This window comes from Xenorhabdus sp. SGI 60 (genome assembly GCF_056632175.1).
On record NZ_CP196860.1, the window covers coordinates 2,411,530 to 2,469,200 of the forward strand.

Genomic DNA, 57,671 nt, shown 5'->3' on the forward strand with positions numbered 1-57,671 from the left:
GTTTCGCTTTCCCAATCTGAGATTGATGCTATCGTTGAGCAGATCCCCGGCGGGACAAATAATGTACAGGATATTTATCCACTGGCCCCCTTACAGGAAGGCATATTGTTCCATCATCTGTTACAGACCCAAGGGGATAATTATCTGCTGCAAAGCTTGCTCGCTTTCGATAGCCGTGATCGTCTCGATAACTTTCTGAATGCTTTGCAACAGGTTATCAACCGCCACGATATCCTGCGCACAGCCGCTTACTGGCAAGGACTGGCACAGCCGGTACAGGTGGTCTGGCGTCAGGCAACGCTGACTGTCCGTGAATTCACTCCTGCCATGACAGACGATATTCCGGCGCAATTGCTGGCTCACACCGATCCACGCCAGCACCGTATCAATCTGAATATCGCCCCACTGTTTACTGCCGATATCGCCCCAAATCCGGCACAAGATGAATGGTTGCTGGCGCTGCGCTTCCATCATCTGGTCAGTGACCATATGACACTGGAGCTGATTTTTACAGAAATTGCGCTCATCTTGCAGGCAAAGACGGAAAAGCTGCCAGCGGTATTGCCCTATCGCAACTTTATCGCTCAAACCTTACATACATCAACCGCCGAGCATGAAGCTTATTTCCGCGCCCAATTAGCGGACATTGACGAACCCACCGCGCCATTTGGGGTAGTTAACGTAAAAATTGGTAACGACCTTGTTACTGAAGCCCATCTCTCTATCGCGCCTGATCGGGTCAAAGCCATCCGCACTCAAGCGCGTCGTTTCGGTGTCAGCCCAAGTGTGTTGTTCCATGTCGCATGGGCACAGGTGCTGGCCCACACCAGCGGCCGCAATGATGTGGTGTTTGGCTCCGTGCTACTGGGCCGTTTGCAAGGCGGCGCGGGGGCTGATCAAATGCTGGGCATGTTTATTAACACGCTGCCCCTGCGCATCTCTCTGAACGGACGCTCGGTACAAGACATCGTGCAGGAGACCTATCACAACCTGACCGCTTTGCTGGAACATGAGCAGGCTCCATTAGTGCTGGCACAACGGTGCAGTGGTGTGGAGCAACCCATGCCGCTGTTCAGCACCTTGTTCAATTATCGTCACAGCGCTTCGAATGAAACGGAAATGGGTGAAACTGAGACCGTTGACACCACCTGGGCGGGCATACGTATTTTGACCGCAGAGACGAAACTACACCCCAGTGGAGATAGGGAAACGGCCGCAGGCCAAGTCAATATCGGCAAGAAAAAAAAAAGATTCCCGCAAGAGGCATGATCCACCAATGTCGGAGAAGCAAAACGCACAATGCAAGAGCGTCATTGTGGAGACAAACACTGAGCTATGAGAATTAAACACCACGCTAACCAGTTGGCTCATCATCTGATTGCGCAGGGAGTGCATCCGGATGATCGGATGCTATTTGTGTCGAACGCAGTCTGGAGATGGTGGTGGGCTTACTGGCTATCCTCAAAGCAGGCGGGGCTTATGTGCCACTCAATGCCGCCTACCCGGCCGAACGGCTGGCCTATATGCTGGAAGATGCGGCACCGGTGGCTTTACTGACCCAAACAGCGTGGCGGGACAGAGGGCTCGACAGAACGCCTTGCCAACGGTCTTGCTGGATAACCAAGACCGTATCTGGCAACACAACCGACACAATCCAGCGCCAAGCGTGGGGTGACGCGCGCCATCTGGCTTATGTCATTTATACTTCTGGTTCGACCGGTCAACCCAAAGGGGTAATGAATCAACATCATAGCCTGTGCAATTTAGTAACCGCCCAGCAACATGCGTTGACACTCACTGCCGACAGTCGCGTCTTACAATTCGCCTCCAATAGCTTTGATGCCAGTATTTGGGAATATTTCATGGCTTTAATGACGGGTGGGCGTCTGTATCTCGCCCAGCGGGCCAGCCTGTTGCCCGGCAACATACTGTCTGGCTACTTAGCTGACCATGCCATCAGCCATGTTACCTTGTCACCGACCACGTTAGCCGTAATGGATTCCCTGCCCGATACCGTGCAAACCTTGCTGGTGGGGGAGAGGCCTGTCCATCAACCTTAGTCAAACGCTGGTCACCAGGCCGGCAAATGATTAATGCGTATGGGCCGACAGAGATCACGGTCTGTGCCACACTCTATGCCTGTACTTCCTTCGCAGAGGATAATCCGCCGCCGATTGGCCGCCCTATAGCCAATATCCAGATTTATATTCTGGATGCACACGGGGAACTCGTTCCTCGTGGTGTGGCGGGAGAAATTTATATCGGAGGAGTAGGTGTCGCCCGTGGTTATCTGAATCGCCCTGAACTCACCGCTGAACGCTTCCTGAATGATCCATTCTCTTCACATCCCGATGCTCGCCTGTATAAAACCGGTGACCTCGGTCGTTGGCTGCCCGATGGTAATATCGAATACCTTGGCCGTAATGACTTTCAGGTCAAGTTGCGGGGCTTCCGTATCGAGTTGGGGGAAATCGAAGCCAAACTCAACCAATGTGACGGCGTGCGCGAAGCCGTGGTACTGGCCCGCGAAGATGAGCCGGGACAGAAACGACTGGTTGCCTATTTGCGTCCGTTAGAGGGCGCTGAATTGGTGCTGGCTGAATTGCGTCAGCAACTGACTCAGCATCTTGCCGACTATATGCTGCCCAGCGCCTTTGTCATCTTAGACACTTTCCCGCTCACCCCTAATGGTAAACTCGACCGTCAGGCCCTGCCAGCCCCCGATTTATCGGCGGTTGTCGCTCGCGGTTATGAAGCCCCCGTCGGTGAGACAGAAATCGCTCTGGCGCAGATTTGGCAAAAACTCCTGAGACTCAAACAGGTCAGTCGCCATGACCATTTCTTTGAGCTTGGCGGTCATTCGCTGATGATTGTCAGTCTGGTCGAAGAGCTACGTAATCTGGGCCGTCAGCTAGAGGTTCGCAGTGTATTCGCCTCACCGGTCCTCACCGATATGGCCCAGGCTATCCAGCATGGGGTCAGCACCTTTGTTGTGCCCCCCAACCGTATCCCCGAAGATTGTGCGGTCATTACGCCCGATATGTTGCCACTGGTTTCGCTTTCCCAATCTGAGATTGATGCTATCGTTGAGCAGATCCCCGGCGGGACAAATAATGTACAGGATATTTATCCACTGGCCCCCTTACAGGAAGGCATATTGTTCCATCATCTGTTACAGACCCAAGGGGATAATTATCTGCTGCAAAGCTTGCTCGCTTTCGATAGCCGTGATCGTCTCGATAACTTTCTGAATGCTTTGCAACAGGTTATCAACCGCCACGATATCCTGCGCACAGCCGCTTACTGGCAAGGACTGGCACAGCCGGTACAGGTGGTCTGGCGTCAGGCAACGCTGACTGTCCGTGAATTCACTCCTGCCATGACAGACAGACGATATTCCGGCGCAATTGCTGGCTCACACCGATCCACGCCAGCACCGTATCAATCTGAATATCGCCCCACTGTTTACTGCCGATATCGCCCAAAATCCGGCACAAGATGAATGGTTGCTGGCGCTGCGCTTCCATCATCTGGTCAGTGACCATATGACACTGGAGCTGATTTTTACAGAAATTGCGCTCATCTTGCAGGCAAAGACGGAAAAGCTGCCAGCGGTATTGCCCTATCGCAACTTTATCGCTCAAACCTTACATACATCAACCGCCGAGCATGAAGCTTATTTCCGCGCCCAATTAGCGGACATTGACGAACCCACCGCGCCATTTGGGGTAGTTAACGTAAAAATTGGTAACGACCTTGTTATTAAAGCCCATCTGTCTATCCGCCTGATCCGGGTCAAAGCCATCCGCACTCAAGCGCGTCGTTTCGGTGTCAGCCCAAGTGTGTTGTTCCATGTCGCATGGGCACAGGTGCTGGCCCACACCAGCGGCCGCAATGATGTGGTGTTTGGCTCCGTGCTACTGGGCCGTTTGCAAGGCGGCGCGGGGGCTGATCAAATGCTGGGCATGTTTATTAACACGCTGCCCCTGCGCATCTCTCTGAACGGACGCTCGGTACAAGACATCGTGCAGGAGACCTATCACAACCTGACCGCTTTGCTGGAACATGAGCAGGCTCCATTAGTGCTGGCACAACGGTGCAGTGGTGTGGAGCAACCCATGCCGCTGTTCAGCACCTTGTTCAATTATCGTCACAGCGCTATGAAAAACGAAACGTGAGACTGTTACCACTGGGCGGGCATACGTATTTTGACCGCAGGGGAGCGAACTAACTACCCGTTGACCCTCTCAGTGGATGACCTTGGGGAAGCGTTCAGCATATCAGTCAAGGCCGTCGCCACAATTGATCCTGCCCGGGTAGCTGATTATTTGGTCACTGCCATTAGCAACCTGACCGAAGCCCTAATGAACGAACCTCGGCGGCCGGTTTTGGATCTGTCAATCCTGCCTGCCACGGAACGCCAACAGTTACTGACCGAGTTCAACACCACAGGGATTGACTTCCCGCAAAACATCCTGATCCATGAATTGTTTGAGCAACAAGCCGCCCGCACACCTGACGCCACCGCCGTCGTCTTCGGAGATCGGTCTTTCAGTTACAGAGAACTGAACCGGCGTGCCAATTGCCTGGCGCATCATCTGATTGCCATGGGGGTACGTCCTGATGATCGTGTGGCTATCTGTGTTGAACGTAGTCTGGAGATGATGGTGGGACTGCTGGCTATCCTCAAAGCCGGTGGGGCCTATGTACCACTGGACCCGACCTATCCGGCCGAGCGACTGACTTACATGATAGATGATGCTGCCCCGGTAGCCCTGCTTACCCAATCTGCGTTCATCGACATGCTGAACTGCACCCTGCCCAGCATTTTACTCGATACTCAGTCACACTCTCTCTTTACAAAGGATCTGAAAACAATCCCGATGCTCAAACGCTGGGACTCACACCACACCATCTGGCCTACGTGATTTACACCTCCGGTTCTACGGGACAGCCCAAAGGAGTGATGGTGACACACAGAAATGTCATCAATCTTCATACCGGTTTGAATGCAGCGCTCGACCTCAGCCCGCCGTGCCGCGTAGCTATGAATGCCAGTATTGTGTTCGATGCCTCAGTGAAAATCTGGCTTCAGTTACTTTCCGGTCATACATTGATCATCGTGCCTGAAGAGATCCGTGCCGACAGCCAGCAACTCTGGCGCTATTTTGCACACCACCTTGTGGACATGTTCGACTGTACGCCAGTGCAATTACAATGGCTGTTAGAGGCCGGACTGGGAACCCGTGTCGGTTATCAACCCAAGTTGGCGCTGGTTGGTGGTGACAGTATTCCTCCTTCAATGTGGTCCAGACTGCAAGCAATAGAAACGACCCGCTTTATCAATGTTTACGGACCAACAGAATGTACGGTAGACGCCACCCTCTGTCCGGTTGATTTAACATTGTCACAGCCCAGCATCGGTCGACCAATTGCTAACACCCAGATCTATATTCTGGATACCCAAGGCCAGTTGCTGCCTCTTGGTGTTACTGGTGAGATTTATATTGGTGGCACCAATGTGGCCCGAGGCTATCTCAACCGCCCTGAGTTGACAGCGGAACGTTTTGTTCCCGATCCCTTCTCAGCCACACCTGATACCCGCATGTACAAAACCGGTGACCTCGGCCGCTGGCTGCCCGATGGCAATATCGATTACCTTGGTCGCAATGATTTTCAGGTCAAGCTGCGTGGTTTCCGCATTGAATTGGGGGAAATCGAAGCCAGGCTCATCCAATGTGACGGCGTACGTGAAGCGGCAGTGATTGCTCGCGAAGATGAGCCAGGCCAGAAACGGCTGGTCGCCTACCTGTTACCGCAGGAAGGGGTTGAATTGGTGCCCCGGAACTGCGCCAGCAACTGTTCAACACCTTGCCGACTATATGCTGCCCAGTGCCTTTGTCACGTTAGCGACTTTCCCGTTAACCCCTAACGGCAAACTCGACCGACAGGCGTTACCTGCCCCCGAACTGTCCGCTTTCGTGGTGGGCTATGAATTCCCATCGATAAAACAGAAACCACTTTGGCCCAGATTGGCAAGATTTACTGGGACTGGAAAGATTAGCCGCCATGACCATTTCTTTGAGCTTGGCGGACACTCGCTGGGGGGGGGGTGAGCGGGGGGGCTATATCCGCTCGATCCGAATACCCTGCTGAACGTGGCCTACCAGTATCGGACAGCCAGCCGGTGTTATTGCTGACCCAGCAACATTTGCAGGAACTGTTGCCAATATAGACATCCCCGTCTGGTGCGGATAATGAAGCCACCGAAATAACGTGGCAAAACAGCCAGCCCATAATCCTGCTGTGCAACTTCAACCCCATCATCTGGCCTATATCATCTATACTTCCGGCTCCACCGGACAGCCCAAAGGCGTGATGCTGGAGCACCGCAATGTGGTGAACTTTATCCATGCCCAGCACCAGACCAGCGACAATTTGGGGATCGATCTGCAATTTGCGACCATCGCCTTTGATACCTCGGTATCCGATATTTCCTACCGATGTGGTGGTGATTGTGTAGGTGGAGGATTATATTCTGGATACCCAAGGCCAGTTGCTGCCTCTTGGTGTTACTGGTGAGATTTATATTGGTGGCACCAATGTGGCCCGAGGCTATCTCAACCGCCCTGAGTTGACAGCGGAACGTTTTGTTCCCGATCCCTTTCAGCCACACCTGATACCCGCATGTACAAAACCGGTGACCTCGGCCGCTGGCTGCCCGATGGCAATATCGATTACCTTGGTCGCAATGATTTTCAGGTCAAGCTGCGTGGTTTCCGCATTGAATTGGGGGAAATCGAAGCCAGGCTCATCCAATGTGACGGCGTACGTGAAGCGGCAGTGATTGCTCGCGAAGATGAGCCAGGCCAGAAACGGCTGGTCGCCTACCTGTTACCGCAGGAAGGGGTTGAATTGGTGCCCGCTGAACTGCGCCAGCAACTTGTTCAACACCTTGCCGACTATATGCTGCCCAGTGCCTTTGTCACGTTAGCGACTTTCCCGTTAACCCCTAACGGCAAACTCGACCGACAGGCGTTACCTGCCCCCGAACTGTCCGCTTTCGTGGTGCGGGGCTATGAATCTCCCATCGATAAAACAGAAACCACTTTGGCCCAGATCTGGCAAGATTTACTGGGACTGGAAAGGATTAGCCGCCATGACCATTTCTTTGAGCTTGGCGGACACTCGCTGCTTGCGGTACAGTTGTTGAATCACATGCGCGAACAAAATATGCAGGTTTCACTGGCCACTCTGTTCACCCATCCAACCTTATGTGATCTGGCCCTGGCTGTTAAGGAACAGTTCGTCATGCCCGTATCCCCATTTGACGAAAATCCTGTACCGCTCAGTCCGGCAGGCACTTTGCTACCTTTATTCTTGGTCCACGAAACATTCGGTGATCCCCTGGTGTATTCTTCCTTGGCTACCCGGTTGCCCCCTGAACTTCCGGTCTATGCCTTGCAGGCGCTTGGTATCCATACACTGACGCATCCTCCGGTGTCAATTGAAGCACTTGCCGCCTGCCATATTCAGGCCATTCGCCGTATCCAACCACAAGGGCCTTATCGTCTGATGGGCTGGTCGATTGGGGGTTTAATTGCCTACGAGATAGCCCAACAATTAACTAGTGACGGTGAGACAGTCGAGTTTCTCGGTATGATCGATTCCTATTATCATGCCCATAAAGATAATAGTGACGCCTTAACAACTATCGCCCCCTCTGTAAGCGAAGAAGCAAAACGAATTGGATTCGTCATTAACGCACTGCGTGCCCAAAAGATTATTGATGATAAAAAGGATTTGGCAGAACTGTACAACCTCAGTAACGTGGAACAGGTGCTTGATCACTTTACTGAACACCAGTGGTTGCCGGCGGGGATCACACGCGAAGATATTCTCCTGCGTGTCTATACCGCCGAGATGATTTCACAGCTTGGTCAAGGGTACATCGCGCAAAAATCCGCCTTACCGGTCTACCTCTATACTGCGGAGGAGTTAGTCAACGGCGACAGTTGGCACGGCTGGCATGACATTGTCGGTCACGATTCGGTGCTCCATCCTATCGGCGGGACACATTTCTCCATTATGCAGCCTCCTTTGCTAAACCAAATCGTGGATTCAATCACTGAAAACTTACGGGATGTGCCTTCCTTCGACCCACTGGTTATTATTCAGCAAGGCTCTCCAGCCGTATCGCCGCTATTTTGCCTGCCAGGTGCCGGTGCCAGCCCGTCCAGTCTGCTCGAACTGGCACTATCATTCCCACAGCAACTTCCGGTATACGCTTTACAGGCACGTGGGTTCACGATTGAGCATCATTTCCCTTACAGCAGTGTTGAAGGAGCAGCTCGTGCCTATATCCAGAATATCCGCCAGATCCAACCGCATGGCCCTTATCACCTGCTCGGTCACTCTTTTGGAGGCTGGATTGCCTTTGAAATAGCCTTGCAATTGCAGGCCGATGGAGAACAGGTCTCCGATCTTATTCTGATTGATACCGATGAACCTGATCAGCCAGGGAGTGCCCTCAAGTCAGTCAACCGTATTGAAACAATCATGGAGTTGATCGATATCTATAATATGATATTAAACCAGCCTCTTCCGCTCGCCAGACAAGATTTTGCTGGCCTGGCCGCAGATGAACAAATCCAGCATCTGCACAGTGTTCTGGTTAAGGTTGGGCTTTTCCCGGCAAAAACACCTATATCACTGTTGCAAGGGATTGTTCGCGTCATGCAGGCTAATCTGAACACCAGTTATAGACCTCGTACCCGTTATGAGGGGCTTGTCCATTTGGTTAACGCGGAAGGCGATAAAAAAGATGAAAGGAGAACTCGCGAAACCCAATGGCGTCTTCACGCGGCTGAACTCAATACCAGAGTTGTGCCCGGCAATCACATGACTATGCTGTCCGCCCCCCATGTCGGACAATGGGTAACCAGCCTATGGCAGGATATCGAGAAATTTAGTTCATTGGGTGGATGATCTGATATCAATTTTTGATATACCCAATAATTTCAAGCATCATGAAATCTATTGTTTCTTTACGAATACGCGGATAACACGTCGTTTAAAATCAATAAATGGTTATTCAATCGGCTTGTTGTTCCAATTCTCTGACAAGTGGGATCACGTTTCTACCAAAATACTCTAACTCTTCCTGCATATGCAAAAATCCAAGCAATATCAGGTTCACACCAACCTTTTTATATTCAATAATTCGTTGGGCTATTTGTAATGGTGTGCCAATAAGGTTGGTTTTAAAGCCGTCATTATACTGTACAAGATCTTCGAAAGTTGATTTTGCCCAGTTTCCTTCTTTTTCCGGTGATGCATTTCCCGCATTTTGCACTTCATGATGGAAACTTTTCACCGCTTCAAAATCACTATTATCTAAAATATCCTGTAATACTGCGCGAGCCTCTTTCTCATCATCACGGGCGATAGCAAAACCATTAACGCCGATTTTTACCTGATGATGATTTAATAACGCTTTAGCTTTAATATCTTCAATTTGTTTGTGAATATATTCCACACTGCCGCCATTAGTAAAATACCAATCAGAAACGCGTGCAGCCATGTCTCTGGCGGCTCTGGAACTGCCTCCTTGAAAAATTTCCGGTAATGGTGACTGTGGCTTGGGGTTTAAAACATAATCATGAAAACGATAAAAATCACCAGAAAAACTGAAAGCGGGTTGCGACCAGATCCCTTGCAAGCAACGGATAAATTCTTCAGAACGTAAATAGCGTTCTTCATGATCCAACCACGGTTCACCAATCGCTTTAAACTCACCGCGAAACCAACCACTAACAATATTAACCGCAATACGGGCACCATAAAGCTGACTGATTGTTGCTATCTGTTTAGCGGCCAACACGGGTTTCCAAGGCCCGGGTAAAAGGGCGGCAATGATTTTCAATTTATTGGTCACTGAAAGCAGATCTTGCGAAAAAGTCATCGATTCATGCTGGTTTTCAGCACCATATCCAGCAGTAAATCTAATTTGAGTCAATGCATAGTCAAAACCTACACTTTCGGCGATTTGGGCCAGACTACGATTATAAGTATGATCCCAGTTGGTACGTTGCTGGATTTTACTTATCACCAATCCACCTGAAACATTAGGCACCCAATAAGCAAATTTAATGGGTTGAGAATTGAAGTCAGCCATTAAACCTCCATGATTTGAAATCAGAATATATAACTACTCGGTAAGGGCGTTTATTATCTTCAATGATTTTTATAGAACGATATAAAATTAGTTAATCGATGAGACATATTATTGACAAGCCTCAATAAAATCCATCATTTATTATTTTATTTTAAATAATTTACAAAAGACACTATTTATCAGTTTAAAGTCAATTGACAATGCTATGGTTATGGGGTCTTTTATAAAAATCTCTATAGATATAAGAAATAAGATTAGAAAAATATTCTTATACACAGACTATCTAATCTTATTAAGATTGAATTAATTCTGGTATCCGGCGATATTGCATAATGATGGTGATATTGATGAGTATAAATATTTTTTATTGATTGATTGGCCATAGCTCAAAAATAAAAGCAAACTATACGGATAATATCCAGACAAATAGAAGTATTAAAATATTCTGTGCAAAAATCAAAGAGGGATTATATGAAATCACGTGCTGCCGTTGCCTTTGGGCCAAATAAACCACTCGAAATTATCGAAATTGACGTTGCTCCACCAAAAGCAGGTGAAGTCATGATAAAAATCAGCCATACAGGTGTCTGCCATACAGATGCCTTTACCCTTTCAGGGAACGATCCCGAAGGAATATTCCCTGTTATTCTGGGGCATGAAGGAGCCGGTATCGTGGTCGAAGTAGGTGACGGTGTCACAAGTGTAAAACCAGGTGACCATGTCATTCCATTATATGCGGCGGAATGTGGCAAATGTGAGTTCTGTCAGTCTGGGAAAACTAACCTTTGCATCGCAGTCCGTGAAACGCAAGGTAAGGGCCTCATGCCAGATGGCACAACTCGCTTTTCTTACAATGGACAACCTATCTATCATTACATGGGGTGTTCCACATTCAGTGAATACACGGTCGTTGCTGAAGTATCCGTGGCAAAAATAAATCCAACGGCAAACCATGAACAAGTTTGCCTATTGGGCTGTGGTGTCACTACTGGTCTTGGTGCCGTACATAATACAGCCAAAGTACAGCCGGGAGATTCTGTTGCCGTTTTCGGACTGGGTGGGATTGGTCTGGCCGTTGTTCAGGGCGCTCGCCAGGCAAAGGCGGGACGCATTATTGCCATTGATACCAATCCAACTAAATTTGAACTTGCCAGACAATTTGGCGCCACTGATTGCCTCAATCCCAATGACTACGATAAACCTATCCAACAGGTCATTCTGGAAATGACTAAATGGGGTGTTGATCATACTTTCGAATGTATCGGTAATGTCAATGTCATGCGTGCCGCCCTGGAAAGCGCGCACCGGGGATGGGGACAATCAGTCATCATTGGTGTAGCCGGCGCTGGACAAGAGATTTCCACCCGGCCATTCCAACTTATTACCGGGCGTACATGGAAAGGCACAGCTTTCGGCGGCGTAAAAGGACGCAGCCAGTTGCCGGGAATGGTGGAAAAGGCGATGAAAGGTGAAATAGAACTTGCACCTTTCGTTAGCCATACGATGCCTCTGGAATCCATTAATGAGGCTTTCGACCTGATGCATGGAGGTAAATCGATCCGAACAGTTATTTACTACTGACTAACTCTGGATCGTTGACAGAAAACCGTGTTGCAAGCCAACACGGTATCTGACAAATCATAAAATATCACTGCAACAAATGACGTTAGAGAGGAAGTAATGGAAAGAATCGAACATCACGCTTGTTTTGGTGGATGGCAGGATGTCTATCAACATGAATCAAAAGTTTTGGGTTGCCAGATGCGTTTTGCAATTTTCTTGCCTCCTCAGATTAAAGAAAGAAGATTACCCGTCCTTTACTGGCTTTCTGGTCTGACCTGCACCGAGCAAAATTTCATCACAAAATCAGGTGCTCAACGTTATGCTGCTGAACAGGGTATCGTTATTGTGGCTCCAGATACCAGCCCACGAGGCGATGATGTCGCTGACGATCCCGCCTATGATCTTGGAAAAGGTGCTGGCTTTTATCTCAATGCATCAAGACAACCTTGGGCTTTACACTATCGTATGTATGATTATGTTGTTTCAGAACTCCCCAATTTGATTGAAACACACTTTGCAGTCACGAATATACGAGCAATCAGTGGACATTCAATGGGAGGTCATGGTGCAATGACTATTGCATTGAAAAATCCAGGACGTTATCACAGTGTTTCGGCATTCTCACCTATTGTAGCCCCTGGTCAGGTTTCATGGGGAATAAAAGCATTTTCAGCCTATCTTGGTGAAGATATATCGGATTGGAAACAATATGACACTGTAGAACTGATCAAGAATGCGAAAGAACAGCTTCCTATTTTGATTGATCAAGGTCTCAATGACGACTTTTTGGATGAACAGTTACGCCCTGATTTATTGCAAGATATTTGCGATGAAACCGGTTATCCCGTGACTATAAATTTCCGACCAGAGTATGATCATAGCTACTACTTTATCGCCAGCTTTATTGAAGATCATATTGCTCATCATGCTAACGCCATGCAATATTACATTGTCTCAGTGTACCAACATAACAACTCGATTAGCTTCAATTTCCGTAGGCACTGTTTAACATATTCAGCACGATACGTCGAAATAAAGCCAGACTCAACGGCTCAATCCAGAGAACAATAATCATCTTCTTTAAAAACAACATCAAGGATATAGTGCTGACTATTTTCAATCCGCCAGTGTTGGCGAATGTATACCCCAATAATTTATGCTTGGCGAGAAAACCACAAAAGGAGGTCTCCACCCTTCCTCCCCCTTTTTTCTTCCGGGGTCCTCCACCGGCAAAAATCCGGCTGTTGGCCGCCCAATTACCAGCTACTTTTGGGGGTTTTCCTTTTAAAAGAAAGACACCCCGCCCCCCCCGCCAACCAGCCCCTTCTTTATTTCTTCCTAAATATATCTTACCCCCCCCCAACAAACCCGACAGAAAAACGCCGAACGGCCTCCCTCAAAAGACGCTGCTTAATCTACCCACACGAAAACACACACGCGCTTTCTTTTCTCGGCGTTCCCACCGCTTGGGCCTCGCAAACAAAGAACGCCACGCACCATAAGAACCTTCAAAATAAAAGGGGTCTAACCAACTTGACCAAAACTCGCTTTCCCCACTTTCTGGGCCTTCCTTTCTCGCCACACCACCACCACCCCCAAACAAAAGCGGCCGCCACCAACAAACCTACTTCTTTTCTTATTGCCGGGCGGTAGCCACAACACAACACCAAAAAGACAAGGCCCTTTTCGTCCTCCCCTACACGCTTCTCAACACACTAAAAAAAAAAAGTCAGCTGCGAATAACGAACTAACTCGCGAGAACCTTCCAACCCGGTTTTCAACCGCGGCCCACAAAACAAAAGAAAGAATAATCTCGCCACCTAACTATGCACGGCCCAAAGCCACAAAATCTACCAGCCCTCAGCCCCCAGCCCAAATCAAAAAGAACACAAAAAAAAAAAAAACAAACAAACCTATTCGGGATTGATATCGAGTTGGTTTCTTACTATTGATAAGGATTAATTGTTTTATTCGTTATTATTCTGTGCAATAAAAAAGAAATTAATCATGTCATTACTTATTATCAATAGGTATTTGAAAAGTATTAAGTGCATTAACCCCAAACTCTACGAGAGGACAACAAATCGCATATATTCAGAAAAAAAAATGGTAGCATATTAGTGTTATTTTTCCACAGAATAATTATTCTTAGTTATTATTAAGATAATTTAGTAAAAATAAAATATGGGTTATTATTAGTTTTAAAAAATGTGATGGTTCCCCCCCCAAACAAACTGAGAAAAACACTAAAAATTGAGGATATTTGTTAAAATTGTGGGGAAAAACACAACCCCCAGGATGAAAAAAAGAAAAAAAAAAAAAACAACCCCCCTCCTCTTTTTTTTTAAAATTAATAAATCACGTAAAAAGAGATAGCCATGAACACGCTGAATGTTATAAAAAATAATATGGAATTGTCACACCCAGTTGAAGTGCTAGAGACATTATTAATACGCTTGTATTTATGTGACAGCACATCAAATAAAGACATTTCATTAAAAAGCGGTTTACCTATCCCTATCATTTCCGCATTTAAAAAAGAATTAATAAAATATGATTACGCTGAAAACAAAGGTGTTTTTAAATTAAATTCCATGGGCATAAAATATGTAAAAAATGAACTGGGATACCGATCAGTTGATATAAATAAATATAACTTGCTGTCATCAGAAGAAAAACGAGAAGAGTTTGAGAAAGCGCTTTCCGTGTTATTGGAGCCTATATATAACAGCAGACCTCAAGTCAATGTTTTGTTAGATCAAGCACATGCGACATTAGAGACATCAATACGCCGGGTAATGTTATTACTTAATAATCCAAGAGTATTTAAACAAAATATTTTATTTTTAGGTGATGATGATTTGACTTCCTTAGCCCTGATGATGGCATTTAAACAACTCGGCTACGATTGCTCAACAAATATTTTTGTCAAGGATATCGATCAAGATCTACTAACCTTTATTCGAGATGTCGCAAAGAAAAATGATTTTGTCATTAATACTGAATATTTAGACCTAAAACTCGCTAATGTATACACTAAAAATTTTGACATCGTTTTGACAGATCCACCTTATACATTAAGCGGATTAAAACTATTTTTATCACGCGCTATTAGTTTCACTAAAAATGATAATAGTGAGATTTTACTCTCCTTTGGTCAAAAAAAACCAATGGAAAACCAAGAAGTTCAAAGGTTATTCAACAATCAGAATCTTCTTATAAAAAACATTTATCTACAATTCAATAAATATCATGGCGGAAGTATTATCAGTAATGTCAGCGATCTCTATGTTCTTTCTGTTACACCTCAAACATACCCGACAATCTCAGGGGGAAATAATTATTCAGATAAAATCTATACTGGAGAAATTAACCCTCGTATAAAATTTTACCAATGTAAATCATGTCATAACATGATAACCATTGGACACGGAAAAAATATATTAACGATAGAACAACTCATAGAGGCAACTTGTAATAAGTGTCATGGCACTAAATTTCAATATCGAGGTCAGGAAAAAGTCAGTTCATCGGATAATACACGACAACTAGGTACTCACATTATCATAGAGATGAAAGATTGTGATGCAGAGGTACTGAAATCTGTATCAGCCATTGAAAAAATCATGCTTGATATTACCCAGCAATGTGAGCTGAATGTTGTTACTTATAATTTCCATCAATTTCAATCATGGGGTGTCAGTGGTGCACTAATATTAGCAGAGTCACATTTTACTATTCACACATGGCCTGAATATCAGTATGCTGCTCTTGATTTATTCGTTTGCAATGAATTTAAACATCAAGATACATTTATGATGCAGCTACAAACGCAGCTTAATGCTCAAGAATATGAATATAAGATATTACAGCGGGGTTTTTAATTTTAAAAATAAATAGAATATTTTCTTATCACCTTACTCAATGTTGAAGCATTAAGTTTATTCACTCAACGAATAGAAAGAGCCAATCTGACTCACTGTATACGAGTCAACAGGTTGAATAGAAAAACAATAAGTTATTCCAAATCAGAAGAGATGCATGATCAATGCATTGAAGATTAAGTTTATTCACTGAACGAGAGAAGCCAATCTGACTCACTGATACCGGGAAAAAGAGGGGCGCAAGGAGAGGAGGGGGAAGGGGGGGGGGGGGAAGAAAGCGGAGCGAGGGAGCTGCGAGCAGATGGGATGGAGACTCGAAAGAGGAAAAAAAAAGGAGGAGCATGACCAGGCCCAGGGAAAATGAGGGAAGCCAGGGAAGAAAGAAGAAGGCGGGAGAAAAGAGGGGAGGGAGAGAGAAGAGGCGAGGGGAATGAAGGAAGAAGGAGAGGCCACTGGAAGCGACCTTTTTCCAGCCGGCGATAGTAAAGCCAGAAGCCATTGGTGTCCAGAACAGAATATGAGTTTATCGCGCTGGCGATTACAGAAAATAAATCCGGCTTCACTGAGCAATAACCCCAGCGCATCAACCACACTGGCCAGCCCGTGGATGGTTTTGGCATGTCAGTCTGGCCAGACACCAGATAGATGTTGCCAACCGGTATCATTGCAGCGCCTCAACCCAGTGGCGTATCTGTGGAGTAGAGACGCAGGGGAACTCAAACCGATCGAGGGCAGGCAGAGTATGACGGGATGTCCGGTATCGGGAACTCATCAAGCACAACGGGATGCAGGCGCTGCGGTTCAGACTGTTGCCGAAGTTTTTTGGACCAATAGTAAAAGGTGGCGAGATTAATCTCATGGTGCTGGCAAAACGCGGTCACCGTCAGTCCGCTCTGCTTCTGGGAATCAATCACCGCTGCCCAATGTTGCTGTTTTTCAGTCAGTGTCATGGTGGTTTTCCTTTAATAAGAGAAAACACACTATGACAAAAGATTAATGCGCTGGGTATGTGGGGTTAATTGCGCGGTTACGGTGGAACAGAGCAACAGGTTGAATAGAAAAACAATAAGTTATTCCAAATCAGAAGAGATGCATGACAGCGACAAAGTCATAGGGACTTTCATTGAACGTGAAGGAAGGAAACCCGAATTCTGGATAAGAAATTGACGTGAAGCCTGTTCCAGGAGCATTGTTTTGGTGCACGTCGAAACAGCTCCGGGGAGGAACAAGCTATGAACAAGTTAGTTGCAATTTTCTGCGATGTCGATGATTTTTGCCGCCTTTTCATTCCTCAATGTATCATGTTTTACAGAGATTTATTACCACTGGAAACATAACTTAAAGAAGCCCTTATTTTTCCTAATTTAATGAAAAAGCAAGGGCTGTATAACTGGGATAAGAAAATAAAATTGCAACCTGAAAATTTGGAAGTATACCAATCTTAATTAGCGATACACCTCAAACAACGACATGCCTTTTAAATCAGCAAAAGCCTTATAAGAAGCCTGTAGTGATGCCTGTTCCTGGTAATAATTGGAAATGGTGGAGAGCCAATCTACATCAACCAATTCCCCCATGCGAACTTTATTGGCCATACTGCGTTCACGAGATAAGTCATCTAATTTGTCCATTTCCTGAAGTTGCAGCCCTAGCACAGCCTCTGCCGAAGACAAGTTGTTCAGGCTATTACGCACACCTCGGTTAGCCTTGTTAATCTGCTCCAGTGCTGCATCTTTTTCTGCTTGGCTGGCATCCGTGAATGGCTTTCTAAGCGCTTCGATCGCGTAATCAATGGAAGAAAAAATATTTGATTCACTTGCTTTACCATCAGGTTCTTTAATCGGGTTGGAGGTTGCCGATAAAAAGACGTCTTTTCCTGTATGGGCGATAATCATGGAACGGTTGTCATCTACCCTTTGGCTTATAGCCTGATCTCCGCCTTCATAGGTAACTTTCCCGTTACTATCAGCTTTGAAAGGGGGTTTATCCGTTTTATAACCAGCAAAAATATAACGGCCATCGCCATCGGTTTTATTGCTGAGATTCAGCAATTGCTGTTTAAGCCCATCTAACTGCTGAGCATAAGATGCACGATCGTGGTCGCTCTGTTCATCAGCCGCCGCGACTAATGTTTCCAGAACACTATGTGTCGCCGATACAACACTGGAGATAGTGCTCAATTGGGTCGACATTGTGTTTTTGGCAAAGATTCGCGCCATCGCAAATTGCTGGTTCTGCGATTCAGATTGGGAAGTCACAATATTCTGGGAAGCCGCCAATGGATCATCAGATGGGTTGATAACACGTTTCCCACTGGATAACTGTTCACCATACCGCATCCATTTAGACTGGGCGCCAAAAACCCCATTCATTTTTTGGCTGTATAAAAGATTCGTACTTACACGCACAATATCAGTTCCTTTTTCTCTTTCGCCACGAGTGATTAACGAATATCTAAAATGGCATTAAACAGTGTTGATGCTGTCTGGATAACACGAGCATTTGCCAAGTAGTATTGCTGCAAACGTTGCAGGTCGCCGTATTCTTCGTCCATATTGACGCCAGATAGCCGCTCACGGGCTGTAAAACACGCCTCTAAGCTAATCTCTTGAGCTTCCAGACTGCGCTTAGCACTATTGGTTTTGCTACCCACCGTACTGACCAATGAAGCATAAGCATCAGTCAAGGTATTTTTACCATTAATTAGCTTTTCTTTTTGCAGGAGAGTGAATTTCTTCGCATTGTCGTTATCACTTGGACCATTGTTTCCTTTGCCAGCAGTTGCTAATCGAGCAGAATCCTGAATATTGACTTCAAGTGTCGTTATTACACCACTGACCGTTTTCAGTGTGTACCGATCATTATCCTGTGGATGAGTCGCATCAATCCCGACTTTCAGACCGTCAAATTCCAGCGTATTACCATTTTTAGTTACAGAGATCATTTCCCTGTCAGCAACACGCTGTACTTTCCAATCCCCGTCTTCGTACTTGATGGTGTAGTCACTGTCTTTTACTTTCGTGGTATCTGCATATTCCACTTTAATTTCAGCCGTACCTTTGTTATTGCTGTTAGCAATAGTTGCTGGCTGCGCAAAATTGAAGAAATTAATACCTGGTTTACCTTCCAGATCGTAGCCACCGCGCTGAACCTGATTGAATCGATCCGTCATCACTAATCCCAACTGGTTTAATTGATTGCGGGTTGGATCGATCACTTCACTACGTACACGTAATGCACCACCCAACTTTCCTTGCGAGATAAAGCGTTCATCAATCTCTCTGGTCCCTGTACCATTATCATAGCCCAGCGTAATACGGCTGCTATCTGCACTGGATGGGAGCGCTTCTAACCGATAGGATTTGCTACCCGATACCAACGACATGCCACCGCTAAATGAGACGTTGTAAACGCCACCGTCTTGCTGAGTCATTTCTACGTCAACAAGCTGATTTAACTCATACAGCGCACGATCACGTTTATCCAGTAAAGCCAGCGGCTCACCGTGCCCTGCGCCACGCATGCGAGAAACTTCATCGTTCAGAAAGGCAATTTCTTCCGCGTGTTTATTGATTTCTTTAACATTCTGTTCAATTTGGTTATTGATACCACTGCCCAACTTACGGAGAGTTTGATCAGCTTCTTTAAATCGGTTAACTAAACCTTCAGCTTTACCTCGCACTGTCGTTCTTGCCGCACTATTATCTGCGTTATTTTCAAGCGTGCTCAGGCTGTTAAAAAAGTCTTCCATCGAGCTGGAAAGGCTGGTTGCCTTATCCGCCAGTAGATTGTCAATTTGGGTGACCTGCTCCTTGTATATCTTTAATGCGTCATGTTTGGTTTGTGCAGCGTTATATCGCTGATTAATAAACGCATCGTATTGGCGGTTAATAGAATTAACATTCACACCATTGCCAATAAAACCAACCGGTGACATGCTGCCACTATCCGGCAACATTACCGTTGTCTGTCGGTGATATCCTTCGACCTTAGAGTTGGTAATGTTATTACCCACTACACCCATTGCCACCTGCGCAGCATTAATACCACTCATGGCAGTATTGATAAGACTATTGGACATGTGTAGATCCTTTTACGTTTTCGTTATGCCTCCATCGTGGGAGGTAATGCACTGCTACAGTTATCGGCAAAATACCCTGATTCTTGAGTGACATTCATCCCGTTAAAACAGGTTATCGAAATCATCGGTATAGGCTTTTGCCATTTGATTGCCGGTACTTTTTAACTGCTGGATCAATGACACTAATTTTTGGGCGTAGCTGGGATCGGTGGCATATCCCGCCTCTTGTAAGGAATGCGCCCCCTGCTCCGCCGTTGTTGATTGTGCGACCTTGGCGTAACGGGGATTTTCCGTCAGCAATTTAACGTAATCGGTTATCGCTTCCCTATAAGAGCCATAGACGCGGAAACTGTCCTGCATTTTCTTCGGCTCACCATCAACGTATTCCGTCGTCATGATATTGGTGACGGGTCCTTCCCAGTGTTTCCCTGCCTTGATGCCAAACAAGTTATAACTCGGCTTGCCTTCTGCGGTCAGAATTTCTCGCTGTCCCCAACCGGATTCCAGCGCTGCCTGGGCAATAATCAATAAATGAGGAATACCGCTTTGCTGGCTTGCCAACTTTGCTGGCAAGGAAAGCATGGAAACAAAACTGGCGCTGTGCATTGGCAATGATTTTGGCTTAGCCGAACCATTGGCGAAAGCCGAAGAGGAATTGTTAGACGTGTAGTCAGGTATACCACCAGAAGCCGGCATAGCCCGACGCATAAATTGTTCCAATGCTTGCTTCGGTAATGTTTGCAGGATTTCATTATCCAGCGGCAGCGGCACGTTGTCAGCTAACCCATCGGGCACATTATTTGCGTTAGAGAATTGCTTCACGATCATGTCAGCAAATCCCAATCCCTTTTGGGAAAGATCTTGGGCAATTTGCTGATCGTACATCGAAGTATAAAAACGAGTCTGCTCACTGCTTAAAATACCATCCTGCGGCAACGAAGAACGCATACTTTTCAGCATCATCTGGACGAAGACGCCTTCCAGTTGTTGGGCTACTTGCCGTAGCCCTTGTTGTGGTTCCTGTGACAGTTTAGCTTTCAATGAATGCAAGGAGTTAACATCGTAAGCGGCAGTGGGCATCGTCAGAAAGTCATTCATCAAATAATCTCCAATTTCGCGCGCAGACAGCCTGCACTCTCCATTGCCTGCAAGATCGACATTAAATCGGTTGGCGTTGCCCCCAATGCATTCAATGCTCGCACAACTTGGGTCAGATTCGCACTGGCACTGAGTTGCTGCAATGCCCCACCCTGCTCCTGAATACCAACGCCCGTGTTGCGGGTCACGACGGTACTGCCTCCCGCCAATGGCGTATTGGGTTGACTGACCACGATCTGACGTTCAACGGTCACAGACAAACTACCATGAGCAATCGCACAACTGTCCAAGGTTACATTGCGGTTCATCACCACGGAGCCTGTTCGGGAGTTGAAAATCACTTTGGCATCACCGGCATCTACACGAATAGACAAGTTCTGTACTTGCGCCAGAAACTTCACCTGTTCGCTGTTCTCAATCGGCAAACGCAACTGGACAGTGCGGGAATCCAACGGTGTCGCCGTCCCCGTTCCTTTCAATCGGTTGATCACCTCACTGATTTTCTGGGCCAGCCCGAAATCATCATCATTCAGTTGCAGATTCAGCGTGCCTTTCTGACCAAACTGGGTTGGTAATTCACGCTCAATCACGGCACCATTGGAGATCCGGCCGCCGGCAAGCTGGTTGACTTTGATACTGCTACCACCGGCACTCGCACCTGCACCGCCCACCAGAATATTGCCCTGAGCCAAAGCATAGACCTGGTTATCTACCCCTTTTAACGGCGTCATCAGCAATGTACCGCCACGCAAACTCTTGGCATTACCCAGTGAGGAAACGACAATATCAATGTTCTGCCCTACACGCGCAAAAGGTGGCAGTTTTGCTGTCACCATCACGGCCGCGACGTTTTTAAGCTGCATATTCGTACCGGCAGGTACGGTGATGCCTAACTGCGACAACATATTGCTCAGGCTTTGGGTGGTAAAAGGCGTCTGCATGGTCTGGTCACCTGTTCCATCCAATCCGACTACCAGACCATAACCAATCAGCGCGTTATCCCTGACTCCCTCAATCGTCGTCAAATCACGAATACGTTCCGCAAAAACACTGGCAGAGGTGAACGTACCGAACAGCACCAACAATAGCGTAAAAAGGCTGGTGACTAATTTTCTCATCCTGACCATCCTGTTTTAAAACGGTGAGATATTCATAAAGAAACGTTGCAACCATCCCATGTGCTGCGCTTCGTTGATATAGCCATCACCAACATATTCAATACGGGCATCAGCAACCTGGTTGGAACTCACCGTATTGTTGCCCGTAATGGTGCGCGGGTTAACAACGCCAGAGAAACGGATGAACTCCGTGCCCTGATTAATGGCGATCTGTTTTTCCCCCACGACATGCAGGTTGCCATTGGCCAGCAGCCTGTCTACGGTCACCGTAATGGTGCCCCTGAAGGTATTGTTGGCATTCGCACCGCCCTTGCCGCCAAATTCGTTATTTCCTTCCATGCCTAAATCGGTTTTTCCTCCTCCCATCAATCCCTGTAGAAAGCGAGGGGTCAAGGCCGCAGCGAAACTGGTTTTTCCATTGCGGCTGGCATTGGCAGAAGAGTTTTTGCTCGCACTGACGTTCTCTTGCAAGATAATCATCAGCGTATCACCGATATTGCGTGGACGGCGGTCTTCAAACAGCGGTTGATAGCCGTAATAAACCGGTTGGACCGTTTGGAAAATAGAACCATTTGGCGTTGGAGCAGGTGCTTCGGTGGGGTTTGCGGTTGTTTGTCCTTTCACCAGTGGCTTGTGCGGCATATAAGCACAACCCCCCAATGTCAGTGCCGACAATGCGAGTGCCGCCACAGATATGCTGATACGCCACTTATTTCTCTGGTTCTTCCGTAAACCAGTGGAGCCATAAGCTACATGGTTTTTAGCATGGCTTTCGGCAACAGGCATTGTATCCATCTTCTATGCTCTTAAATTTATCGTAGAAATAGTGGAGGAACGTGTTCCCCCACCATTAATGGTTAGGTTATAGCTGGGACAGTTTTTGCAGCATTTGATCAGATGTTGATACTGCCTTGCTGTTGATTTCATAGGCTCGCTGCACCTGAATCATATTGACCAACTCTTCTGCCACATTAACGTTAGACGTTTCGACAAAGCCTTGACGAAGCGTTCCAGCTCCATTGAGACCTGGCGTGTTTTCCACCGGTACACCGGAACTATTGGTTTCCAGATACAGGTTCTCACCAATGCTTTCTAAACCACTCTCGTTGATGAACGTAGTCAGAGTGAGTTGCCCGACTTGTTGAAAAGCGGCTTGTCCCTGCACTTTTATGCTGACAATCCCATCACCGGCAATACTGAGATTGGTGGTGTTGTCTGGAATGATGATGGCTGGCACGACCTGAAAACCCCCGGCAGTGACCAACTGGCCGTTCTGGTCTTTCTGAAATGAACCATCACGGGTATAAGCCGTAGTTCCATCAGGCATCTGGATCTGGAAAAAGCCGCGCCCTGAAATTGCCACATCATTAGTACTGGCTTTGACTATATTACCCTGACTGTGCAGCCGTTCCGTCGCGACTGGACGTACCCCCGTACCAATCTGCAAGCCTGATGGCAGATTAGTCTGCTCAGATGACATTGCCCCCGGCTGACGCTCGGTTTGGTAGAGCAAATCTTCAAATACTGCCCGCTGGCGTTTAAAGCCATTGGTGTTGACGTTTGCCAGGTTGTTAGCAATAACATCCATATTGGTTTGCTGGGCATCCAAACCCGTCTTGGCAATCCATAAAGATCGGATCATGAATTTATCTCCCCCGATTAGCTCATAGCGAGAATTTGATTAGCCCGCTGTGCATTTTCATCGGAACTGTGTATGACTTTCATCTGCATCTCAAAGCGACGCGCGTTGGCGATCATGTTGACCATGCTTTCCACCGGGTTAACATTGCTGCCTTCCAGAACACCCGGCATCACTTTCACTTCGGTACTGACCGCCAATTCATTGCCCTGCTGTTCCCGCGTCTGTGGCGTTAAATGGAACAGGCCATCGTCGCCACGCACCACCTGGTTGGCTTCCGGCTTGACGATTTTCAGCTTGCCAATCTGCCCCAATAACGTGGGCGGATCGCTGGCAATTAAGGCAGAAATGGCGCCGTCTGTCGCAATAGTCAATTCGGCCTGCGGCGGAACATCAATCGGCCCGTTTTCGCCCATCAACATGCGCCCCTGCACCATCAGTTGCCCTTCGGGAGAAATTTGGATGCTGCCGTTACGGGTATAGGCTTCTGTCCCATCTTCAAGCTGGACAGCCAAATAGCCACCTTGTCCAACAGCCACATCTAACGGACGGGAAGTGTAATTCATGGGACCCTGACGGCTATCCATGCCAGGGGTAGAGGCAACAACCAGCGAGCGGGTCGGTAAAGTTTCGCCTTCAATGGGGACGGCACGCAGTGCAGCAAGCTGGGCCTTAAAGCCCGGCGTTGACGCATTAGCCAGATTGTTGGTGGTGACAGCCTGATGCTCCAGCGTTTGGCGCGCAGCTCCCATTGCGGTATAAATGACGTGATCCATAAAGCTATCCGCCTGAGACTATTAACGCATGCTGACCAGCGTTTGCAGAATTTGATCCTGCGTTTTGATGGTCTGGGCGTTGGATTGGTAATTACGCTGGGCGACGATCATGCTGACCAGCTCCTGGCTCATATCAACGTTTGATGATTCCAATGAGCTACTGATAAGCTTACCGAAGTTACCGGAACCCGCAGTGCCCACAACCGGACTACCCGATGCACCGGTTTCTATCCAAACGTTATCACCCTGTGAAGCCAAACCGGCCGGATTGGAGAAGTTTGCCAAGACGACTTGTCCTAACACCTGTTTCTGTTCGTTAGAATAAAGGCCGTAAATTTTGCCATCACCGTCAACTTGGTAGTTGGTGAAGTGGCCTGCCGCATAACCGTCTTGCTTCTGGTTAGAAACGGAGGATTCTTTGACTCTCTGCTGTTGGCTACCGTTAAAATCGAATTTGACTTCTGCCGGATTAGAACCATTCAAGGCTGGCATATTGAAAGCAAATACGTTGTCAGCCGTCGTTGCTGCCGCAAGCTGACCAGTGCCATTAAATTGAACGCTGTTTGTGTTCAATTTTTGAGCTACTGAATTCTTAACAGAAGTATCCAGAGCATAAATATCCCACTGATTATCATTTGTTTTGATGAAGAACACATTGATGTTATGTTCATTGCCGAGGCTATCGTATACCGAAATACCAGAGCTGTAGCTAAAAGTATCTTTATCGCCTGGTTTAAATGGCTTATTTCCTGTATCGATCTTGTCATGCATCGAATTCAGGTTAGTCTTCATCTTGACTTCTGTCGTCGCCTTGGCAGCCAGCATATCGGTTGGAATCGAAATTGGCCCTGGTGCGGCACCCTGTTGAATTTCAGGACCATCTTTGCCCTGAATGGCTGGATAACCGGTCAATTTCATGCCCTGCATATCGATCACATTACGATCGGCATCCATTTTAAACTGACCATTACGGGAATAAAAAATATTGCCGTTGGTATCCTGCATACGGAAAAAACCGCCCTGCGTGATCGCCATATTTAATTGATCGTTGGTTTTGGTGATTGAACCATCCTTAAAGTTCTGCACCATGCCAGAAACCTTGACGCCCAACCCGACATCCGAGCCACTAAACACATCCGAAAAAGCCGCAGAGCTGGACTTAAATCCGTATGTTGCCGAGTTTGCGATATTATTACCAATAACGTCTAAGTTGCTCGCTGCGGCATTCAAGCCACTGACCGCTTGTGAAAAAGCCATATGTCCTCCGTTTAATTAAAGAATCTGACGAACTTCGTCCATGTTTACCGTACCCACCAGCCCTAAATCCAATTTCGTGCTATTCTCCTGCCGCACAACGCCTTGAACCTCGGCATGTCTCAGGGAGGTTACCCCCAACCCTTGATCTTGTTGGCTTGCGTAAACGGTGAAGTTGTAAGCGCCTTGTTCCACTACATTGCCGTCTGTGTTTTTACCATCCCATATGAAGCTGTGTACGCCCGCCTTCAAATATTCGGATGTGTTGGGATCTAATTTATTGAATTCCATCTCCCGAACAACTACGCCACTTTTATCTCTGATGGTCACTTTGACAATGTCGGCAGGTCGGCCTAGTTCAAAACCGATTGGGGTTGTGCTGATGCCCTCTTCTGCGCTGGAACCCAGCAAAATCTCATTGCCGGGCACCATGACACCTCGGCCAATCAGTGCCACCGTTTGCATCGTGTGGTTACTGTCCATTTGTCCGACAATGGAACCCAACGTCTTATTGAGTTTTTCAATCCCCTCTACAGTGCTGATCTGCGCAATCTGTGAAGTCAATTCACTGTTTTCCATCGGGTTGGTTGGGTCTTGGTTCTTAAGCTGAGCAACCAAGATATTCAAGAAATTATCTTTGATATCACCACTATTTTGCGTTTTTTGGTTGGTCAACTTAGACAGTTCACTGACTGCTGAATTATCCAATGATTCATTAATTGGAGCGGTAATTCCCATAACGATATTCCTGTTACTGGCCCAGTGTCAGCGTTTTCAACATGATGGATTTGGTGGTATTAAGTACTTCAACGTTCGCCTGATAGCTGCGGGAAGCCGAGATGGTATTGACCATTTCCCCGACCACATCCACATTCGGCATACGTATATAACCTTTTTCATCGGCCAGCGGATGGCCCGGCTGATATTCAAGACGGAAAGGTGAAGGATCATCCACCACTTCACTAACACGAACACCGCCAACCTCTTGGCCTGCTGGTGCAGCAACGCGGAATACAACTTGCTTGGCCCGATATGGCTCGCCATCCGGCCCCGCAACACTGTCGGCATTCGCCATATTACTGGCGCTGACATTCAGTCGCTGAGACTGGGCAGAAAGCGCGGAGCTGGCAATATCAAAAATACTGAGTAGAGACATTCCCATTATCCTTGTGACTGTAGAACTGACATCATGCTTTTGATTTGTGCATTCGTCATCGTAAGTTCAGCCTGATATTTCAAACTGTTATCGGCGAAATTGCTGCGTTCCATATCCATGTCAACGGTATTTCCATCCATAGCTGTCTGGTATGGCACCCGATACAGCAGATCCATCTCCAGACGTTTTTGAGGCTGAACGGGAATATGTCGATCGGAAGTCAGAGTTAGCCCAACGCCATTTCCGGTTACACGACCATGTGCCATGACTTTTTTTAGTTGAGCAGCAAAATCGATATCACGCGCCTGATAGCCAGGGGTATCCGCATTGGCAATGTTGGCAGACAAAATTTCCTGCCGCTGGTTGCGGAGTGCCAGCGCTTCTTGTCGAAATTGAAAGGCGGCATCTAATTTATCGAGCATATTCCTCCCTCGGCGTTCGTGTCTGCTGGGTATAAGCTCCAAGCAGCTAACAGAATAAACGGAGAAGAAAAAGGTAATTCGAAGAATAGAAACAAATTGAATTGCTATTTATCCCATTAACGAATAATCAATCGGGTTACACTACTAACATCCAACAGGTGCTGAATATTTTTTGAAATCATGGCTCGCTAACAAGATTCAAGGTGGTGAAATGCCTGCATTAAAGTTTATCGGGTTGCATGCCTTTTTCCTTAATCTATTTTTTGTTTTCGGCAGCTCTTTAGCTTGGGGAAACCATTTACCGCAGGAAAACCAGTTACCGCAATTAATAGAAGACTATTTCAGGCAGATTCATCGCCCATTGAATCATAAGGTCTTAGTAGAGATCAAAACACCTGAACAACAATGGCCAGCTTGTGAACACCCTGAAATACAACCGCTACTTAGCAACAAAAATTGGGGTAACCTTTCCGTTCCTGTGACTTGTGGTCAGCAACGCCGTTTTATTCAGGTTTATGTCAATGTCATCGGCCCTTATTTGGTCTCTAAGCGGGGCATTAACCGCAATGCGGTCCTGACAGAAAAAGATTTTCAAGTAAAAACGGGTTCCTTAGATAAGCTGCCAAACGACATAATCCGTAACAGCAAGGCCATACAAAATGGTATTGCACTGCGCAACGTACCAGCCGGACAATTCATCACACGTAATATGATCCGGCGTCCCTGGGCAATTCAAGCCGGGCAAAATGTAGTTGTCACCGTAGATGGACACCATTTTCAGGTGCGTTACGAAGGAAAAGCGATTAACAACGCTGCGAGTTTTGATAATATCCGTGTCCGCCTGAACTCTGGACAGGTTATTACTGGTGAAGCTCAAGAAAATGGCAGTGTAAAAATGATGTTATAAATGGCTAAAGTTTTATTTTTTCACGCCGATATAACCAACAGACCATGATTTACAGGCATGCCAGCGGTATATCGCCTGCTACCTAAGACAAATAAATAATGCCTGATTAAAGGATTACGATTATGAGTATTGAACGCACTCAACCTCTACTGGCTATAGCTGCTTTACAGCAACGCAATGCCAATGAAGGTGCTCAGAGCACTCGCAGAATTGTGGCTGTTGCAGAAAAAAGCGCAGATACACAAGTTAAGTTGAGCGAAGCGCAGAAAAAGCTCGTCCAGCCAAGCAGTCAGGATATTAATATCCAAAAAGTACAACAATTGAAAGAAGCCATTGCAAAGGGAACCCTAACGATGGACAGCGGTAAAATTGCTGATGCTCTATTTAGGGAGGCCCTTGAAGACATGGAATATGATAAATAAACACTAAAATCTAAAGGGCCATAAATGGAAGAACTTCAACTCTTGCTTGAACAGCAAAGCGCGTACTTAAATTCGCTTTCGCAAACTATGGCAGAAGAACAGCACATATTGGGCGAAGGCTTTATTGAAGTAAATCATTTACATCGCGTGACGGAACAAAAGACATTTTTGCTTTCAGCACTCGATCATGCTGAACAAAAACGCCAGCAGTTAAATGACACGCTCAAAATAAATGCTCCTTATGCTAACCATAAAGGGCTAGCCATATTATGGAGTCAAATTAGTCAATCTGTTGAACGTATCTGTGATTTAAATTCACATAACGGATTTTTACTGGAACAACATATTGAGTTGAACAGTCAAGCAATCGCTTTTCTGAAAACTCACCACAGCCCTTCTCTTTATGGTGCAGACGGCCAGGCCCGTCATCATTCAGCGCTATCAGGCCACAAGATCAGCGTTTGATCATTCGGTTACTGCCTAAGCAGTAAGCTCTACAGACCTCTTGGTTTATTGGCAATGATAAGGGGTCTGTTTCTGTGTATCTGTATTTCTCCCACTCCTGATAAAAAAAGAAAATAATTCTCATTATATTATTGAAAACTATTATTACTTCACTCCCAAGAGGTGGTTTTAGCATCATAAATGAGTATCAAATAATTTAAAAAGATTATAAATCACGCTCATCTGAGAGTTGAACGAACAATGGTCTTCTCAAATTCTTTACCTTTCCTTGATTGATAAATTCTATCAATAGATTGTTAATTGATCGCGAACACCGATAGTTTTGTTGATCTTTTTTGATTCATAAGGTAAATTTTTCTTCTGCGCACAGAAAACTGTGCCCGAAATCTTTTTGTTATAACGCCTTATTATTTTGCGTTATACATAATAAGTAGTTTTATATTATGATTGTTATGGATATGTAAATGAAAAATGTTTTAGTTTCATCTTTTATTGTTGCAATATTGGTTTCAGTAAGTAATATTTCTTATGCTGCAGATCCGGTAACAAAGGGGAAGTAAAATTCACGGGGAGAATTATAGAAACCACTTGCGCTGTTAGTGGTGACACTGACAAGATTGTGAACATGGGGACATATTTCAAAAGCGATATAAAAACAGGATTAGAATTACAGGAAGCGAAAAGAATTTTAGATCAAATTAACGGGGTGCCCTGTTGATAATTCTGTACCTATTATGATGGACGTTACATTTTCGGGGAATAATAAGGATGTCAAAGATTCAAAATTATTGGCATTAGACAGCTCTTCAAGTTCAAAAGGGATTGGCATTGGTATTTATAACGAAAGTGATGTACAGATAAATTTATCTTCCACTTACTCATTTCCTGATAAAATCAATACACCTGATATGGTAATACCTTTAAAAGCAGCTTATGTATCTAATGGAGATACCCCTACAGCCGGAAATGCCGAGGCCACACTTAATTTTAATATAAATTACAGATAAAAATTAATTATTTATTTATAAATATTTATTCCCTGGCCGCAGCGGTATTTTTATGGCTGCGGTCAGAAGCCATTAATATCATAAGTAGTCATGTAATAATGAAAGATAGAATAAAAAAAATATTTACGTCGTATATGTTAACGAAAAAAATAACGCTTATATTATTATTGTTTTTTATATCTCCGTCTTGGGCAGGTGTAACTATTGGTGGAACCCGTGTTATTTATAAAGGAAATAAAAAAGAAACTTCAATTTCAGTGAAAAACGCTGACGAAAGCCGCCCTTATTTAATTCAGTCTTTTATCACCACTGATTCAAAAGGAGAAAAAGCCCCTTTCATTGTGACCCCCCCGCTGTTTCGTTTGGATGCTGGCAAAGAAAGTATTCTTCGTATTGTCCGTATCGGCGGTAATTTACCTGATGATAGGGAATCGGTTTTTTACCTTAATGTGAAGTCTATCCCTTCCGTACAAGAAAACGAACAGAATACTTTATTGATTGCGGTGAAAACCCGAATCAAATTGTTTTATCGGCCTGAAGGCATTGAAGGTGATTCTGAAGAAGCTTATAAGACGCTGACATTTTGTCGCATTGGTCACCAACTTGAGGTCAGAAACCCCAGTAATTATTATGTCACCATCGGGCAGCTCAAAGTAGCCGGGAAAACCCTGACGGGTACTGACATGATCGCTCCACAAGGTGTAGCGCATTTCGTCCTGCCATCTGAATCATCAGGCTTAGTCAGCTGGAATAGCATTAACAGTCATGGTGGCATAAGCAAAGAGGTAAGTAAAAATCTGCCTCAAAAAGATGATAAAAGATAAATATAGGGGACGAAAAATCATATTTGTTAAATATAAAACGAGTGGCGGCACAATTATGCCAACAGGTTTACTTTCAGTCTTTATTTTATGTTTTTCCGTATTGTTATCATTACCTGTCACGGCACAGGATTATTTTCGATTATCAGCATTGGAATTAGATGATACTCAATCGGTGATTGATTTAAGCGTATTTTCATCCCCCGGTGGTCAATTACCAGGTCAGTATCAGGTGAACATATTTCTTAACGGGAAAGAGAAAGAAACAAAACAGGTTAATTTTATTAAACTAAAAAACGGGAAACTGTCTCCACAACTAACGGTCGATGACTTAAAACAGTTTGGCGTGAAAATGTCAGCTTTTCCTGCGCTGATGAAACTCTCTCCTGAGCAAGTTATTGATGATATTAGCGAATATATTCTACAGGCATCAACTTCATTTGATTTCTATGAGCAACGTCTGGATATCAGTATTCCACAAGCAGTATTGGATAATCAAGCCAGAGATACTGTGGCATCACATTTATGGCAACATGGAGAGACAGCATTTTTAATGAGCTATAATTTTAGTGGATCGGAAAATTATAATAAAAACATAAAAAAACAAAACTATTTTTTAAATTTACAAAGCGGAATAAATATTGGAGCCTGGCGTATAAGGAATCAATCAGTTTATAACTATAATTCTGGAAAAAATAAAGATGAGAGTCGTTTTTCATCCATTAACAGCTACATCCAACGGGACATTCCAGAGCTAAAAAGCCAAATAATTCTTGGTGAAACCGTTACTGATGGAGATATATTTGAAAGCGTGCCGTTTATCGGTGCTTCTATGGCATCCGATAGTTTAATGTTGCCCAGCAGCCAGCGTGGATTTGCGCCAATTATCCGTGGTATTGCTCAAACCAATGCGCGCGTAACGATTCGCCAAAATAATTACGTCATCTACGAAAGCTATGTTCCGCCAGGGCCTTTTGTTATTACTGATCTTTATTCAACCTCTGGCTCCGGTGATTTGGATATCACGATCACCGAAAAGGACGGGCGGCAGCGTAAATTTGTGCAACCATTTTCATCAGTGCCCATGATGCAGCGAGAAGGACAATTAAAATATCAGGTTACCCTGGGACGTTACCGTTATTCCAATGCCAACGCTGATAAACCTTATTTTAGCGAAGCGACATTTATCTATGGACTCTCCAATCGGTTAAGTTTGCTATCTGGTATTCAGGTAGCAGAAAACTACCTGGCGTTTAACGCCGGCCTGGGGGTGGGTTTAGGTAATTTTGGGGCGATTTCTCTGGATATGACACAAGCAGATGCCTGGTTGCAGGAAAATGAACATAAACAAGGGCAATCATATCGCATCCAATATATGAAAAGTATCGAGACAACGGGGACATCCCTGACATTGGCTGGGTATCGCTATTCCACACCAGAATATTATTCATTTGCAGAGACGAATGAATATTCAGTAAGAAAAGAAGCCAGCCGCGCACAAAATAAGCGTAGCCAATTGCAGCTAACCCTAAACCAAGGGATGGGGAATTTTGGCAATATTTATGTGTCTGCCTATCAGCAAGATTACTGGGGAAAACAAGGCACCAACCAATCATTATCTGCCGGTTATAACATTAACCTTGCCGGGATCAGTTATGGGTTGAATCTTTCCTATGATGCCAATCATAACTCCATGAAGAGTAAGGATATACAGGCATCGTTTAACGTTTCTATTCCACTGGGTCAGTGGCTGTCTAATGGATGGGTAACTTACAGCATGAATAGAAATGGCCACAGTCGAGGAGGCCAACAACTGATGATTAATGGCAGCGCATTGGACGATCATGCTTTGTCATACAGTATCCACGGAGAGCACAGCAATAATATGGAAGCAGCGAGCGGTGGTGTTTCGCTGGAATACAGCCATTCTTCTGGCCGTGTGAATCTGGGCTACAGCTACAGTGATAATAGCCAATCGCTTAACTACGGGCTGTCTGGCGGTATTGTCGCCCATCAAGACGGCATTACGTTTTCCCAGGCATTGGGTGAAACCGTAGCACTGGTCAAAGCGGCTGGTGCAGCAGAAACAAAAATTTTAAATCACAGCGAAATTAAAACGGATTCACGTGGCTATGCCGTAATCCCGTCGATCGAACCTTATACCTACAACCGGATTGCCCTGGATACTGAAATGCTGGCAGATGGCGTTGACCTTGACAATTCAGTGCAACACATTGTACCGACTCGCGGTGCCGTGGTTGCTGCCGATTTTCACGTCCGTCGAGGGCACCGTATATTGGTGACATTACGTTACAACGGTAAACCTGTGTCTTTCGGTGCCAGTGCAGCGTTAACAAACAGTGACAGTAGCGGGATTGTTGGTGATGACGGTGAGTTGTATTTGAATGCTGTCCCCGAGCAGGCAGAAATAAAAGTACAATGGGGAAAAAATAAGGATCAACAATGTCGTGCAAAAACAGATTTATCAATGCTGCCCGAAAAGTCAGGCGTATTACGTCTGATTGCTGATTGCCGCAACTAAAAGGAATTTATCATGTTTAATTTTGAACGTAATAATCACTTTCAAATTAAAGCTAATAACTTTTTATTGGGATTATTAATTGTTATTGTCGCGGGAAGTTATTCAACACGGGTTATAGCAGCCGCAGTATGTGAGGCTAATAGTATACAAAAAATAGTCAAATTTGATGATATTTCTGTTGACTATAAAAATTTGCCATACATAAAACACGCCTCCAATAACGAAATGGCGGTAACATGCAGTATATCCGGTCAGAAAATACACGTAAAATCCATTGCTGGAGTCATTGTAGGTTCCCTCAAAAATAACTCTTATGAAACCAGTCTTCCTGGTGTCAGATTTAAATGGGAACTCCAACCTAATAAGGTAGTGAGTCAGGTTATGGTCGTGGGCAGTTCAAGAGGGATCGGCAAAGCACGCAGAACATTGAACGGTAAATTTTATATAGAGATCAATAATGATGTTCAATCAGGAACAGTCAATGAAATAATAATAACGATGGCTGATACTACAAATCATGATACGATTTTCACTTATAAAATCCCTTCTTTTAACGTCACGGCAAGATCTTGTGCAATAACCACGCCGATTATTAATGTTCCGATGGGAGCCGTATCAAAAAATCACTTTAAAAACATAGGCGATACCGCCGGTGGACGTTCTTTCGAGATTAATGTGCAGTGCAAAGGATCCCCGAACGCGAATATTACCTGGGAGCCGGGAAAGACTAATACAAATGGCGTGATAAATGCTGATTCAACCTCATCAGCAACAGGGATCGGCATTCAGATATTAGATGACAGGGACAATCCTGTGAGGTTTGGTGAACAGCAAGCTCTTGGCACGATAAATTCTTTGAAGACATTGTCATATAAGGCAAAGTATTATCAAACCAGTGATATCGTCATTGCCGGTAGCGTTAATGCCACAGCCACCTTCACTGTCGATTATAAGTAATGAGCTTGTATTAGTGCAGATTACTCCATAATAAGGTGATCATTTAAACGATCACCTTATCTTCATTATTTTCTTATCAAAAAATAACGTTAGCTTGTTGAAGCCAGTCGCGTTGACTTTTACCTTGTTTAAAATTAGCAAAAATGCCCAACGTATGAGAAAGCAGTTTTCTGGCTAATCCGATTACTCAAGTGCCACAGATTCCCGCGCCCAGCACTTCTCATAGCAAATTGTCCGGCAAGTTGGCCAATCACGGTTTCAATTAGACGGCGTTTGGCATTAATACACTTTCTCGTCGCTTTGGGACGGGATTAGCCATATTGGCACGCATGGCGTAATCATTTCAATACCCGATTTCTTCATTTCCCTTTTTAAATTCGAACGCCTAAATATCCTTTCCGTCACCGAGCAAATAGCCTTTGATCGGACCGACCACATCCCAGGTCGCTTTTTCACGCTCACTGACATTAGCAGGTGTCAACGTGAATCCCGTTACCACGCCGATTTCATCTATCATGAGATGTCCTTTAAAGCCGTAGTAAGTTTTGTTCTTGGCGGCACAATATCGATAATCGGCTTGTCCTTTAAAATTGGCACTGCCTTTCGCTCTTTTGAATCTACGAGACGGGCAGCGGAAATCCGTCGATGATATGTACTGGCTGTCTAATCCACCTAATAATCTCGCCAGCTTTCTTGCAATTTTGTTTAACAACCCGAAAGAGTTGAAGCCTGTTTAGCAAAATCTGCATGTGGTACCGAGTCCTGGAAACCACTCACGCCAGTGGTCACAAAAATACGTCCAAATTCCTTTATCTGTTGAAAACTCTAAGAATTCACCAATCACTTCCATCGTGATAACTTCCGCATCACTCAGCTTAGGTGGGATCCCCCGGCTCCTCAATCGTGTGTCTTTGTAACGCTGTTAAATTATCAAGGACCCAACAAAACACCCAAATGATAAAAATCTCGCCTGTGACATAGCCTTTGTTCCTTTATTTTCTCCAGTTTGGCGACTTAAAGTTATAAACGAGCGGCTATGTCATTTCAACTCACCACGAAAGTCGAGCATCGCGTTATACTACCTCGCCCCCCCAATCGTTGCCGTCATTCTGATTTGACGATTGTCGGTGATTTCAAGGTTAGACAGTACAACCAATCTAGGCAGTACACGACGCAAGAAGCGAGACAGCAGCGGACGAAGCGCATGGTTGACCAATAATACAGATGGCGCTCCCAACATTTCCTGGCGCTCCAATGCCTCTGCCGCCTGACGTTCCAAACTCTCAGCCAGACCAGGCTCCAATCCACCACCATTTTGCAGTGCCTGCAGCAGCAATCTTTCCAATCCGGTATCCAAACCAATGACTTTGATTTCATCCGCACCTGGGAACCATTTCTGGGCAATCGCCCTGCCAAGTGCGATTCGAATCATGGCAGTCAATTCATAAGGATCTTTCTGTACCGGAGCATGTTCTGCCAGTGTTTCAACAATAGTACGCATATCGCGGATCGGCACTTGTTCCGCCAACAAGTTTTGCAAAACTTTATGCAAAGTTGTCAGGCTTACTACATCAGGAATGAAATCCTCTGTCAGTTTTGGCATTTCCTGACTGACACGCTCAAACAATTGCTGCGCTTCCTGCCTTCCAAATAGCTCACTGGAATGCTGGGATAGTAAATGGTTTAGGTGAGTTGCAACAACCGTGCTGGCCGCCACAACAGTATAGCCCTGCACTTGCGCCTGTTCCCTTAGACTGTCATCAATCCAGACAGCAGCCAGGCCAAAGGCTGGATCTGTCGTCAAGTCACCTTGCAATTCGCCCACAGCACCGCCCGGATTAATCGCCAACCATCGTCCCGGATGGGCTTCGCCACGCCCAATTTCTACGCCTTTCATCATGATACGGTAGCTGGCTGGCGCCAATTCAAGGTTGTCACGAATATGCACAACGGGTGGCAGATATCCCACTTCTTGCGCGAATTTTTTGCGAATACTGCTAATACGACCCAGCAATTCGCCGTTTTGGCGAAAGTCCACCATTGGGATCAAACGATAACCCACTTCCATACCCAGTGGATCTTCCAGTTGCACATCCGACCATGAGGCTTCTGCGGTTTGTTGCTGCTCTTCCACCGCTTTCATCTCTTCATGTTGTGCCACAAGCGGATTTTTGTCCTTACGCAAGAGGAAATAACCCACGCCTGCCAAAGCTGCCGTAAATAACAAAAAAACGAAATTAGGCATTCCCGGCACCAACCCAAGCAGACCGAGTACACCCGCACTCAACATCAAGACTTTGGGATTGTTGAAAAGCTGGGTCACCATTTGCTGACCAACATCTTCATCCGTCGCTACGCGCGTTACGATAACACCTGCCGCTGTGGAGATAATTAATGCAGGCAACTGGGCAACCAATCCATCACCAATGGTCAGCAAGGTATAGGCTTCTGCGGCATCCCCCAAAGACAAACCGTGTTGAGCAACACCAACGATCAAGCCACCAATGATGTTAATCACCAATATCATCAATCCGGCAATCGCATCGCCACGTACGAATTTGCTCGCACCGTCCATTGAACCGTAAAAATCCGCTTCCTGCGTAACGTCGGCCCGACGTTTTTTGGCTTCATCTTCGCCGATCAATCCAGCGTTCAAATCAGCATCTATCGCCATCTGTTTACCCGGCATTCCATCCAATACAAAACGCGCACCAACTTCTGCAATACGCCCTGCACCTTTGGTAATAACCATAAAGTTAATCAGGATCAAGATAACGAAAACGACGATACCAATGGCAAAGTTACCACCGACCAGAAAGTGACCAAAGGCTTCTACGACTTGCCCTGCTGCGGCAGATCCCGTGTGTCCTTCCAGCAGGATAATTCGCGTAGAAGCGACGTTAAGTGATAGACGCAGTAAGGTTGAGAACAACAAAATGGTCGGAAATGCGGCAAAATCCAGCGTCCGACGGGTAAACATTGCCACCAGCAGGACCATAATGGAAAGCGCGATGTTGAAAGTGAATAGCAGATCAAGAAGGAATGGTGGTAACGGCAGTACCATCATCGACAAGATCATGAGGATCAGAACAGGCCCCGCAAGCATTTGCCACTGGGAGCCTTTTATATTCCCCGGTTCCTGATAAACGTAGTAATGAGGCCAGATTAGCCATGACGATTATTTTCTCCAGCAAAATCCAGTGCTGGCGGCACTGGCAGATTTTCAGGTTTTTTCGGTTTCAGGCCACCTTCCTGTTTCCAACGTTTCAATTGGTAAACCCAGGCAAGCACTTCTGCGACAGCAGCATATAACGCCGCAGGAATAAAGCCTCCAACCTCAGCATGGCGAAACAACGCCCGTGCCAAGGGGGGAGCTTCCAGTAATGGGATGCGATTTTCCGCACCAATTTCTTTAATACGCAAGGCAATGAGTCCTGCTCCTTTTGCCAATACTTTGGGGGCGCTCATTTTTTTGCTGTCATACTGCAAGGCAACGGCGTAATGAGTCGGGTTGGTGACAATGACATCCGCCTTCGGCACATCCGCCATCATGCGCTTACGTGCAGCCGCTCGCTGTTGTTGACGAATTCTTGCCTTTACATGTGGATCCCCTTCTTGCTCCTTAAATTCATCCTTGATCTCCTGACGGGTCATTCTCAATTTTTTCAGGTGACTACGGATCTGATAAAGCACATCAAACGCCACCATAGGGATCAACATAAATAAGACAATATAACTGGCAAAAATCAGCATCATCATGGCATCGCTCAAGGCTATCAGCGGATGCTGGGCAGCCAAATTGAGCATAGTAGGCCAGTTAAGCCAGATAAACAGAGCTGCACCACCTCCCACCAGCGATGCCTTCAAAATGGCTTTGAATAATTCAGCCAGTGCATTCATGGAAAAGATTTTCTTCAAACCAGAGATAGGATTCAGTTTAGCCAAGTCAAATTTGATGGATTTTGAGCTGAATAGCAGCCCTCCCATCAATGCTGGTGCACTGAGAGCAACCAATACCAATCCGATAAAAACCGGCAGCAGCGCCCAGACCGCTTGTTTCAGTAATCGGCCGACTTGTTGCACCATCTGTTTGTCGTTACTGACCATGTTATGGTCGAAATTGAATCCTTCAAACACCATCAGGGAAAGTTCATGGGTAATCGATAGTCCACTCATCCAGAGCAGGCTTACCCCTCCCGCTAACATCAGGATTGAAGTGAGTTCCTTAGAACGCGCAATTTGCCCCTCTTTGCGAGCTTTTTCCCGTTTATGGGGCGTGGGTTCTTCGGTTTTTTCGAGATCGCTATCTTCAGCCACAGCTTTCCTTGGTGAGCATTCATGATTACATGCAGAAAATTTGCCTTTAGGCGAGGGCAAATAAAATTGTGTTAAGCATGACAAAAGCCCAGAAATTCAATGGCGGGAACACTGCAAAATTTGCGGGGGTATTTGGGGCATTATGATAATGGTCTTGAATTGAGATGGCTGTTATCCGCCATCTCAAAGCGTTTTTCAATCCGTTTTAACTGGTGCCTTGATATCAATACTATCGGCATTAACATCACGAATATGATCTTTCGTCAGACGATAAACAACCGGACTGAGAAAGGCAATTGCTATCAGGTTGGGGATCGCCATCATGGCATTAAGGGTATCCGCCAGCAACCAGACAAAGGTTAACGACTGAGTAGCACCAATCGGCAACGCGATAATCCAGGCGATACGAAAAGGCACTATCGCTTTTGGACCCAATAAATATTGGATACATTTCTCACCGTAAAAACTCCACCCCAAGATGGTTGTAAAGGCGAAAACAGCCAAGGCAACAGCAACGATATAGTTGCCTCCCGGGAGCACGGCTGAGAAGGAAGCGGCGGTCAGTGTTGCGCCTGTTTGACCTGTCAGCCAGCCACCGGTAATAATAATGGTCAAGCCCGTCACGGAGCAGACGATGATCGTATCAATAAAGGTTCCCAGCATGGCAATCAAACCCTGACGAATGGGGTTTTGGGTTTTTGCCGCTGCGTGGGCGATAGGGGCACTTCCCATGCCCGCTTCGTTAGAGAATACACCACGGGCAATACCAAAACGGATCGCCGCCCAAACTACTGCACCAGCAAATCCCCCCTGCGCCGCAACGGGCGTAAAAGCGGATTTAATGATTAAAGCAAATGCATCGGGAATAGCGGTAAAATTGAGTGCCAAAACAATAACCCCAGCCCCAAAATAACCAACCGTCATAACAGGCACTAATTTACCTGCCACATCAGAAATGCGTTTGATACCGCCGATTAACACGGCACCAACCAAAACGACCAAAATACCGGCCGTTATGGTTTTTTCAATCCCAAAGTTACTTTGTAATACGTCAGCGACAGAGTTGGCTTGTACCGTATTGCCGATACCAAAACCCGCAATACTGCCAAAGAAGGCAAAGAGAGTTCCCAGCCAAATCCATTTTTTCCCCAAGCCATTTTTGATGTAATACATCGGGCCGCCAACGTAATTACCGTTTTTATCGGTTTCACGGAAACGTACCGCCAATACCGCTTCTGAATATTTCGTTGCCATGCCCACCAATGCGGTCATCCACATCCAGAACATAGCTCCCGGTCCGCCCATCACAATGGCTGTCGCCACACCTGCGATATTTCCGGTTCCGATTGTCGCTGACAATGCTGTCATGAGTGCGTTAAAAGGTGAGATTTGACCTTCACCCCGTTGTTCATTTTTTTGAAAGAGTAATTTGAATCCCGTGCCTAGCTTACGGATCGGCAGGAAGGACAAGCGGATTTGCATGAAGATACCAATCCCCAAAAGCCCTATTAGCATGGGAACGCCCCATACTACCCCGTTTAGCGCACTTAACCATTGTGTAATCAATTCCATATACACCCTCGGCATTTAACTTAACAAGTTAGCAACAAAATAATTTCAATTAAATAAAGAACATTTTGGGAAAATAAGCGAGGATTAATTGAGTCTCTTTGGCAAGAAAAAATTGATACTGTGAGTTGAGTCACTCGTTATGGTTATTCTTTATCAATCTTATTGATAATAATTCTTCTTACATCATTGATTCTGATATCTCCCCATCATAATTAAATTTTTATCTCGACATTAAATAAATTAAAGGTTTTTTATAGTAAATAAATGGGTATTATTTTCTTCAAAATAGTTTTCAGGATAACTAAAGGACTATCTGTGGCAAGAGTGGGTTACATCAGAGTGTCAACAAATGACCAAAATAGCGATTTGCAAAGAAATGCGTTAGTCAGTATTCACTGTGAGCTGATTTTTGAAGACAAGATCAGCGGGAAGACGGCTAATCGTCCGGGGCTAAAACGCGCCTTAAAGCATCTCAAGTCTGGCGATACGCTGGTGGTTTGGAAGTTGGATCGGTTAGGGCGTAGTGTGAAGAATCTGGTCACATTGATTTCAGAATTGCATGAACGTGGCATTCATTTTCAAAGCCTGACCGACAGTATTGATACCAGTACAGCAATGGGACGGTTTTTCTTCCATGTGATGAGTGCACTGGCAGAAATGGAACGTGAACTGATAGTGGAAAGAACCAATGCAGGTCTAGCCGCAGCACGGGAACAGGGGCGAATTGGTGGACGACCGGTGGTATTTACCGAGGAGAATCGACAACAAGCCGCCAGATTACTCAATAAAGGGCACAGTCGAAAGCAGTTGTCGATTATTTACAATGTCTCGTTGTCAACAATTTATAAGTATTTACCTGTAGGTAACGTGGTGAATTAGTTTATAAAATCTTTTATCAAACCCACCCACTCTGTTTACTTCTCAATGTGTACTGCGTGACCACTGTTAATCTCTTTTTATGTACTGTTATCAATATTTTTATTAACTTCACGTACCAGATAAGGCGGGATCAATGTATCACTGTTTAATCCAAAAACCAGTGTGTCTTTAATTTATTTAGAAAAAATACCTTTTTATATATGTTTTTAATCCCAAAGCAATAAGTTTTTATATCTTTTTCTGTTTGCGTTGAGAGGGAATACACTCTATAGTTAAATGTCCAAGAAATAAGATAAATAAGAAATTTAAAGTGTTGTTAAAGGGAAAGGCATTCCTATGAGATAAAAAATAAATTAAAAAGTAAAAAAGGGTTAAAATAAAAGTTGTTTGTGGGGGTATAGCTTTCGTGGCCAAGTTAAAAAAAAGAAATATGTAATTTTGGTCTTTTGCTTCTTCTGCTGCTACAACGGCACCAACAACGCACACAGAAAAACACACAAAAAAACAAAAAGATAAATAACTACATTATATCAAAATAGAAGAGGTTCTAGATAAAAATTAACGAAAATTTCTATATCTAGATTTAAAATTAACATATCACCTCATACAAAATTATATAACATTTCGGTACGCTCTTAAAAAATATTATTATTTCTCTCTAGAAATATAATCTTCGCTATTTTATGTATGGCATAGAGAAATTTTTTTTTTTGTTTTTTTTGGTATTTATTTTCTGTCTTTAACAGATGAAAAATTAAATCTATTTACTTTATGAATCTATCTATCAAGCCATTTCCTCTGCATAACCTGAATTAATGCCGTCGGAGCAGGCGTTTGGGCCAGCCATCCGGCTCACCCAAGCGCACCAAAATATAAAGTTCTGTTCGTTGTTAAAACAATGACACTCGTTATCAAAAACCTAAACTATCTAACAAATCATCAACCTGTTCCTGATTGGTAATAACGCCAGCACCATTCTGGTTAACTTGAGGACCGTTAAGAAGACTATCGTTCTCTTTTTTCGCTTTAGCCATCTGGTCAGAAGGCATATTTTCCATTAATACCATGACCAACTGTTTTTCCAGCTCCTGAATGACTTCCATCATCCGTTTAATTACCTGCCCGGTAAGATCCTGAAAGTCTTGCGCCATCATAATCTCAAGCAATTGGGTGTTGGTAAATGAAGTATGATCAGGGACGAGATTCAGATAGTTTCTCGTGTCCGTTACCAGTGAGCGGGCATCGGGCAGCGCTAAATTTTTCGGATTTGCAAACCATTCATCCCAACGTTGGCTCAAGGCTTTTGCAGACGATTCCAATTCGTTCTGACGAGGCTGTGCGACTTCAACACAGTTCAACACCCTTTCAGCCGCTTGTGCTGTCATTTGGACAACGTAATTTAATCGCTCTCTCGCATCTGGGATCGCCTCAGCCGCCTGAGCGATAGTTTGATCCAATCCCAGCTCACGTAAACTATCGCGCAGCATTCTGGTTAACTGCCCAATCCGGCTGATTATCTCACTGGTTGAAATCGCCTCACTTCTCGGCATGACTGGATTTTCACTCATTTTGTCTCCTTAGAGTCCCAATTTTTCAAATATTTTATTGAGTTTCTCTTCCAAGATTGCCGCAGTAAACGGTTTCACAACATAACCGCTAGCGCCGGCTTGTGCTGCTGCAATAATGTTCTCTTTTTTTGCCTCCGCCGTTACCATCAGGACAGGTAAAGCTGCCAGTTTTTCTTCACTGCGAATCGTTTTCAACAACTCAAGGCCATCAATATTTGGCATGTTCCAGTCAGAAATCACAAAATCAAATTCGGCAGTGCGGAGTTTAGTCAACGCTTCTGCCCCATCCTGTGCTTCATCTACATTGTTGAACCCCAACTCTTTCAGTAGATTACGCACAATTCGACGCATAGTTGAAAAGTCATCGACGACCAAAAATCTCAGATCCTTACTTGCCATAAAAACTCCTTGGAATTTCACTTATCCAGCAGCACAGCGCTGCAAAAATTAACATCAAATACAACTACCAAATACAACGACTAAATACGAACTGATTGCCCCGCACTGATTTTGGCCAGCATCGTTTTACTGATTTTTTGCAAATCCATGACTTCATCCACCGCCCCTAACTGGATCGCGGCACGTGGCATGCCAAATACGACACAACTTTTTTCGCTTTGTGCCAATGTGTAAGCCCCTGCCTGCTTCATTTCCAGCAGGCCCGCAGCACCATCATTACCCATGCCAGTTAAAATAACGCCTACCGCATTGCGCCCGGCATACTTAGCAACGGAACGAAAGAGAACATCAACAGAAGGACGATGGCGATTAACTGGCTGGGCATGAGTTATCATGATTTGATAATTGGCACCACTACGGCAAAGTTCCATATGACGATCGCCAGGCGCAATGTAGGCATGTCCTGGCAAGACACGTTCTCCATCCTCAGCTTCTTTTACTGTGATCTGACTCAGTTTATTCAGTCTTTGTGCAAAAGAACGGGTAAAGCCCGGGGGCATATGTTGAGTAATTAATAAAGCCGGACTGGTGATCGGCAGGGGTTGCAGCAGGTTTTTGATTGCTTCTGTTCCTCCTGTCGATGCCCCTACTGCAATGAGTTTTTCACTGGATAATAGTGGTTTGAAATTCAGTGGTACGGTACTTACAGATATCGGTTCTACAGGACTGATTTTAGCCTGGGCTGCGGCACGGATTTTTTCGGCAATCAGTTCGCTATAAGCTAACATACCGTCACGGATACCCAACCGTGGCTTAGTCACAAAGTCCACAGCCCCCAGTTCCAGTGCCTTTAATGTAATTTCCGAACCTTTTGCAGTCAGAGAAGAAACCATCACAACAGGCATAGGACGTAACCGCATTAATTTTTCCAAAAAATCAATGCCATCCATACGTGGCATTTCAACATCCAGTGTTAATACCTGCGGATTGTGCTTTTTGATTAAATCGCGGGCAACGAATGGATCCGGTGCACAATCCACAACTTCCATATCAGGGTGACTATTGATAATTTCCCGCATGATTTGACGCATTAACGCCGAATCATCCACACAAAGAACAGTTATTTTATTCATGACCCCTCCTTGCCCGATTGACACCATAAACGGTATGTCCTTGCAAGTAGAACTCTCGGCTGATTTGAGTGACGTTTTCGGAATGCCCTGCAAAGAGCAAACCATCCGGTTTTAAGAAAGTGACAAAACGGCGCAAGATCCTTTCCTGTGTCTTTTTGTCAAAATAAATCATGACATTACGGCAGAATATCGCATCAAACTTACCTTCGAGTGCCCAATCAGAATCGAGCAGGTTCAAATGCTGAAAGCTCACCATTTCAGCCAATAAAGGACGAACCCGTGCATATCCTTCAAAGCGTCCAACCCCTTTGAAAAAATATTTTTTCTTTTGGCTTTCACTCAAATACTGTAATTCTTCCAGTCGATAAATACCCTGCCTGGCTTTTTCCAGCACACTGGTATCAATATCGCTGCCAATAATTTTTATCCGATTTGACCGATGCCCCAGCGCATCACACAAGGTCATTGCAATAGAATATGGCTCCTCCCCCGTTGAAGCGGCAGCACTCCAAACACGGTATGTTCCGCCATTTTTCCCGCTGGCATGAGCTGCCAGAATAGGAAAATGATGAACTTCCCTGAAAAATGCAGTGAGATTGGTGGTCAATGCATTAATAAAAGATTCCCATTCTTTACTGTGACTATCTTGTTCCAGAATTGACAGATATTGACCAAAATCATTAAGTCCTAATAGACGAAGCCGCCTGACTAAACGGTTGTATACCATCTCACGTTTACTTTTTGCCAGTACTATGCCAGCCCTTTGATAGATAAACTGGCAGATGCGCTCAAATTGCGCATCCGACAAAGCATGTCGCTGAAGCATAAAGTTCAGCGGGGCAGTAGCTTCAATATCTGAAGCTATTGAATTGGCTTTCATCTGACCTCAGCGTAGTTGATTTACAACATGCTCATCAGTCATGTTTGATGTAGCGGTCGCTTGATGATCGTACTCATCTTCCAAATTGTCGGGCAGTTCAAATTGCGCAACAGTTTTTACCAACATGTCCGCCTTGTCTTCCAGGGCAGCAGCGGCAGCGGCAGACTGTTCCACCAATGCAGCATTTTGCTGTGTGACTTGATCCATCTGACTAACGGCTTGAGCAACTTGATGAATGCCACGGCTCTGTTCATCAGAGGCAGCAGCAATTTCAGCCATTAAATCAGTCACCTGGTTCACCGACCTAACCAGTTCATCCATCGTTTCTCCCGCATTATTCACCAATTCTGAACCCTGGTTAACACGATGGACAGATTCATCAATTAACGTTTTGATTTCTTTCGCAGCTTCGGCACTACGTTGTGCCAAGTCACGTACTTCACCGGCAACGACAGAGAATCCGCGTCCCTGTTCGCCGGCACGTGCCGCTTCAACGGCAGCATTCAGAGCCAAGATATTGGTCTGGAAAGCAATGCCATCAATAACACTGATAATGGCGCTGATTTTCTTCGAACTTTTGGCAATTTCATCCATAGTTGCCACGACACTTGTGGTCAACTCACCACCTTTTGAAGCAGTCTGAGAAGCAGATATTGCCAGTTCGCTGGCTTGACGCGCATTTTCTGCGTTCTGTTTCACGGTAACAGTCAACTCTTCCATACTGGCAGCCGTTTCTTCTAGTGATGCGGCCTGTTGCTCTGTACGTGAAGATAAGTCCGTATTACCCTGAGTGATCTCTTGAATACCAGAATACATCTGGTTGGTATTCTCACGCACGGCAGCAATGGATTTGACTAATGATGCCTGCATGTCACGCAGCTTGCGGAAAATATCACCAATTTCATCATCGGTGAACACGGAAATTTCCTTATCCAAACGCCCTTCCGCTACATCCTGGAAGCAAGTTCTCATATTCGAAAACGGTCTGAGCAGGTTACGTTTCATCCACCAATTAGCGGCGATTGAAACAACAAATACCATCAAGATGGCGCCAAAAAACATGGCAATGGATACTTTGTAGTAAAATTTTCCCTCAGAAACTGCTGAGTTAATGTTAGCGCCGAGAAACTGCATATAGTTGTTAAATGCAATTTCCATCTTACGCTGGTAATCTTCTGTAGGTTGATCAAGGAAGGCCTGAAAATTACCTTCATACAGATAAGTTTTTAGCTCTTTTAATGCGTTGATATATTCTTGATAAGAATGTTCAACCGCAGTTAATAAAGCGGCACCATGATCAGTTTGTTCCATCCGAGGTAGTGAACTGAATTTGGCAAAATTCCGGTCTGCGTCATTCATTGAACCTTTGAGTAACGCCTCCATTGTCTCTATTTGCGTTTGTGGCTGCCCCACTCTCTGGGCTATTGCGATTTTGTTCAAAGTATTACGCGTTTGCAACAATGCCGACCAACTCAATCCAAGGGTATCTCTCCGTTGAGTGCCCAGATCAATTCTTTCGATATATGTCTGGTCTGTATAAATTATTCCCAGAGACAAACCACTCGAAATAATTTGCATAACACAAAACATCATCAGTAACAGATATAAACTGGTTGATATGCGAAGCTTGCCTAACATGTAATCACCTCGTTTAACGGCTGCATAATGCAGCCGTGGTTATCGCTATTATTTTTTTAGAATGTTTCCCAATTAGATGGGTCTTCCACATTGCTGTCTTTCTTCAGCATGGGAAGATTTGTCTTATTAGCTGGAGGAGTCGACGATTTTGGCGCCGATAAAACTTCATGTTTTCTTTTCTCAGGCTGCTTCCTTTCTGCCTGCTCCGGTAACTGGAACATCGCAACTGCTCTGGTCAATATCCTGGCTTGCTCTTCCAATGCTGCGGCAGCAGCAGCGGATTGCTCAACCAATGACGCATTTTGCTGTGTAACTCTGTCCATTTCGGAAATAGCGACACCGACTTGTGTGATCCCCCTACTTTGTTCATCAGAAGCCGATGCAATTTCTCCCATAATGTCAGTCACACGGGTAACAGAATCGACAATTTTGTTCATGGTTTCGCCCGCACTTTCTACCTGTATAGAACCGGTATCTGTGCGATTTACCGAGTCTTCGATTAACGCTTTGATCTCTTTAGCCGCTTCTGCACTGCGCTGTGCCAGATTGCGCACTTCACCAGCAACCACGGCAAAACCACGGCCATGTTCACCGGCACGGGCAGCTTCCACGGCAGCGTTAAGGGCGAGAATATTGGTTTGGAAAGCAATGGCATCAATGACGCCAGTGATATCAGAGATCTTGCGAGAACTGTCCGCAATTTCATGCATGGTCTGAACGACATTGGCCACCACTTTACCGCCCTGACGGGCGATTTCAGAGGCGTTGTCAGCCAAGTTACTGGCTTGACGGGCATTATCAGCATTCTGTTTTACTGTCGCAGTCAACTGTTCCATACTGGCAGCCGTTTCTTCTAACGAAGCCACTTGCTGTTCAGTACGGGAAGAAAGATCGTTGTTGCCCGCGGCAATTTCGCTGGTGCCGGTATAAATGGTTTCGGTACTTTGATGAACACTTCTGACCGTATTGATCAGTTCTTCCTGCATGTGTCTCAAGCCAACGGCTAACATGCCCATTTCATTATTGCCAGTTACCGTGATCGCCTGAGTCAAGTCCCCTCTTGAGAAGGCCTTGATATTATCCAGCAGCTTGTGTAGCGGATCGATCAATGCCTTACGTAAGCCAATCCAGCTTATTCCCATGACTACAACCAGCAGCGCCATCACAAAGATCAACGAAGCAACAACATTGCTGTAAGTTTGGTCAGCTTCTTCTGCCACCTGGTCATAAAATATTGTGCTTTGGGAAAGATAAAAGTTAAATTCCACATTAAACGCGTTCTGATAATCTGTCGTTTTATGGAGAAAAAACGCTTCAAACTTGTCATGCGCTAGCATGTTGTCTAACTCTTTCAGCGCATTAAGATAGTCATTGTGAGTCTGTTTTAGACGTTGAAGATGTTCTGGATCATAAAAAGACAATTTTTCAGTCTGTTCATATTTTTCGAAGAGCCGTTCAGCACGGGCAATATTAGCCTTGGCTTCTGCCAAAGCGTCATCCATTTTATAACTACCTTCAACACCGCGATTTTTCATCATGTACATGATGCCAACACGGTTAAGGTTATTGCGGGCTTGCAGCAGGTTAACCCAGCTCTCATCTAAATAGATTTGCTGCTCTCGCATTTTATCTATTAAATCAAAGGCTTTTATATCATTCTTCAACCCTTTGAAGAACAGTCCCCCGGAGATAAGTTGCAAAGCACCAAACAATATGATGACTGAGATTAATCCCGTCACTATTTTCATTCGGTTAAACATAACTTCCCTTTTTTACTAAATTTCTATGCCGATTTTTAGAATTACAGATAGTTATCGGCACACTTAAAGGGAACTTTACGTATAATTCTAAAAATTGATTTTTTACGGTATTTTTTTGATCTAAAACAAAGGGGCTGCTGTTTTTTATTGCAGTAGCCCCAAAACATCAATCTTTACATCAACTTTTGGCGACTGAATCAACCAATGCCATTTCTTCACTATTGAGAAGCTTTTCGATATCAACCAGAATCAGCATCCGTTCATCAATAGAACCCAGCCCCGTCAGATACTCTGTTGATAAAGTGACCGCAAATTCTGGCGCAGGACAAATTTGATCTTCTTTCAGGGACAGCACGTCAGACACACCATCAACCACAATCCCAACAACACGGTTAAGCAAATTCAGGACAATCACAACAGTGTTGTCGTTATAGGTGACATCTTCCTGTGAGAATTTGATCCTCAAATCGAGGATAGGAACGATCACCCCACGCAGGTTAGTGATCCCCTTTATAAAAGCAGGTGTATTTGCAATGCGGGTAACCTGGTCATAGCCGCGAATTTCCTGCACCTTTAATATCTCAATTCCATACTCTTCATCACCCAAGGTGAAAACCAGATATTCCTTTCCGGTCGTTTCCCCCGATAATTTATTAAATTCTTCTATGGCCGACATGATGTTACCTTTTAGTGTGAAACGTTTTGCGCTGTGCCAATTGTTCGTGATTAAGTTTTTGCAAAGCAGGAATATCGATGATAAGCGCAACGCTACCATCCCCCATAATGGTGGCCGCCGAAATACCCGGTACTTTGCGGTAATTGCTCTCAATATTTTTAACAACAACTTGATGTTGCCCCACCAGTTTATCCACCAGCAAGGCATAACGACGTCCGGCACTCTGCACAATAACAGCAATGCCTTTCGTTGGATCAGAAATTCCATTAGGGATATCGAATATCCGATACAGTTCAAGCAGAGGTAAATATTCCCCACGTACCAGCAATAGTTTTTCATCACCCGCCAATGGATAAATATCTTCCTCTTGTGGTTGCAATGAACTCACTACAGCACTCAGTGGCAGGATGAAAACTTCCTCATTGACTCTGACCGACATGCCATCCAGTATCGCTAATGTCAGTGGTAGCAAAATGCGAATGACAGTTCCCTTTCCTGACTGGAAGTTAATCTGAATTTGCCCGCCCATATCCTGAATATTGCGTTTGACCACATCCATGCCAACACCACGACCAGAAACATCAGTGACTACTTCTGCGGTAGAGAAGCCGGGAGCAAAAATCAGCATAGCCACTTCTTCGTTGCTCATATTTTCACTGACGCTTAAGCCCTGAGATTGTGCTTTTGCTAAGATCTTTTCACGGTTCAGACCCGCACCATCATCAATAACTTCAATACAGATATTTCCACCTTGATGTTCAGCCGCCAGAGTCAAATTACCCGTTTCAGGTTTACCCGCTGCAAGACGTTTTTCCGGGCTTTCAATGCCATGATCAAGACTGTTTCGTACCAGGTGGGTGAGAGGATCGATAATCCGTTCAATTAAACTCTTATCCAGTTCTGTCGAACTGCCAATGAGTGTCAATTCCACTTTTTTATTGAGTTTTCCAGCCAAATCCCGCACCAAACGCGGATAACGGCTAAAAACGTATTCCATCGGCATCATGCGAATTGACATGACAGATTCTTGCAAGTCACGGGAATTTCGCTGTAATTGGGCCATACAACTCAACAATTCACTGTGTTTGGTCGGTTCCAGACCGTTACAATGTTGGGCAAGCATAGATTGGGTAATAACCAATTCACCCACTAAATTGATAAGCTGATCAACTTTTTCTACGGCAACACGAATACTGGATGATTCGGCACGTTGGCGTGGCGATCCCGCTGCCGGGCGTGGCGCCGGACGCCCAACTTCACGTACATCTGTTTTTTTCGGAGCATCAGCCGGCTGTGGATTATTTGTAATTGTCGTATTTGTTGTTGTGGGAGTCTCTTTTACTGTATTGCTGTCTGTTGTACTATTTTCTGCCGCAGTTTTTACCGTATCCGTTTTTACTATGGCATCTACAGCATCACCTTTTACGACTGCTGCATCTTGTTTTGTTTCAATGTCCGCGCCTTCAGACTGAAACTCATTTGTTGGTAAAAAAGTGATTTGCTCAGGCTCAATCACAAAACACAATACAGCCGTAATATCATCTTCTGTCGCAGATGTGATCAATGAGGCTTCAAGGCTATTGGTAGTCTGTTCTATATCATAAATCTCACCAAGATGCCTCAATTCATCCTTCATTAAACTGACTTCGCGTTCTTTCAATCCAGATAAATGAACACGGATCTGTCCATGATTGGGTTTGTCTGCTGAAGTATGCCTCTCTTCTGGCTGATTTTCTTCGGACTGAACCGATGCTACTGCCTGTTTTTCCTCAATTTCATTTACAACGTTTTCCGTGACAAGTTCAGACTGAATCTCAGGTGTTGCTGCAAAAAATTCTTTTTCCTGCTGCCCTTGCTGTAGTTCTAATGCAAGCTGACGCAGTGTCTCGCAGATATAATTGAATGTGTCTTCATCCGGCTCCTGAGAACTTTTATAGGCATCCAATTGTTGCTGCATAATATCTTTCGCTTCTAAAAACAGGTTGATAATGTCAGTGGTCAAACGTATTTCATCACGTCTGGCGCTATCGAGCAGATTTTCCAAAACATGCGTGGTCTGTTGCAGCTTGGTAAAACCAAAAGTCGCAGCGCCCCCCTTAATGGAGTGGGCGCTGCGAAATATTGCATTTAACTGCTCATGATCAGGCTCATCGGCATCGAGTAGCAATAAGTGCTGCTCCATATCAGCCAATAGTTCATCTGCTTCATCAAAGAAAGTTTGATAAAACGCGGTAATATCCATCGTTACTTACTCTGTCATCTTATTATCATTCAGCGGTTCAGCCGATGGCTGTTCCGATTTTGTGATTTCATGTTTTATGATCACATGGGATTGTTCGGTGGGTTGCTGAGCAGCCGCTCCCTCATTTGAATCCATTCTGATGACTTCTTGCATATCCATACTATTGTTAGCGGTCATGGCGTTACCGCCACTGTTTTCCTGCTCAATCCTTTTTTCTGCATCTTTATTGAGTACAATAATGCTGATACGACGGTTAACTGGCGCATTAGGATCGATATCTTTCTGCATACTAACAGTCGATGCCATACCCACAACTCGCAGAACTTTGGCTCCATCCAGACCACCTATCAGCAATTCACGCCTTGATGCATTGGCGCGATCGGAAGAAAGCTCCCAGTTACTGTAACCCCGCAAACCGTTAGCATACTGTAAATTATCGGTATGACCAGAAAGACTGATTTTGTTTGGAATATCGTTCAAGATCGGCGCAATTGCCCGTAAGATATCACTCATGTAACTTTCGACTTTCGAACTGCCAATCATGAACATCGGGCGATTTTCTCGATCGATAATCTGAATACGTAAACCTTCATCCATCATGTCAATCAATAGATGAGGACGCAGCTCTTTAAGGCGAGGATCGGTAATAATCAATTGATCAAGTTGCTGGCGTAATCGATTTAAGCGACGAGTTTCTTCTTTAGCTTCAACTATATTAGATTGACGGAAAACGTCCCCATCTTGTTGGAAGATATCATCCCCTCCCCCGGGGATCGGGTTGGTGCTATCGCTGCTTTTCTGTCCCTGATTAATCGCTACCTTTAAAGGAGTACGGAAATACTCAGCAATGCTGGTTAATTCCTGCGGACTGGCTATCGATATCAACCACATAACCAGAAAGAATGCCATCATTGCCGTCATAAAATCAGCATAAGCAATCTTCCATGATCCACCGACATGGTTCGCATCATGTTTTTTACGCTGCTTTATTCTGATGACGGAAACATTATTCGCTCTCATAATTATTCTTCAACTTCTTGTTGTACAGGGGATTTAACCCGACGAACATGTTCTTCCAGTTCTGTGAATGAAGGACGATCTGTGAGGAATAACGTTTTACGACCGAATTCAACTGCAATTTGTGGTGCATAACCATGCAAACTGGAAAGCAGTGTCACCTTGATGCATTGCATCATTTTGACCTGCTCACTGCTGCGTTGACGAAGGAGTGTTGCCAGAGGAGAAACGAAACCATAAGACAATAAAATCCCAAGGAATGTTCCCACCATCGCATGTGCGATCAACGCGCCCAATTCTCCTGCCGGACGATCCGCTGCTCCCAGTGCGTGAACAACACCCATGACGGCCGCGACAATTCCGAATGCAGGCAGCGAATCTCCGACTAATGCCAAACTGGTCGCAGGTACTTCACTTTCTTGTTCATAAGTCTCAATTTCTTCATCCATCAAGGCTTCAATTTCATGAGGATTCATGTTACCGCTGATAATCAGGCGCATATAATCAGTAATAAAATCCATCAAATACTGATCTTTTAACAAACGAGGATACTGGGTGAAAATGTCGCTTTGGTGTGGATTTTCAATATCTCGCTCCAAAGCCAGCAGCCCATTCTGGCGAGATTTGGACAACAGACGAAACTGCAATGCCATAAGGTCCATATACATCGCCTTGTTGTATTTTGATCTGCGTAATATTTTTGGTAAAACACGCAGTGTTGCCTTTATCGCCTTACCATTATTGCCCACAATAAAAGCGCCAATTCCAGCACCTGCAATAATCAAAAATTCCGCTGGCTGATAAAGTGCGCCCATGTGACCACCGACAAGTAGGTAGCCACCAATTACCGCACCAAAAACCACGATATATCCTAAAAGTACTAACACGCGATATCCTTTAGCTAAGTTGGTGAGCAGATGGGATCTGAACAGAGAGAATCGATAAATGAAGAGAGTGTGACGACAGGTTACAGCGTTTATAATCAAACCTGTAACCTGAATTTTACTTTCCCATTTAAATTCACACAGCTTGCTGAGCAAATCCATCCAGCAGTTGTGAATTAGTATCGGCAGGTTGAGAGGAAAGTTTACGTTTTTTTACTGCCCGTGAAGGGGGCTGACAAAGACTACAAACAAAGCTATTTACCGGCTGGTGAGCGTGTGTGATAAAAGTTCCACCACAGCAGCGACATTGTGTTGGCTGTAACATCCCGCTGTCAACAAAACGAACCAATGTCCAAGCTCTGGTTAATGCCAGAACAGGCCCTTCTTCACTCGCCGGAGGACATTGCTCAAGATATAAACGATAAGCTTTGACAACAGCCTCGACGCCTTCACAATGTCCACTTTTCAACAGAAAACGGTAAGCATTGTAGAACATTGACGAATGAATATTCTGTTCCCAAGTCATAAACCAATCCGTCGAAAAGGGGAGCATCCCTTTGGGCGGAGGGCTTCCCCGCAACTCTTTATACAACCGGATCAATCGGCCTCTACTTAGTTGTGTTTCACTTTCAAGCATTTGCAATCGCGCGCCTAAAGTGATGAGTTCCATTGCCAGCTGAATATCTTTCGCTTCCTGAACAATACTTTTTTCAACCATCTTTACGCTCTTTTCTTGATTGAGGTGTCATCCTGGGCGGATAACTGCTGAAAAAGATGAGTAGACAGTAAGATACCTGTATGAATTTGTTGCAGATCGTCCACCCGCGATTCTTTCGTTAACTGCTGTACGGTTTCGTGGTCTTCAAACCGAAAATGGCAAATCAGTTGGTTTGTTTCAGCTAATTTTACTAACTGAGGCAATGTCAGTTCGGACAACGTATCAGCCATCGATTCACTAATACCTAAACGGAACATCGCAGATGCTTTCTCATGGTTAATTAGCCGTTGTGCCAAAAGCAAATACGATAAATTTATGTCATAAATATGTTTGAGCAATTCAACCGTACTCATTTCTATATATCCCGTCCGATTACATGAAAAAATCAAATTAAGTGATCAAAGAATCACTCACGACAAAATTACCAGTAGCATGAGATTCAATAATCTCCGACATAACTGAAATATACATCTTTAGCCAGAGCAGTAACTGTCCTTTGTATTACTCTTGGGATCGCCCAATTTCTAAAATATTTCGGTAATGGGTTGTAAAAGTATTATTGCGTCATCTGGGTAATGCACTTGCCACAATTGATTAAGAATATTCTTAATGCTAATTAACTTTACTCCTGAATCATCAACTTATACAACGGAGAATATATGTCATTTTAAATACTATGTGATCTTGATCACAAAACTGGTGCTTTTTATTATGATTCTAGCTCATTAACTATTCAAGAAAAAAAAACGAGAAATAGTCTACAATTAATAAGTTAAATTATTTAAATAAAAATATTAGAGAGCGTTTTTGGTTTTATACGATCTATTAAACTTATAAATCCAAAATAACGATAAAAAATCTTCCCTTTAGTTAAATTAACAATATTCTAATAAAATTTGCTTCTTGATAATGCAGGTAGGCACTCATCTTCCACTATAACTTGATTTAGATCATAGTCATGCCAAATTTATTAATTAAATGTGAATACTAGTTATTAAAAAGCTATCAGTATGATCATTTTTAGTTTATGGTCGTACCATTTTCAAACAGAAGAAAAAATGCACACTCTCTCACTTTTAGCACAAACATCACACAGATCACAAAAATAAGATAAAATACAGTATGATATTGAAATAAAAAAACATCTGTATCTTCACCCCCTGTAAACTCAACTAGCAAAGCTTCGCTAATTAAACAAAATTCAATTCCCTCTGCAATCTATCAAGGATATTTTTTACCATCATAATCAATAAATTTTTCTAAACCAAATAAATACATATACCGCCTGCTTGTGACATAAATTTAACCAAGAGTCCCTTGTTGATTATTCCCCCTCTTTAGCCAGCTCATACGCCAAAATAATAATAAAAATTAATCAATAATTTTCACATCCACAGCGCAAATGATAAGAATGATAAATGTTTTATAAGGATTTTCAACGCGGGCAAATCAGCAGTTAAATTCTCAAACAAGGTAGCTTATTGACCAAAAATTAATTTGCTTAAATAACAAAAAATATAAATATAAAATAATCCCCAAATGCAAATTTGGCAACAGCATATTATCACATAAAACCTAATTAAAAGACGAATAAAGAATTAGAATAAACATAAATAAAACCAGATGTAAAAACAGATATAAAAAGGTAATTTTTCCTATTTAACTTTGGAAATAAATAGTAATAGATAGATTAATTTGGCGTTTCAAATAAAAAAAATAACAGGTAAATGTAACGCTATTTTTTCCTTAAATTCATTTGTGTTGTGATAGGCAGTTCGTTTTTAAAGAATAACATCAAGACCTATTCTAAATACCTGTAAAAAGTTCGTCATGATGAGAGTCATAATGTCATATATTCCGTATGAATTATTTCCTTAACCCACACAGAATAAGATCTTATTTAATGAGAATTATTTACAACTATCCACCAAATCGATGAATGTAAAACCACTTCATCATTTGAGCAATGATACAGTAGCTTATTAATGTCCCAATTAACCATGGAAAATATTCCCACGGTAGTGGTTGTAACCCAATTAGGTTACCAAATGCGGAGAATGGAATGTAAACACCAAGTACCATTATTATTAGTGTCGTTAATAAAACAGGGAGCGCTGCCGTACTTTGCACAAAAGGAATTTTTTGTGTGCGCAACATATGTACAACCAAGGTCTGTGATAGCAATCCTTCCACAAACCACCCCGATTGAAATAATGTTTGATGTTCTATACTGTTAGCTGCAAATACATACCACATCACAGCGTAAGTCGTGATGTCGAAGATAGATGACGTAAGACCAATCCAGAGCATAAAACGCCCTATATTCTTTGTATCCCATTTACGATGGTTTTTTCAGAAACTCCTTATCCATTTTGTCCCACGGCAAAGACAGTTGAGAAATATCGTACATTAGGTTTTGTACAAGCAAATGAATGGCTAACATCGGTAAAAATGGAATAAATGCACTGGCAACTAATACAGAAAATACATTTCCAAAATTTGAACCAGCCGTCATATTTAAATACTTGATAATATTCCCAAACGTTTCTCTTCCCTTAATTACTCCCTCTTCTAAAACCATCAAATTCTTCTCAAGCAGGATGATATCTGCTGATTCTTTTGCGATATCAGTCCCTGTATCAACTGAAATTCCAACATCGGCATCCCGTAATGCTAGCGCATCATTTATTCCATCACCAAGAAAACCAACAGTATGCCCATTATTTTGCAATGATTTTAAAATGCGTGATTTTTGCAGAGGGGTTAACTTACAAAAGACTGACCTTAACTCCACTTCTTTTGAAAGGTTTTCATCACTCATGAGTTCAATATCAGGGCCAATAAGAATATTTCCAGAATCTAAATCCACATCTCGGCAAATTTTAGCCGTAACAACAGGATTATCTCCGGTAAGCACCTTAATCGAAACACCATTTTCCCTTAATGCCGCAATTGCCATTGCCGCACTTTCTTTTGGTGGATCTAAAAATGTTAATAAACCTTGTAGCACCATCTCCTGTTCATCTGCAACAGAAAGAGGGTGTTTCACTTTATCGTGACTTAACTCCCGAGTCGCTAAGATTAACACTCTGAAACCTTGTTCGTTATAACTGCTAACTAATTCCATTACATTGTTGCGGCTTTCTTCAGTTAGAGAAATAATTTTCTCTTTTATCCTTATATAGGAGCAAACTGATAGCATTTCCTCTGCGGCGCCTTTGCAAACTAATTGATAATTATTAGACAAATTCTGTATAGAAATTGACAATCTGCGTCTAACAAAATCAAAAGGTAACTCATCAATTTTTCTGTAGCTGCGGAGGAAATCAAAGTCTGAATTATCGCATCCATACCTAACAATGGCTTGATCCATTACGTTTTTGGTGCCACTTTGATGAAAACTGTTTAACCAAGCCCAGTGGAGTACAGAAGCATCTTCCTTGCCTTCTGTATCTAAATAGTGCTGGAGAATAATTTTATCTTGCGTTAGCGTTCCTGTCTTGTCCGTACATAATATGTCCATTGCACCAAAGTTCTGGATTGCATTGAGTCGTTTGACAATGACCTTTTTCTTTGACATAGCAATAGCCCCTTTCGCCAAATTGGAATTGACAATCATGGGCAGCATTTCAGGTGTTAAACCTACAGCAACCGCCAGTGTAAACAACGCCGCATCAAGCCAATCTCCTTTTGTTAATC

41 protein-coding genes and 8 pseudogenes (2 of these 49 only partly in view) are annotated in these 57,671 nt (G+C 44.4%); 17 read left to right on the forward strand and 32 right to left on the reverse strand.

The window, feature by feature from the left end:
- From ACSJJG_RS11050 to ACSJJG_RS11065, 4 genes and pseudogenes are all read left to right on the forward strand, one after another.
- A pseudogene (locus ACSJJG_RS11050) lies at positions 1-5,827 on the forward strand (amino acid adenylation domain-containing protein) (its annotated part extends 879 nt beyond the left edge of the window); the annotation flags it as partial.
- Position 5,828: 1 nt separating this feature from the next.
- On the forward strand, positions 5,829-6,116 hold the full coding sequence (locus ACSJJG_RS11055) for a hypothetical protein (protein WP_481089383.1): 288 nt from the start codon (positions 5,829-5,831) through the stop codon (positions 6,114-6,116).
- Positions 6,113-6,235 (forward strand): hypothetical protein, encoded by a 123-nt coding sequence (locus tag ACSJJG_RS11060; RefSeq protein ID WP_481089384.1) that lies wholly within the window; start codon positions 6,113-6,115, stop codon positions 6,233-6,235. Before ACSJJG_RS11055 ends, ACSJJG_RS11060 begins: the two co-directional genes overlap by 4 nt.
- 77 nt (positions 6,236-6,312) lie before the next feature.
- Positions 6,313-8,988 (forward strand): annotated as a pseudogene (locus tag ACSJJG_RS11065) (alpha/beta fold hydrolase); the annotation flags it as partial.
- A 106-nt stretch (positions 8,989-9,094) separates the two neighbouring features.
- On the opposite strand, the gene sfnG reads toward ACSJJG_RS11065, so the two are convergent.
- Complete coding sequence (sfnG, locus tag ACSJJG_RS11070) at positions 9,095-10,177, reverse strand: dimethylsulfone monooxygenase SfnG (protein ID WP_481089385.1); 1,083 nt, start codon at positions 10,175-10,177, stop codon at positions 9,095-9,097.
- 471 nt (positions 10,178-10,648) lie between these two features.
- Between sfnG and ACSJJG_RS11075 the strand changes: the two genes are divergently transcribed.
- Both ACSJJG_RS11075 and fghA read left to right on the forward strand, forming a co-directional pair.
- A complete protein-coding gene (locus ACSJJG_RS11075) occupies positions 10,649-11,758 on the forward strand; it encodes an S-(hydroxymethyl)glutathione dehydrogenase/class III alcohol dehydrogenase (protein WP_481089386.1) in 1,110 nt (369 codons plus the stop codon).
- A 99-nt stretch (positions 11,759-11,857) separates the two neighbouring features.
- Positions 11,858-12,682, forward strand: a pseudogene (gene fghA, locus ACSJJG_RS11080) (S-formylglutathione hydrolase); the annotation flags it as partial.
- 64 nt (positions 12,683-12,746) lie between these two features.
- On the opposite strand, the pseudogene ACSJJG_RS11085 reads toward fghA, so the two are convergent.
- Positions 12,747-12,879: pseudogene (locus ACSJJG_RS11085) on the reverse strand (ISAs1 family transposase); the annotation flags it as partial.
- 1,239 nt (positions 12,880-14,118) lie between these two features.
- Here ACSJJG_RS11085 and speD point away from each other — a divergent pair.
- Both speD and ACSJJG_RS11095 read left to right on the forward strand, forming a co-directional pair.
- Entirely contained in the window at positions 14,119-15,624 is a 1,506-nt protein-coding gene (gene speD, locus ACSJJG_RS11090; protein ID WP_481089387.1) for an adenosylmethionine decarboxylase, read from the forward strand.
- 60 nt (positions 15,625-15,684) lie between these two features.
- Positions 15,685-15,804, forward strand: a pseudogene (locus ACSJJG_RS11095) (IS1 family transposase); the annotation flags it as partial.
- Positions 15,805-15,806: 2 nt separating this feature from the next.
- On the opposite strand, the gene tnpB reads toward ACSJJG_RS11095, so the two are convergent.
- Both tnpB and tnpA read right to left on the reverse strand, forming a co-directional pair.
- Positions 15,807-16,289, reverse strand: coding sequence for an IS66 family insertion sequence element accessory protein TnpB (gene tnpB / locus ACSJJG_RS11100; RefSeq protein WP_481089388.1), 483 nt, complete (start codon positions 16,287-16,289; stop codon positions 15,807-15,809).
- A gap of 51 nt (positions 16,290-16,340) precedes the next feature.
- Positions 16,341-16,574 (reverse strand): IS66 family insertion sequence element accessory protein TnpA, encoded by a 234-nt coding sequence (gene tnpA, locus ACSJJG_RS11105; RefSeq protein ID WP_481089389.1) that lies wholly within the window; start codon positions 16,572-16,574, stop codon positions 16,341-16,343.
- Positions 16,575-16,671: 97 nt separating this feature from the next.
- Between tnpA and ACSJJG_RS11110 the strand changes: the two are divergent.
- A pseudogene (locus tag ACSJJG_RS11110) lies at positions 16,672-16,791 on the forward strand (IS1 family transposase); the annotation flags it as partial.
- A 278-nt stretch (positions 16,792-17,069) separates the two neighbouring features.
- On the opposite strand, the gene flgL reads toward ACSJJG_RS11110, so the two are convergent.
- From flgL to flgB, 11 genes are all read right to left on the reverse strand, one after another.
- Complete coding sequence (flgL, locus tag ACSJJG_RS11115) at positions 17,070-18,032, reverse strand: flagellar hook-associated protein FlgL (protein ID WP_481089390.1); 963 nt, start codon at positions 18,030-18,032, stop codon at positions 17,070-17,072.
- A 35-nt stretch (positions 18,033-18,067) separates the two neighbouring features.
- The gene (flgK, locus tag ACSJJG_RS11120; protein ID WP_481089391.1) at positions 18,068-19,705 is read right to left on the reverse strand and encodes a flagellar hook-associated protein FlgK; all 1,638 of its coding nucleotides are present in this window, start codon (positions 19,703-19,705) and stop codon (positions 18,068-18,070) included.
- Positions 19,706-19,807: 102 nt separating this feature from the next.
- A complete protein-coding gene (gene flgJ, locus ACSJJG_RS11125; protein ID WP_481089392.1) occupies positions 19,808-20,806 on the reverse strand; it encodes a flagellar assembly peptidoglycan hydrolase FlgJ in 999 nt (332 codons plus the stop codon).
- Positions 20,803-21,921, reverse strand: a complete 1,119-nt coding sequence (locus tag ACSJJG_RS11130; RefSeq protein WP_481089393.1) for a flagellar basal body P-ring protein FlgI — start codon at positions 21,919-21,921, stop codon at positions 20,803-20,805. The genes flgJ and ACSJJG_RS11130 overlap by 4 nt, the downstream gene beginning before the upstream one ends.
- 15 nt (positions 21,922-21,936) lie before the next feature.
- Positions 21,937-22,716: a flagellar basal body L-ring protein FlgH gene (locus tag ACSJJG_RS11135; RefSeq protein WP_481089394.1), complete on the reverse strand. Its 780-nt coding sequence runs from the start codon at positions 22,714-22,716 to the stop codon at positions 21,937-21,939.
- Between the two features lie 67 nt (positions 22,717-22,783).
- A complete protein-coding gene (gene flgG, locus ACSJJG_RS11140) occupies positions 22,784-23,563 on the reverse strand; it encodes a flagellar basal-body rod protein FlgG (RefSeq protein WP_481089395.1) in 780 nt (259 codons plus the stop codon).
- 17 nt (positions 23,564-23,580) lie between these two features.
- Positions 23,581-24,336 carry a flagellar basal body rod protein FlgF gene (locus ACSJJG_RS11145; RefSeq protein ID WP_481089396.1) on the reverse strand — a complete coding sequence of 252 codons (756 nt, stop codon included), beginning with the start codon at positions 24,334-24,336 and terminating at the stop codon, positions 23,581-23,583.
- A gap of 21 nt (positions 24,337-24,357) precedes the next feature.
- Positions 24,358-25,593, reverse strand: a complete 1,236-nt coding sequence (flgE, locus tag ACSJJG_RS11150; RefSeq protein ID WP_481089397.1) for a flagellar hook protein FlgE — start codon at positions 25,591-25,593, stop codon at positions 24,358-24,360.
- A gap of 15 nt (positions 25,594-25,608) precedes the next feature.
- The gene (locus tag ACSJJG_RS11155) at positions 25,609-26,328 is read right to left on the reverse strand and encodes a flagellar hook assembly protein FlgD (RefSeq protein WP_481089398.1); all 720 of its coding nucleotides are present in this window, start codon (positions 26,326-26,328) and stop codon (positions 25,609-25,611) included.
- Between the two features lie 13 nt (positions 26,329-26,341).
- The gene (gene flgC, locus ACSJJG_RS11160; protein WP_481089399.1) at positions 26,342-26,746 is read right to left on the reverse strand and encodes a flagellar basal body rod protein FlgC; all 405 of its coding nucleotides are present in this window, start codon (positions 26,744-26,746) and stop codon (positions 26,342-26,344) included.
- Positions 26,747-26,751: 5 nt separating this feature from the next.
- Complete coding sequence (gene flgB / locus ACSJJG_RS11165; RefSeq protein WP_481089400.1) at positions 26,752-27,168, reverse strand: flagellar basal body rod protein FlgB; 417 nt, start codon at positions 27,166-27,168, stop codon at positions 26,752-26,754.
- Positions 27,169-27,379: 211 nt separating this feature from the next.
- Here flgB and flgA point away from each other — a divergent pair, with 211 nt between their 5' ends.
- The 7 genes from flgA (at position 27,380) to ACSJJG_RS11200 (ending at position 34,289) form a co-directional block, all read left to right on the forward strand.
- Positions 27,380-28,075 (forward strand): flagellar basal body P-ring formation chaperone FlgA, encoded by a 696-nt coding sequence (gene flgA, locus ACSJJG_RS11170; protein WP_481089401.1) that lies wholly within the window; start codon positions 27,380-27,382, stop codon positions 28,073-28,075.
- Between the two features lie 122 nt (positions 28,076-28,197).
- Complete coding sequence (gene flgM, locus ACSJJG_RS11175) at positions 28,198-28,497, forward strand: flagellar biosynthesis anti-sigma factor FlgM (RefSeq protein WP_481089402.1); 300 nt, start codon at positions 28,198-28,200, stop codon at positions 28,495-28,497.
- A gap of 24 nt (positions 28,498-28,521) precedes the next feature.
- Positions 28,522-28,962 (forward strand): flagella synthesis protein FlgN, encoded by a 441-nt coding sequence (locus ACSJJG_RS11180; RefSeq protein ID WP_481089403.1) that lies wholly within the window; start codon positions 28,522-28,524, stop codon positions 28,960-28,962.
- 692 nt (positions 28,963-29,654) lie between these two features.
- Positions 29,655-29,969 (forward strand): fimbrial protein, encoded by a 315-nt coding sequence (locus ACSJJG_RS11185; RefSeq protein WP_481090427.1) that lies wholly within the window; start codon positions 29,655-29,657, stop codon positions 29,967-29,969.
- Between the two features lie 134 nt (positions 29,970-30,103).
- Entirely contained in the window at positions 30,104-30,793 is a 690-nt protein-coding gene (locus ACSJJG_RS11190; protein ID WP_481089404.1) for a fimbrial biogenesis chaperone, read from the forward strand.
- Positions 30,794-30,848: 55 nt separating this feature from the next.
- The gene (locus ACSJJG_RS11195) at positions 30,849-33,332 is read left to right on the forward strand and encodes a fimbria/pilus outer membrane usher protein (protein WP_481089405.1); all 2,484 of its coding nucleotides are present in this window, start codon (positions 30,849-30,851) and stop codon (positions 33,330-33,332) included.
- Between the two features lie 12 nt (positions 33,333-33,344).
- Positions 33,345-34,289, forward strand: a complete 945-nt coding sequence (locus tag ACSJJG_RS11200) for a fimbrial protein (RefSeq protein ID WP_481089406.1) — start codon at positions 33,345-33,347, stop codon at positions 34,287-34,289.
- Positions 34,290-34,365: 76 nt separating this feature from the next.
- Here the strand turns inward: ACSJJG_RS11200 and ACSJJG_RS11205 are convergent.
- The 4 genes and pseudogenes from ACSJJG_RS11205 to ACSJJG_RS11220 all read right to left on the reverse strand — a co-directional run bounded on the left by ACSJJG_RS11205 (position 34,366) and on the right by ACSJJG_RS11220 (position 40,178).
- Positions 34,366-35,254 (reverse strand): annotated as a pseudogene (locus tag ACSJJG_RS11205) (IS982 family transposase).
- Positions 35,255-35,367: 113 nt separating this feature from the next.
- Complete coding sequence (gene flhA / locus ACSJJG_RS11210) at positions 35,368-37,395, reverse strand: flagellar biosynthesis protein FlhA (protein WP_481089407.1); 2,028 nt, start codon at positions 37,393-37,395, stop codon at positions 35,368-35,370.
- 59 nt (positions 37,396-37,454) lie between these two features.
- Positions 37,455-38,606: a flagellar biosynthesis protein FlhB gene (gene flhB / locus ACSJJG_RS11215; protein WP_481089408.1), complete on the reverse strand. Its 1,152-nt coding sequence runs from the start codon at positions 38,604-38,606 to the stop codon at positions 37,455-37,457.
- 195 nt (positions 38,607-38,801) lie between these two features.
- A complete protein-coding gene (locus ACSJJG_RS11220; protein ID WP_481089409.1) occupies positions 38,802-40,178 on the reverse strand; it encodes an alanine/glycine:cation symporter family protein in 1,377 nt (458 codons plus the stop codon).
- Between the two features lie 315 nt (positions 40,179-40,493).
- On the opposite strand from ACSJJG_RS11220, the gene ACSJJG_RS11225 reads away from it, so the two are divergent.
- Positions 40,494-41,057, forward strand: coding sequence for a recombinase family protein (locus ACSJJG_RS11225; protein WP_481089410.1), 564 nt, complete (start codon positions 40,494-40,496; stop codon positions 41,055-41,057).
- 911 nt (positions 41,058-41,968) lie between these two features.
- On the opposite strand, the gene cheZ is transcribed toward ACSJJG_RS11225, so the two are convergent.
- From cheZ to mgtA, 13 genes and pseudogenes are all read right to left on the reverse strand, one after another.
- A complete protein-coding gene (cheZ, locus tag ACSJJG_RS11230; protein WP_047771147.1) occupies positions 41,969-42,625 on the reverse strand; it encodes a protein phosphatase CheZ in 657 nt (218 codons plus the stop codon).
- A gap of 9 nt (positions 42,626-42,634) precedes the next feature.
- Positions 42,635-43,024: a chemotaxis response regulator CheY gene (gene cheY / locus ACSJJG_RS11235; RefSeq protein WP_074019627.1), complete on the reverse strand. Its 390-nt coding sequence runs from the start codon at positions 43,022-43,024 to the stop codon at positions 42,635-42,637.
- Positions 43,025-43,104: 80 nt separating this feature from the next.
- Positions 43,105-44,157: a protein-glutamate methylesterase/protein-glutamine glutaminase gene (locus ACSJJG_RS11240; RefSeq protein WP_481089411.1), complete on the reverse strand. Its 1,053-nt coding sequence runs from the start codon at positions 44,155-44,157 to the stop codon at positions 43,105-43,107.
- Positions 44,150-45,037: a protein-glutamate O-methyltransferase CheR gene (gene cheR, locus ACSJJG_RS11245; protein WP_481089412.1), complete on the reverse strand. Its 888-nt coding sequence runs from the start codon at positions 45,035-45,037 to the stop codon at positions 44,150-44,152. Before cheR ends, ACSJJG_RS11240 begins: the two co-directional genes overlap by 8 nt.
- Before the next feature lie 6 nt (positions 45,038-45,043).
- A complete protein-coding gene (locus ACSJJG_RS11250; protein ID WP_481089413.1) occupies positions 45,044-46,675 on the reverse strand; it encodes a methyl-accepting chemotaxis protein in 1,632 nt (543 codons plus the stop codon).
- Between the two features lie 56 nt (positions 46,676-46,731).
- Positions 46,732-48,435 carry a methyl-accepting chemotaxis protein gene (locus ACSJJG_RS11255; RefSeq protein WP_481089414.1) on the reverse strand — a complete coding sequence of 568 codons (1,704 nt, stop codon included), beginning with the start codon at positions 48,433-48,435 and terminating at the stop codon, positions 46,732-46,734.
- 178 nt (positions 48,436-48,613) lie between these two features.
- Complete coding sequence (cheW, locus tag ACSJJG_RS11260) at positions 48,614-49,111, reverse strand: chemotaxis protein CheW (protein ID WP_481089415.1); 498 nt, start codon at positions 49,109-49,111, stop codon at positions 48,614-48,616.
- Between the two features lie 4 nt (positions 49,112-49,115).
- Complete coding sequence (cheA, locus tag ACSJJG_RS11265) at positions 49,116-51,353, reverse strand: chemotaxis protein CheA (RefSeq protein WP_481089416.1); 2,238 nt, start codon at positions 51,351-51,353, stop codon at positions 49,116-49,118.
- Between the two features lie 6 nt (positions 51,354-51,359).
- Positions 51,360-52,373, reverse strand: a complete 1,014-nt coding sequence (gene motB, locus ACSJJG_RS11270; protein WP_481089417.1) for a flagellar motor protein MotB — start codon at positions 52,371-52,373, stop codon at positions 51,360-51,362.
- A gap of 2 nt (positions 52,374-52,375) precedes the next feature.
- Positions 52,376-53,257, reverse strand: coding sequence for a flagellar motor stator protein MotA (gene motA, locus ACSJJG_RS11275; RefSeq protein ID WP_047771156.1), 882 nt, complete (start codon positions 53,255-53,257; stop codon positions 52,376-52,378).
- Between the two features lie 133 nt (positions 53,258-53,390).
- On the reverse strand, positions 53,391-53,972 hold the full coding sequence (gene flhC, locus ACSJJG_RS11280) for a flagellar transcriptional regulator FlhC (RefSeq protein WP_193848381.1): 582 nt from the start codon (positions 53,970-53,972) through the stop codon (positions 53,391-53,393).
- 2 nt (positions 53,973-53,974) lie between these two features.
- Positions 53,975-54,325, reverse strand: coding sequence for a flagellar transcriptional regulator FlhD (gene flhD / locus ACSJJG_RS11285; RefSeq protein WP_481089418.1), 351 nt, complete (start codon positions 54,323-54,325; stop codon positions 53,975-53,977).
- A 1,567-nt stretch (positions 54,326-55,892) separates the two neighbouring features.
- Positions 55,893-57,671: pseudogene (gene mgtA / locus ACSJJG_RS11290) on the reverse strand (magnesium-translocating P-type ATPase); it runs 858 nt beyond the window's last position.

What these genes read in the sequence shown, in the direction of transcription:
- flgC (WP_481089399.1), bottom strand. Translation starts at nt 26,746, where the DNA reads ATGTCTCTACTCAGTATTTTTGATATTGCCAGCTCCGCGCTTTCTGCC.
- speD (WP_481089387.1), top strand. Translation starts at nt 14,119, where the DNA reads ATGAACACGCTGAATGTTATAAAAAATAATATGGAATTGTCACACCCA.
- ACSJJG_RS11145 (WP_481089396.1), bottom strand. Translation starts at nt 24,336, where the DNA reads ATGGATCACGTCATTTATACCGCAATGGGAGCTGCGCGCCAAACGCTG.
- cheA (WP_481089416.1), bottom strand. Translation starts at nt 51,353, where the DNA reads ATGGATATTACCGCGTTTTATCAAACTTTCTTTGATGAAGCAGATGAA.
- ACSJJG_RS11130 (WP_481089393.1), bottom strand. Translation starts at nt 21,921, where the DNA reads ATGAGAAAATTAGTCACCAGCCTTTTTACGCTATTGTTGGTGCTGTTC.
- ACSJJG_RS11195 (WP_481089405.1), top strand. Translation starts at nt 30,849, where the DNA reads ATGCCAACAGGTTTACTTTCAGTCTTTATTTTATGTTTTTCCGTATTG.
- flgK (WP_481089391.1), bottom strand. Translation starts at nt 19,705, where the DNA reads ATGTCCAATAGTCTTATCAATACTGCCATGAGTGGTATTAATGCTGCG.
- tnpB (WP_481089388.1), bottom strand. Translation starts at nt 16,289, where the DNA reads ATGATACCGGTTGGCAACATCTATCTGGTGTCTGGCCAGACTGACATG.
- ACSJJG_RS11180 (WP_481089403.1), top strand. Translation starts at nt 28,522, where the DNA reads ATGGAAGAACTTCAACTCTTGCTTGAACAGCAAAGCGCGTACTTAAAT.
- flgB (WP_481089400.1), bottom strand. Translation starts at nt 27,168, where the DNA reads ATGCTCGATAAATTAGATGCCGCCTTTCAATTTCGACAAGAAGCGCTG.
- flhA (WP_481089407.1), bottom strand. Translation starts at nt 37,395, where the DNA reads ATGCTTGCGGGGCCTGTTCTGATCCTCATGATCTTGTCGATGATGGTA.
- flhC (WP_193848381.1), bottom strand. Translation starts at nt 53,972, where the DNA reads ATGGTTGAAAAAAGTATTGTTCAGGAAGCGAAAGATATTCAGCTGGCA.
- flgM (WP_481089402.1), top strand. Translation starts at nt 28,198, where the DNA reads ATGAGTATTGAACGCACTCAACCTCTACTGGCTATAGCTGCTTTACAG.
- ACSJJG_RS11200 (WP_481089406.1), top strand. Translation starts at nt 33,345, where the DNA reads ATGTTTAATTTTGAACGTAATAATCACTTTCAAATTAAAGCTAATAAC.
- motB (WP_481089417.1), bottom strand. Translation starts at nt 52,373, where the DNA reads ATGAGAGCGAATAATGTTTCCGTCATCAGAATAAAGCAGCGTAAAAAA.
- ACSJJG_RS11240 (WP_481089411.1), bottom strand. Translation starts at nt 44,157, where the DNA reads ATGAATAAAATAACTGTTCTTTGTGTGGATGATTCGGCGTTAATGCGT.
- ACSJJG_RS11155 (WP_481089398.1), bottom strand. Translation starts at nt 26,328, where the DNA reads ATGGGAATTACCGCTCCAATTAATGAATCATTGGATAATTCAGCAGTC.
- flgG (WP_481089395.1), bottom strand. Translation starts at nt 23,563, where the DNA reads ATGATCCGATCTTTATGGATTGCCAAGACGGGTTTGGATGCCCAGCAA.
- ACSJJG_RS11135 (WP_481089394.1), bottom strand. Translation starts at nt 22,716, where the DNA reads ATGGATACAATGCCTGTTGCCGAAAGCCATGCTAAAAACCATGTAGCT.
- cheZ (WP_047771147.1), bottom strand. Translation starts at nt 42,625, where the DNA reads ATGAGTGAAAATCCAGTCATGCCGAGAAGTGAGGCGATTTCAACCAGT.
- cheW (WP_481089415.1), bottom strand. Translation starts at nt 49,111, where the DNA reads ATGTCGGCCATAGAAGAATTTAATAAATTATCGGGGGAAACGACCGGA.
- flgA (WP_481089401.1), top strand. Translation starts at nt 27,380, where the DNA reads ATGCCTGCATTAAAGTTTATCGGGTTGCATGCCTTTTTCCTTAATCTA.
- flhD (WP_481089418.1), bottom strand. Translation starts at nt 54,325, where the DNA reads ATGAGTACGGTTGAATTGCTCAAACATATTTATGACATAAATTTATCG.
- ACSJJG_RS11075 (WP_481089386.1), top strand. Translation starts at nt 10,649, where the DNA reads ATGAAATCACGTGCTGCCGTTGCCTTTGGGCCAAATAAACCACTCGAA.
- cheR (WP_481089412.1), bottom strand. Translation starts at nt 45,037, where the DNA reads ATGAAAGCCAATTCAATAGCTTCAGATATTGAAGCTACTGCCCCGCTG.
- ACSJJG_RS11250 (WP_481089413.1), bottom strand. Translation starts at nt 46,675, where the DNA reads ATGTTAGGCAAGCTTCGCATATCAACCAGTTTATATCTGTTACTGATG.
- tnpA (WP_481089389.1), bottom strand. Translation starts at nt 16,574, where the DNA reads ATGACACTGACTGAAAAACAGCAACATTGGGCAGCGGTGATTGATTCC.
- cheY (WP_074019627.1), bottom strand. Translation starts at nt 43,024, where the DNA reads ATGGCAAGTAAGGATCTGAGATTTTTGGTCGTCGATGACTTTTCAACT.
- flgE (WP_481089397.1), bottom strand. Translation starts at nt 25,593, where the DNA reads ATGGCTTTTTCACAAGCGGTCAGTGGCTTGAATGCCGCAGCGAGCAAC.
- ACSJJG_RS11220 (WP_481089409.1), bottom strand. Translation starts at nt 40,178, where the DNA reads ATGGAATTGATTACACAATGGTTAAGTGCGCTAAACGGGGTAGTATGG.
- ACSJJG_RS11190 (WP_481089404.1), top strand. Translation starts at nt 30,104, where the DNA reads ATGTTAACGAAAAAAATAACGCTTATATTATTATTGTTTTTTATATCT.
- sfnG (WP_481089385.1), bottom strand. Translation starts at nt 10,177, where the DNA reads ATGGCTGACTTCAATTCTCAACCCATTAAATTTGCTTATTGGGTGCCT.
- ACSJJG_RS11255 (WP_481089414.1), bottom strand. Translation starts at nt 48,435, where the DNA reads ATGTTTAACCGAATGAAAATAGTGACGGGATTAATCTCAGTCATCATA.